Source organism: Pseudomonas sp. 10B238, assembly GCF_000970615.1.
Lineage (GTDB): Bacteria > Pseudomonadota > Gammaproteobacteria > Pseudomonadales > Pseudomonadaceae > Stutzerimonas.
In genome coordinates, this window is record NZ_KQ033931.1 from 169,774 (window position 1) to 226,978 (window position 57,205).

General features: G+C 61.2%; 52 protein-coding genes and 1 pseudogene (2 of these 53 running past the window's edge). 34 read left to right on the forward strand and 19 right to left on the reverse strand.

Annotated features, from left to right (window positions below):
- Positions 1-2,917: the 5' portion of a DEAD/DEAH box helicase gene (locus RT21_RS09300; protein ID WP_046162652.1), read on the reverse strand. The gene continues 1,493 nt to the left of window position 1, outside the view; only the first 2,917 of its 4,410 coding nucleotides appear in the window; its start codon is at positions 2,915-2,917; the stop codon falls past the left edge of the window.
- A gap of 122 nt (positions 2,918-3,039) precedes the next feature.
- Between RT21_RS09300 and RT21_RS09305 the strand changes: the two genes are divergently transcribed.
- From RT21_RS09305 to RT21_RS09330, 6 genes are all read left to right on the forward strand, one after another.
- Positions 3,040-3,351 carry a hypothetical protein gene (locus tag RT21_RS09305; RefSeq protein WP_045425111.1) on the forward strand — a complete coding sequence of 104 codons (312 nt, stop codon included), beginning with the start codon at positions 3,040-3,042 and terminating at the stop codon, positions 3,349-3,351.
- A 27-nt stretch (positions 3,352-3,378) separates the two neighbouring features.
- A complete protein-coding gene (locus RT21_RS09310) occupies positions 3,379-4,074 on the forward strand; it encodes an SDR family oxidoreductase (protein ID WP_046162520.1) in 696 nt (231 codons plus the stop codon).
- Positions 4,075-4,293: 219 nt separating this feature from the next.
- Positions 4,294-5,589, forward strand: coding sequence for an ergothioneine biosynthesis protein EgtB (gene egtB / locus RT21_RS09315; RefSeq protein ID WP_046162653.1), 1,296 nt, complete (start codon positions 4,294-4,296; stop codon positions 5,587-5,589).
- Between the two features lie 3 nt (positions 5,590-5,592).
- Entirely contained in the window at positions 5,593-6,558 is a 966-nt protein-coding gene (gene egtD / locus RT21_RS09320) for an L-histidine N(alpha)-methyltransferase (protein ID WP_046162521.1), read from the forward strand.
- Positions 6,555-8,306 carry a S8/S53 family peptidase gene (locus tag RT21_RS09325; RefSeq protein WP_046162522.1) on the forward strand — a complete coding sequence of 584 codons (1,752 nt, stop codon included), beginning with the start codon at positions 6,555-6,557 and terminating at the stop codon, positions 8,304-8,306. Before egtD ends, RT21_RS09325 begins: the two co-directional genes overlap by 4 nt.
- A gap of 504 nt (positions 8,307-8,810) precedes the next feature.
- The gene (locus RT21_RS09330; protein WP_046162523.1) at positions 8,811-10,922 is read left to right on the forward strand and encodes a glycoside hydrolase family 5 protein; all 2,112 of its coding nucleotides are present in this window, start codon (positions 8,811-8,813) and stop codon (positions 10,920-10,922) included.
- Positions 10,923-10,969: 47 nt separating this feature from the next.
- On the opposite strand, the gene RT21_RS09335 is transcribed toward RT21_RS09330, so the two are convergent.
- Positions 10,970-11,350: a hypothetical protein gene (locus tag RT21_RS09335; RefSeq protein WP_046162524.1), complete on the reverse strand. Its 381-nt coding sequence runs from the start codon at positions 11,348-11,350 to the stop codon at positions 10,970-10,972.
- Positions 11,351-11,503: 153 nt separating this feature from the next.
- On the opposite strand from RT21_RS09335, the gene RT21_RS09340 reads away from it, so the two are divergent.
- A complete protein-coding gene (locus tag RT21_RS09340) occupies positions 11,504-11,800 on the forward strand; it encodes a hypothetical protein (protein ID WP_046162525.1) in 297 nt (98 codons plus the stop codon).
- A gap of 46 nt (positions 11,801-11,846) precedes the next feature.
- Here RT21_RS09340 and RT21_RS09345 read toward each other — a convergent pair whose 3' ends face one another.
- Complete coding sequence (locus tag RT21_RS09345; RefSeq protein WP_046162526.1) at positions 11,847-13,193, reverse strand: DEAD/DEAH box helicase; 1,347 nt, start codon at positions 13,191-13,193, stop codon at positions 11,847-11,849.
- Between the two features lie 182 nt (positions 13,194-13,375).
- A complete protein-coding gene (locus RT21_RS09350) occupies positions 13,376-13,696 on the reverse strand; it encodes a hypothetical protein (RefSeq protein WP_045425097.1) in 321 nt (106 codons plus the stop codon).
- A 68-nt stretch (positions 13,697-13,764) separates the two neighbouring features.
- Here RT21_RS09350 and RT21_RS09355 point away from each other — a divergent pair, with 68 nt between their 5' ends.
- The 3 genes from RT21_RS09355 to RT21_RS09365 all read left to right on the forward strand — a co-directional run bounded on the left by RT21_RS09355 (position 13,765) and on the right by RT21_RS09365 (position 15,795).
- Positions 13,765-14,697 carry a LysR family transcriptional regulator gene (locus RT21_RS09355; RefSeq protein ID WP_046162527.1) on the forward strand — a complete coding sequence of 311 codons (933 nt, stop codon included), beginning with the start codon at positions 13,765-13,767 and terminating at the stop codon, positions 14,695-14,697.
- A 64-nt stretch (positions 14,698-14,761) separates the two neighbouring features.
- The gene (locus tag RT21_RS09360) at positions 14,762-15,313 is read left to right on the forward strand and encodes a peptidylprolyl isomerase (protein WP_045425088.1); all 552 of its coding nucleotides are present in this window, start codon (positions 14,762-14,764) and stop codon (positions 15,311-15,313) included.
- A gap of 68 nt (positions 15,314-15,381) precedes the next feature.
- On the forward strand, positions 15,382-15,795 hold the full coding sequence (locus RT21_RS09365; protein WP_046162528.1) for a DUF6306 domain-containing protein: 414 nt from the start codon (positions 15,382-15,384) through the stop codon (positions 15,793-15,795).
- Between the two features lie 34 nt (positions 15,796-15,829).
- On the opposite strand, the gene RT21_RS09370 is transcribed toward RT21_RS09365, so the two are convergent.
- From RT21_RS09370 to RT21_RS09415, 10 genes are all read right to left on the reverse strand, one after another.
- Entirely contained in the window at positions 15,830-16,726 is an 897-nt protein-coding gene (locus RT21_RS09370) for a CHAD domain-containing protein (RefSeq protein ID WP_046162529.1), read from the reverse strand.
- Between the two features lie 55 nt (positions 16,727-16,781).
- Positions 16,782-18,047: an Hsp70 family protein gene (locus RT21_RS09375; protein ID WP_046162530.1), complete on the reverse strand. Its 1,266-nt coding sequence runs from the start codon at positions 18,045-18,047 to the stop codon at positions 16,782-16,784.
- Between the two features lie 129 nt (positions 18,048-18,176).
- Positions 18,177-19,529, reverse strand: coding sequence for a spinster family MFS transporter (locus RT21_RS09380; RefSeq protein WP_046162531.1), 1,353 nt, complete (start codon positions 19,527-19,529; stop codon positions 18,177-18,179).
- A 126-nt stretch (positions 19,530-19,655) separates the two neighbouring features.
- Entirely contained in the window at positions 19,656-20,438 is a 783-nt protein-coding gene (locus tag RT21_RS09385) for a hydroxypyruvate isomerase family protein (RefSeq protein ID WP_046162532.1), read from the reverse strand.
- Positions 20,435-21,322, reverse strand: a complete 888-nt coding sequence (locus RT21_RS09390; protein WP_045425075.1) for an NAD(P)-dependent oxidoreductase — start codon at positions 21,320-21,322, stop codon at positions 20,435-20,437. Before RT21_RS09390 ends, RT21_RS09385 begins: the two co-directional genes overlap by 4 nt.
- A gap of 68 nt (positions 21,323-21,390) precedes the next feature.
- Complete coding sequence (locus tag RT21_RS09395; RefSeq protein WP_046162533.1) at positions 21,391-21,714, reverse strand: protealysin inhibitor emfourin; 324 nt, start codon at positions 21,712-21,714, stop codon at positions 21,391-21,393.
- A 23-nt stretch (positions 21,715-21,737) separates the two neighbouring features.
- Positions 21,738-22,796 (reverse strand): M4 family metallopeptidase, encoded by a 1,059-nt coding sequence (locus RT21_RS09400; RefSeq protein WP_046162534.1) that lies wholly within the window; start codon positions 22,794-22,796, stop codon positions 21,738-21,740.
- Between the two features lie 173 nt (positions 22,797-22,969).
- Positions 22,970-23,302, reverse strand: a complete 333-nt coding sequence (locus tag RT21_RS09405; protein ID WP_046162535.1) for a hypothetical protein — start codon at positions 23,300-23,302, stop codon at positions 22,970-22,972.
- A 136-nt stretch (positions 23,303-23,438) separates the two neighbouring features.
- On the reverse strand, positions 23,439-23,774 hold the full coding sequence (locus tag RT21_RS09410) for a hypothetical protein (protein ID WP_052724738.1): 336 nt from the start codon (positions 23,772-23,774) through the stop codon (positions 23,439-23,441).
- 43 nt (positions 23,775-23,817) lie between these two features.
- Positions 23,818-24,144 (reverse strand): hypothetical protein, encoded by a 327-nt coding sequence (locus tag RT21_RS09415; protein ID WP_046162536.1) that lies wholly within the window; start codon positions 24,142-24,144, stop codon positions 23,818-23,820.
- A gap of 323 nt (positions 24,145-24,467) precedes the next feature.
- Between RT21_RS09415 and RT21_RS09420 the strand changes: the two genes are divergently transcribed.
- The 4 genes from RT21_RS09420 to phnE all read left to right on the forward strand — a co-directional run bounded on the left by RT21_RS09420 (position 24,468) and on the right by phnE (position 27,836).
- On the forward strand, positions 24,468-25,319 hold the full coding sequence (locus tag RT21_RS09420; RefSeq protein ID WP_046162537.1) for a putative selenate ABC transporter substrate-binding protein: 852 nt from the start codon (positions 24,468-24,470) through the stop codon (positions 25,317-25,319).
- Between the two features lie 77 nt (positions 25,320-25,396).
- Positions 25,397-26,245, forward strand: coding sequence for a phosphonate ABC transporter ATP-binding protein (locus tag RT21_RS09425; RefSeq protein ID WP_046162538.1), 849 nt, complete (start codon positions 25,397-25,399; stop codon positions 26,243-26,245).
- Positions 26,239-27,072, forward strand: a complete 834-nt coding sequence (locus RT21_RS09430; RefSeq protein WP_046162539.1) for a PhnE/PtxC family ABC transporter permease — start codon at positions 26,239-26,241, stop codon at positions 27,070-27,072. The genes RT21_RS09425 and RT21_RS09430 overlap by 7 nt, the downstream gene beginning before the upstream one ends.
- Positions 27,069-27,836 (forward strand): phosphonate ABC transporter, permease protein PhnE, encoded by a 768-nt coding sequence (gene phnE, locus RT21_RS09435; RefSeq protein ID WP_046162540.1) that lies wholly within the window; start codon positions 27,069-27,071, stop codon positions 27,834-27,836. The genes RT21_RS09430 and phnE overlap by 4 nt, the downstream gene beginning before the upstream one ends.
- A gap of 13 nt (positions 27,837-27,849) precedes the next feature.
- Here phnE and RT21_RS09440 read toward each other — a convergent pair whose 3' ends face one another.
- Positions 27,850-28,167: a DUF2288 domain-containing protein gene (locus RT21_RS09440; RefSeq protein WP_046162541.1), complete on the reverse strand. Its 318-nt coding sequence runs from the start codon at positions 28,165-28,167 to the stop codon at positions 27,850-27,852.
- Positions 28,168-28,366: 199 nt separating this feature from the next.
- On the opposite strand from RT21_RS09440, the gene RT21_RS09445 reads away from it, so the two are divergent.
- The 6 genes from RT21_RS09445 (at position 28,367) to RT21_RS09470 (ending at position 34,949) form a co-directional block, all read left to right on the forward strand.
- The gene (locus RT21_RS09445) at positions 28,367-29,485 is read left to right on the forward strand and encodes a branched-chain amino acid ABC transporter substrate-binding protein (protein WP_046162542.1); all 1,119 of its coding nucleotides are present in this window, start codon (positions 28,367-28,369) and stop codon (positions 29,483-29,485) included.
- Between the two features lie 261 nt (positions 29,486-29,746).
- Positions 29,747-30,670, forward strand: coding sequence for a high-affinity branched-chain amino acid ABC transporter permease LivH (gene livH / locus RT21_RS09450; RefSeq protein WP_045425061.1), 924 nt, complete (start codon positions 29,747-29,749; stop codon positions 30,668-30,670).
- The gene (locus RT21_RS09455) at positions 30,667-31,923 is read left to right on the forward strand and encodes a high-affinity branched-chain amino acid ABC transporter permease LivM (RefSeq protein ID WP_046162543.1); all 1,257 of its coding nucleotides are present in this window, start codon (positions 30,667-30,669) and stop codon (positions 31,921-31,923) included. The genes livH and RT21_RS09455 overlap by 4 nt, the downstream gene beginning before the upstream one ends.
- Positions 31,920-32,687 (forward strand): high-affinity branched-chain amino acid ABC transporter ATP-binding protein LivG, encoded by a 768-nt coding sequence (gene livG / locus RT21_RS09460; RefSeq protein WP_045425059.1) that lies wholly within the window; start codon positions 31,920-31,922, stop codon positions 32,685-32,687. Before RT21_RS09455 ends, livG begins: the two co-directional genes overlap by 4 nt.
- A gap of 2 nt (positions 32,688-32,689) precedes the next feature.
- Complete coding sequence (locus tag RT21_RS09465) at positions 32,690-33,391, forward strand: ABC transporter ATP-binding protein (protein WP_046162544.1); 702 nt, start codon at positions 32,690-32,692, stop codon at positions 33,389-33,391.
- A gap of 202 nt (positions 33,392-33,593) precedes the next feature.
- Positions 33,594-34,949: an 8-oxoguanine deaminase gene (locus RT21_RS09470; RefSeq protein ID WP_046162545.1), complete on the forward strand. Its 1,356-nt coding sequence runs from the start codon at positions 33,594-33,596 to the stop codon at positions 34,947-34,949.
- 182 nt (positions 34,950-35,131) lie between these two features.
- Here RT21_RS09470 and RT21_RS09475 read toward each other — a convergent pair whose 3' ends face one another.
- Positions 35,132-35,656 carry a nucleoside 2-deoxyribosyltransferase gene (locus RT21_RS09475; protein ID WP_046162546.1) on the reverse strand — a complete coding sequence of 175 codons (525 nt, stop codon included), beginning with the start codon at positions 35,654-35,656 and terminating at the stop codon, positions 35,132-35,134.
- A gap of 850 nt (positions 35,657-36,506) precedes the next feature.
- On the opposite strand from RT21_RS09475, the gene xdhA reads away from it, so the two are divergent.
- The 4 genes from xdhA to guaD all read left to right on the forward strand — a co-directional run bounded on the left by xdhA (position 36,507) and on the right by guaD (position 42,793).
- Positions 36,507-37,946 (forward strand): xanthine dehydrogenase small subunit, encoded by a 1,440-nt coding sequence (xdhA, locus tag RT21_RS09480; RefSeq protein ID WP_046162547.1) that lies wholly within the window; start codon positions 36,507-36,509, stop codon positions 37,944-37,946.
- Positions 37,939-40,329: a xanthine dehydrogenase molybdopterin binding subunit gene (gene xdhB, locus RT21_RS09485; RefSeq protein ID WP_046162548.1), complete on the forward strand. Its 2,391-nt coding sequence runs from the start codon at positions 37,939-37,941 to the stop codon at positions 40,327-40,329. The genes xdhA and xdhB overlap by 8 nt, the downstream gene beginning before the upstream one ends.
- Before the next feature lie 145 nt (positions 40,330-40,474).
- Complete coding sequence (xdhC, locus tag RT21_RS09490; RefSeq protein WP_046162549.1) at positions 40,475-41,323, forward strand: xanthine dehydrogenase accessory protein XdhC; 849 nt, start codon at positions 40,475-40,477, stop codon at positions 41,321-41,323.
- A 165-nt stretch (positions 41,324-41,488) separates the two neighbouring features.
- On the forward strand, positions 41,489-42,793 hold the full coding sequence (gene guaD, locus RT21_RS09495) for a guanine deaminase (protein WP_046162550.1): 1,305 nt from the start codon (positions 41,489-41,491) through the stop codon (positions 42,791-42,793).
- A gap of 453 nt (positions 42,794-43,246) precedes the next feature.
- Here guaD and RT21_RS23230 read toward each other — a convergent pair.
- Both RT21_RS23230 and RT21_RS09505 read right to left on the reverse strand, forming a co-directional pair.
- A pseudogene (locus RT21_RS23230) lies at positions 43,247-43,575 on the reverse strand (metal ABC transporter solute-binding protein, Zn/Mn family); the annotation flags it as partial.
- A 55-nt stretch (positions 43,576-43,630) separates the two neighbouring features.
- Positions 43,631-44,386 (reverse strand): GntR family transcriptional regulator, encoded by a 756-nt coding sequence (locus RT21_RS09505; RefSeq protein WP_046162552.1) that lies wholly within the window; start codon positions 44,384-44,386, stop codon positions 43,631-43,633.
- Between the two features lie 368 nt (positions 44,387-44,754).
- On the opposite strand from RT21_RS09505, the gene RT21_RS09510 reads away from it, so the two are divergent.
- Positions 44,755-46,101 (forward strand): NCS2 family permease, encoded by a 1,347-nt coding sequence (locus tag RT21_RS09510; protein WP_046162553.1) that lies wholly within the window; start codon positions 44,755-44,757, stop codon positions 46,099-46,101.
- A 161-nt stretch (positions 46,102-46,262) separates the two neighbouring features.
- Positions 46,263-46,889 carry a LysE family translocator gene (locus RT21_RS09515; protein WP_046162554.1) on the forward strand — a complete coding sequence of 209 codons (627 nt, stop codon included), beginning with the start codon at positions 46,263-46,265 and terminating at the stop codon, positions 46,887-46,889.
- A gap of 326 nt (positions 46,890-47,215) precedes the next feature.
- Here the strand turns inward: RT21_RS09515 and uraH are convergent, their stop codons facing one another.
- Positions 47,216-47,569: a hydroxyisourate hydrolase gene (gene uraH / locus RT21_RS09520; RefSeq protein ID WP_046162555.1), complete on the reverse strand. Its 354-nt coding sequence runs from the start codon at positions 47,567-47,569 to the stop codon at positions 47,216-47,218.
- A gap of 357 nt (positions 47,570-47,926) precedes the next feature.
- Here uraH and puuE point away from each other — a divergent pair, with 357 nt between their 5' ends.
- From puuE to RT21_RS09560, 8 genes are all read left to right on the forward strand, one after another.
- The gene (gene puuE / locus RT21_RS09525) at positions 47,927-48,856 is read left to right on the forward strand and encodes an allantoinase PuuE (protein ID WP_046162556.1); all 930 of its coding nucleotides are present in this window, start codon (positions 47,927-47,929) and stop codon (positions 48,854-48,856) included.
- Positions 48,856-49,371, forward strand: coding sequence for a 2-oxo-4-hydroxy-4-carboxy-5-ureidoimidazoline decarboxylase (gene uraD / locus RT21_RS09530; protein WP_046162557.1), 516 nt, complete (start codon positions 48,856-48,858; stop codon positions 49,369-49,371). The genes puuE and uraD overlap by 1 nt, the downstream gene beginning before the upstream one ends.
- A 38-nt stretch (positions 49,372-49,409) precedes the next feature.
- Complete coding sequence (gene alc / locus RT21_RS09535; RefSeq protein ID WP_046162558.1) at positions 49,410-50,405, forward strand: allantoicase; 996 nt, start codon at positions 49,410-49,412, stop codon at positions 50,403-50,405.
- Positions 50,406-50,615: 210 nt separating this feature from the next.
- The gene (locus tag RT21_RS09540; protein ID WP_046162559.1) at positions 50,616-51,140 is read left to right on the forward strand and encodes an ureidoglycolate lyase; all 525 of its coding nucleotides are present in this window, start codon (positions 50,616-50,618) and stop codon (positions 51,138-51,140) included.
- 140 nt (positions 51,141-51,280) lie between these two features.
- Positions 51,281-52,534 carry a urate hydroxylase PuuD gene (locus RT21_RS09545; protein ID WP_046162560.1) on the forward strand — a complete coding sequence of 418 codons (1,254 nt, stop codon included), beginning with the start codon at positions 51,281-51,283 and terminating at the stop codon, positions 52,532-52,534.
- A gap of 205 nt (positions 52,535-52,739) precedes the next feature.
- The gene (locus RT21_RS09550; RefSeq protein ID WP_046162561.1) at positions 52,740-54,086 is read left to right on the forward strand and encodes a nucleobase:cation symporter-2 family protein; all 1,347 of its coding nucleotides are present in this window, start codon (positions 52,740-52,742) and stop codon (positions 54,084-54,086) included.
- Between the two features lie 158 nt (positions 54,087-54,244).
- Positions 54,245-55,795, forward strand: a complete 1,551-nt coding sequence (locus RT21_RS09555; RefSeq protein ID WP_046162562.1) for a cation:proton antiporter family protein — start codon at positions 54,245-54,247, stop codon at positions 55,793-55,795.
- Between the two features lie 214 nt (positions 55,796-56,009).
- Positions 56,010-57,205, forward strand: partial view of a nucleobase:cation symporter-2 family protein gene (locus RT21_RS09560; protein WP_045425030.1) — the 5' portion only. It continues 304 nt past the right edge of the window; the window shows 1,196 of its 1,500 coding nt (coding positions 1-1,196); the start codon lies at positions 56,010-56,012; its stop codon lies off the right edge, out of view.

Sequence of the window (57,205 nt, forward strand, 5' to 3'; positions counted from 1 at the left end):
CCTGCGCGACCTGCATCCGCGTTGCGCGCCCGCCACGAGCCAGTTCGCTCAGCCAGGCCAGCCACTGGGGATCGGCCTGCACTTCCACTTCAGCGATGCAGCCGAGCCCCGTCAGCGCTTCGTGCAACTCGTCCGGATTGCGTGCCTGGGGCCAGGCTTCCTCGCCCACCGCCTCGATCGCCGCAGCGTCCAGCGCACCGAGGTCGTCGGAAGATTCAGGGTCGGTCCAGCGGCGATTGAGCACGGCCTGGGTTCGGCGCTCTTCCAGTGGTGCATCGTCGAGAAAGGCGTACGGCCGCGCGCCCAGCACTTCCATGGCCAGCGGCGACGGTGTCGGCAGGTCGCGCGCCAGCAGCTCGATTTGGCCCGCCTCGATGCGCCGCAACAGCGCCAGCCAGCCTTCGCTGTCCATGGCCTCGTGCAGGCAGTCATTGAGCGTCTGTGCAACCAGCGGATGATCCGGCACCTCCCGCTCGCCGACGATGTTCTCCAGGCAGGCGACCTGGTCCGGGAACACGGTGGCAAGCAGATCTTCACTCTTCATTCGCTGCAGTTGCGGGGCCACCTTGCGCCCGCCGGCCATCCGCGGCAGCGCCAGAGCGGTAGTCGCGTTCCAACGCCAGCGCACCCCGAACAACGGCGCATCGAGCAGTGCCTGGATCAGCACCGCCTCGGCGCTGTTAGGGTGTAGGTAGCGCCACACCTCATCGAGCGGGAAGCTGTGACTGGTGGACAGCGAGAAGATGATCGCATCCTCGGTCGCCGCGGCCTGGAGCTCGAAGTTGAAGGTGCGGCAGAAGCGCTTGCGCAGCGCCAGGCCCCAGGCACGGTTGATCCGGCTGCCGAACGGCGAGTGAATAACCAGCTGGGTGCCGCCGGACTCGTCGAAGAAGCGCTCCATGATCAACCGCTGCTGCGTCGGCAGCGCGCCCAGCGCGGAACGGGCGCGCGCCAGGTACTCGACGATCTGGCGCGCCGCGGCGTCTGGCAGGCCAAGGGTGTCGGTGAGCCAGTCGATGGCAAGCTGCAGCTTTGATGTGGCCTCGGTAGTTTCCGGCGTTGTAGGAGCCAGCTCGCTGGCGATCCCAGGCCGCGTAAAAGCATCGCCAGCAAGCTGGCTCCTACGAGACTCAGCTTTCGCCAGACGCTCATCAACCTCCCCTCGCAGTCGCGCCACCGCTGCGGATAACTCGTCGCTACGCCCGGGCGCCTCGCCTATCCAGAACGGGATATTCGGCGGCTGGCCTTGCGCGTCTTCTACCCGCACCCGCCCAGATTCAACCTTGATGATGCGGTAGGAGGTATTGCCCAGCTGGAAGACGTCACCGGCAAGACTCTCAACGGCAAAATCCTCGTTGACCGTGCCGATATTGAAGCCCTGGGGTTCGAGCAGGACCGAATAGTCGGCATTGTCAGCGATGGTGCCGCCGGAGGTTAGCGCGGTCAGACGGCCGCCGCGTCGCCCGCGAAGGCTGCGGCTGACCAAGTCACGGTGCAGATATGCGCCGCGCGCACCGTGACGGGTGGTGTAGCCCTCGGCGAGCATTGCCAGCAGCGCCTGATAGTCCGTCTCGCTCAATTGTGCGTAAGGCATGGCCCGGCGAATCAGCGTCAACAGCGCCGCCTCCTGCCACTCCTGGCACGACACCTCGGCCACGATCTGCTGCGCCAGCACGTCCAGTGGCGCTTTGGGAATCACCAGCGTATCCAGCTCACCGCGACGCACGCTGTCGAGCAAGGCGGCGCATTCGATCAAATCGTCGGGTGAGCTGGGAAACAGACGCCCCTTGGACACGCCACCGACCTGATGCCCGGCGCGCCCGACGCGTTGCAGGAAGGCGGAAATCGAGCGCGGCGAGCCCAGCTGGCAGACCAGTTCTACATTACCGATATCGATGCCCAACTCCAGCGAAGCAGTAGCCACCAACACCCGAAGCTCGCCGCGCTTGAGGCGCTGCTCGGCATCCAGCCGTTGCTCGCGCGCCAGGCTGCCGTGATGGGCGGCGACCACTGCGTTGCCGAGACGCTCACTGAGATGCCGCGCGGCCCGTTCGGCCATGCGCCGGGTGTTGACGAAAACCAGAGTGGTCCGATGTTCAGCCGCCAATGCGGCAAGCCGGTCGTACACCAGCTCCCAGACATCGTTGCTCATTACCGCTTCCAGCGGGACCGGTGGCACCTCCAGCGCCAGGTCACGCGCTCGGCCGTGGCCCACATCGACGATTTCGCAGCGGCGCCCCGCACCGACCAGAAAATCAGCAACTGCCTCGATGGGTTTCTGCGTTGCCGACAGGCCGACCCGCACCAGCGGACGTGCGCACAACGCCTCCAGCCGTTCCAGCGACAGCGCCAGATGGCTGCCACGCTTGTTACCGGCGATGGCATGAATCTCATCGACGATCACGCTGCGTACACCGGCCAGCATTTGCCGACCGGACTCGGAACCGAGCAGCACATAAAGCGATTCCGGCGTGGTCACCAGAATATGCGGCACCCGTTTGCGCATCGCCGCGCGCTCGGCCTGCGGCGTGTCGCCGGTGCGCACAGCGGTGCGAATTTCCAGCGGTGGCAGACCGAGCGCTTGCAGCTGCGCGGAGATACCCGCCAGCGGCTGTTCCAGATTCACGTGGATATCGTTGGACAACGCCTTGAGCGGCGAGACGTAGAGTACCGAGGTCTGGTCCGGGAGACCGCCTTCGGCAATGCCCTGCTGCACCAACTGGTCAATGGCGGCGAGAAAGGCCGTGAGCGTCTTGCCCGAGCCAGTCGGCGCTGCTACCAGCGTCGACTGACCCGCGCGTATCAGAGGCCAGGCGCGGGCCTGAGCGGGAGTCGGCGCCGGAAAGCTGCAACCGAACCAGCCGGCCACGGCAGGGTGGAACGCAGCCAGCGCTGCATGGACGAGAGAGTCTGTCATCTCCTGAATATGCTGCCGCAGCGGCTCATCCACAAGGCCGACTCAGCACATCCCGTCGCGTCAAAGGAAACGGCAGCGCCGCTTGGCGGTCCACTTCATACAGCCCGAAGACGGAGAAACCCATGAGCAACCAAGCCTTGAACCTGGACGAAGCGATGCAGCTCGTTTCAGAAGCCTTTCTACCTTGCGGTTGCGTGACCAGCGCCAACCCTGACGACGACAGCTTCGGCTTTACCGTGATGTCGGGCAGCGGTACCGAAGTGCTACGCGTTGCCAACGTGTCACGCGAGGAATACACCAGCCCACAGCGCCTCGGCAGCGTTATCGAGCAAGCCAGGCTGGATGTCGAAGACAAGGATCAGCGCCTCGAGCCCTGGACCATGCCAGCCCTCGATGACGACACCGGCATCCCGGAAACCCCGCCGAACTATTGAGGCTTCTGCCAGTTGACGAGGACGACCATGAGCGACCCGGTACTTCTGATCACCGGCGCCTCCTCCGGGATAGGCGCTGCCACTGCCCGCCTCGCGGCCGAGGCCGGGTACCGCGTTGCCCTCGCCTCGCGCTCCGAGGACAAATTGACGCGACTGGTGAACGAGCTTGGCGGACGCGAGCGTGCGCTGGCGATCCGCTGTGACGTGAAGGAATACGCCGAGCAACAGGCCATGGTGGAGCAGGTACTGGCTCATTTCGGCCAGCTCGATGCGGTCTATGCCAATGCCGGCATGCCGGGCAGCGAAGGCGGCTTCAGCGGCGCCGATCCCGAAATCTGGCGCGAGATGCTGCTCACCAACGTCTACGGCGTCGGCCTGACGCTGCGCTGCAGCCTCGAAGCGCTCAAGGCCAGCCGTGGCCATTTGCTGCTGACCGGCTCAGCCGCGGGCCGCTTCGTGATCCCCGGCTCCATGTACAGCGCCAGCAAATGGGCGGTGACCGGCATGGGCCTGAGCGTGCGCGAAGAGCTGCGCGGCACCGGCGTGCGCGTCACGCTGATCGAACCGGGCATGGTCGATACACCGCTGTTCGATCAGCCGCCCCCCTATGCGCTACAGCCCGACGACATTGCTCGCGCGGTGGTCTACGCGCTGTCGCAACCAGGCCATGTCGACGTCAATGAGATTCTGATCCGGCCAGTCCCGCCGGTGGAGACCGATTAGCCGGTCGGTTTCTTTTCAGGCTGGACCGGCCAAGCTGTGGAACAGCAGATGATGGAGGCGGATGAGCGTTGAGCGGCCTGGCGATTCATCGCTGGGCTGCTTTCATGAATATCTTCAAAGAGGCGACCAGCCGCACGCCGCAGAAACTTTTGCGCCTCGCTTCGGGTCGCTTATAGAGGCGGTTTTTGGCCGCTCCATGCATCGATCAGGGGGATGTCCATGGGTAACCTGGCACAACAGCCGAAACAGCAACCGGTCCTGGCCGATATGGATCACCTGCTGCAGCGTTTCCAGCAGATTCGCGCCACCAGTGAAGCAATTTGTGCACCGCTGCAGATCGAAGACTACGTCATCCAGAGCATGCCCGACGTCAGCCCGCCGAAATGGCACCTGGCGCATATCAGCTGGTTTTTCGAGGCATTTCTGCTCAAGCCTTATCTGCCAGGCTACAAGCCACTGAATGCGGCTTACGACCACCTGTTCAATTCCTACTACGAAACCCACAGCACGCCGTTCCCACGGGTTCAGCGCGGGCTGATCTCGCGCCCTGGCGTAGAGGACGTCTACCGGTTCCGCCAGCATGTCGACCGGGCAATGGGCGAGCTGCTGACCCATCCGCCACAACAGCACGCCGCCGAAATCATGCACCGGGTCGAGCTGGGCTTGCAGCACGAGCAACAGCATCAGGAATTGCTGTTGATGGACATCAAGCACATCCTTGCGCAGAACCCGCTGCACCCTGTCTATCGCAGCGACTTAAAACCTGCACCCGCACGGCATAACGACCGTGTTCGCTGGCACAGCTATGCCGGTGGCGTGCGTCATATCGGCCATGCTGGTAGTGGCTTCGCCTTTGATTGCGAGACGCCGCGGCACCGCCAATTCGTCGAAGATTTTCAGTTGGCCGACCGCTTGGTCAGCAACCGCGAGTACCTGTCGTTCATCGCAGACGGCGGCTACGCGCGAAGCGAACTCTGGCTATCCGATGGCTGGGCGCATATCCGCCAGCACGGCTGGAACGCCCCGCTGTATTGGCATCGTGAGGACGGCGGCTGGTGCGAAATGACACTTGCCGGATTACAGCCACTGGACCTGGAAGCGCCCGTCTGCCACATCAGCTTCTATGAAGCGGACGCTTATGCACGCTGGGCCGACGCCAGGCTGCCCACGGAAGCCGAATGGGAGGTCGCCGCCACCGACCAGCCACGGCGCGGTAACTTTCTGGAAAGCGACCATCTGCAACCTGTTTGTGCCAGCGTGCCGCATGAGGGGCCGGCACAGTTGTTCGGTGATGTCTGGGAATGGACCGCCAGTGCCTATCGGCCCTACCCCGGCTTCCATCCGCTGGAAGGCAGCCTGGGCGAATACAACGGCAAGTTCATGTCCGGTCAGATGGTCTTGCGCGGCGGTTGTTGCGCCACTCCTGAGTCGCACATCCGCGCCACCTACCGCAACTTTTTTCAGCCGGCGATGCGCTGGCAATTCGCCGGGCTGCGCCTGGCCAGGGAGCTATGAAACATGGCACTAGCCGTACACTTTCATGACCAGACGCAGCCGACCCACGACAGCTCCCTGCGCGACGAGGCACTGGAAGGTTTCGCTGCATCGCCGAAACACATCTCGCCGAAGTTTTTCTACGACCGACGCGGCTCGGAACTGTTCGAGCAGATCTGTCTGCAGCCCGAGTACTACGTGACCCGCACCGAGGAAAAGATCCTCGCCAAGGCGGCAAACGAGATACTGGAAATCGCCGGCCCACAGACCGATCTGATCGAGCTGGGCAGCGGTGCCAGCCGCAAGGTACGCCTGCTGCTCGAGGGGCTGCGGCCGGTCAGTTACCTTGGCATCGATATTTCTGAAGACTTCCTGCTCACGAGTACCCAGCGCCTCGCCGCAGACTATCCCTGGCTCGAAGTGCACGCAGCCTGCGCAGATTTCTCAGACGAGCTGAAGCTGCCGGACGATTTCACCTTGCATCATCCGCTGGTGTTTTTCCCGGGCTCGAGCATCGGCAATTTCACCCCGCTGGAAGCTCGCAAACTGCTCGGGCATCTGCATGCAATCCTGCCACCGGGCGGTGGCCTGTTGATTGGCGTCGATCTGGTCAAGGACCGCAGCGTCCTGGAGGCGGCTTATAACGATCGCGCCCACGTCACGGCCGCGTTCAACCTCAACCTGTTGCAGCGCATCCGCCAGGAGCTCGATAGTGATATCGACCCGTCGCGTTTTACCCACCGGGCGTTCTTCAACGAGCAGGACTCGCGGATAGAGATGCACTTGGTCAGTCGTGAGGCGCAGGATGTGATGATCGAGGGCCAGCGGTTCCATTTCGATGCGGGTGAAAGCCTGCATACCGAGAACTCCTACAAGTACACCTTGCAGTCGTTTGCCGACCTGGCCAATAGCGCCGGCTTCGACTGCAGCGGCCAATGGACCGATGCTCAGGATTTGTTCAGCGTGCACTACCTGCAACGTCGTCCATGAGGCTCATCACCCAATACGTATCCGCCCTCACCCTCGCGCTTGGCCTAGGCAGCGCTGCTGCTGAGGAACCACCGTTGCGACTCAAGGACCTTCAGCGCTGCGGCGACCTGTTTTCCACCGAGCAGCTAACGTTCTGCCTGCGCAGCGAAGGCGTGACCAAGGCGGATCTGCAAGTGATGCTAGGCGGCAAACCCGTCGAAACCGCTCAGCAACAGAATGGGCGACTCCGCCTGACACTGAACCGAAAGGATCACCAGAGCGGTCCGCTCTGGCTGGAGCAAGGCGATCGCCACAGCAATCCGGTCTGGCTCACCCTCAACGGTAGCCACGTCGTGCCGGCGAGCCCGGACGAAGTAGCCAAGAACATGGATGGCCTGACCACCTACGTGGACCTGGTCAGCCTGATCATCGAAGAGGATCACGACGGACTGGAGGAATCGCGACGCCTGGCGAAGAAGTATGGCGCCGAAGTGGTTGGCGCCATTGCCCCACTCAATACCTATCAGCTGCGGTTGCCGGCCAAGAACCTGACCGAGCGCGACGCGCTGGTGCTGCGCCTGGGTAGCGAAACAAGCGTGGATGCGGTGGTTATCGAGGAATCCGGTGCCGAGGAGCCGCTGGAAGAAGACACGCAAACCAAGCCTCGCAACAGTGAATGGGTGGCCAACCGCTTTCTCGATGCCGTGGATTTCTATTTGCACCGGCTGCCCGGCCAGAAACCCTCCATCAAGACCCATCCGGTACGGATTGGCATCATCGAGCGCGACGTCGACTTCGATTCGCCCGAATTCGCGGCCTACCTGGGCAGCTGCGACCCAGCCAAGCCACGCACCTGCGTCTACGCGCGTGATGCCGAGTCTCCAGCGGACCACGGCACCAGTGTCACCGGCATCCTCGCGGCACGCAGCGTCGACCCAGGCGACAACGGCTTCCTCAGCGCCCTGGAACCGACCAGCTCCGGCTTCGAGGTGATCGTCGGGCGCAACTCGGATGCAGGCATCACCGCCAACGTCGCGGCCTCGGTCAATCTGGTCGAGGACGGCGTGCGCGTGCTGAACTGGAGTTGGGGTATTCACCGCGTCGGCACGCTCGACGTGGACGGCGAGAAGATCGATTCACTGGTGCGCTCCGGCGTGGCGATGAGCGGCTATGAAGAACTGCTTGAGGAATTCTTCCTCTGGTTGCGCCGCGAGCATCCGGACGTGCTGGTGGTGAACTCCGCCGGTAACGGATCGGCGCACTCCGGCCAGGACGATTATCGGCTGCCCTCCTCCTTCATCACTGACCAACTGCTGGTGGTGGGCGCGCATCAGCGCGACTTCAGCAAGAACGTACCGGTAGACCACCCGGACTACGTGACCAAGCGCCCATCGTCCAATATCGACATGCGAGTCGATATCACCGCTTCGGCATGCACCCGAGCGGCAACGCTGGAACTCGGCAAGCGCGGTGAGGTGCATTGCGGCACCTCGTATGCCACGCCAATGGTGACGGGGGTCGTCGGTGCGATGCTGTCGATCAACCCGGCCCTCGAGCCGGCACAGCTGCGTGAACTGCTGCGTCGAAGCGCGCTCACCATCGGCCGCAACAGCGACTTCGAAGCAGTAGAAGCCGATGACCTGACCGCGCCGATCCTGCCATCTGAGCGCAGCTACCAGCTCGACAATCAGGACATTGGCCGTTCCGCTCGCCTGGACATGCGCAAAGCATTGGAACTGACTGTCGACAGCCTGCAACAGGTGCGTTGATCAACGGGCCGGCCACGGCCCGTCAACCACGTTATTTCCTTACGGTTGCAAGCTGCAGTCGCTTAGAACAATGCGGCTTCGCTCTGAAACACTCTGCAATAAAACCAGGCGCATGACCATTCAAAGTCAAACCGCTCAAGCAAAGCGGTGACGCTCGGCCAATTTAGCCGTCAAGTTTCGTAGTCCCGCATTCAAACTCAGTTAAATCAGGAACTTGCTTGATAATGTCATTTCAATACTTATAAGCCACTATGTAGTGGCGATATAGCAATCAGCCATTAAATATTTTTAGTTATGTGATTTTTTGGCGCCAATATAAGTTCAAAATTTAATAATCAATCTATATAAAGCCTATGCACGCAGCGACCGGGAACTTCCTGAGGCGCTAAAGCGTTGCCTGGTGGCGTCAACGGTCGGTGCTTCGTTCGATGCATGGGTCTTTGGATGCCTTCGCACTTTTTAAAGGGCTTCGGCCCTTTGTCGTATTAAGTTTCGGAGATATCAATGCTCGTCAAAGCGACGGTTAGCACACGTAACGTGCTGCTCGGTGCTGCGTTATTCGCAGCCACTCTAGGCATGATCAGCCCAATCCAGACGGCCCACGCCGCTGCAGCCTCGACGGCTTCCGCTCTGCAGACAGTCGCCACTGCCAAGGTCAATGACTTCACCGGTCCGCAATGGCTCAAAGGTAGCTGGCGCCAGTCGGCCGGTCTTTCGATCCCAGCCACAGCAGCCAATAAAGCAGCGTTCAAGAAAGGCGCCCAGGTCCGGACGGCAGACGGGCAGGTCCGCACCGTCAAAGTGGTTTACTTTTCAGGCGCCCACATGAGCGTGATGCTCTCGGGGGCGACGCTGAATGCATCCAACAATGGCCATCCGAAAAGTGTCTCGGCCCTTGGCGCAAGTGCCGCTGCAGGTAGTGCCGTAACTGCGCCCAGCAACAACGTCGCAGCTGATACTTCATCTCACAGCAGCGCAATCAACAACTACACGAATAACGACTGGTTGAATGGTGTATGGCGCAGGTCGGCAGGTTTTTCGATTCCCGCCAGCAGCGCGAACCGCTCTGCCTTCAAGGTCGGCTCCTCGGTGAAGTTGGCTGACGGCCAGGTGCGCAAGATCAACGCCGTGTATGTGTCCGGCAAGAACATGAGCCTAATGCTTTCCGGGGCGACCCTAAGCGGCAAACTTGGCTACCCGAACAAGCTGTTCTCGGCCACCAGCAGCACTGCTCCGGCTTCGCCAATTGCTCCAAGCAAGCCCGCTGCGCCGGCGCCAGAGCCGGTCGTTAGCCAACCTGCGACCGGCTCCTCCATGACGACTGCACTCAACGCATTTAACGGCGGCGATTTCGTCAACGGCGTGTACAACACCAGCAAATTCGTCGGCATTTCGGTCAAGGCGACGGCGGAGAACAAGGCGGCATTCCACAAGGGCGCGAAAATCCGTTTCTTCGGCGGCCAGGTGCGCACCATCAAGCTGATCTACCATTCCGGCGGCAACATGACCGTCATGGTCGATGGCGGCCCTATCGACGGCAAGGCTGTAGGTTATCCCCGCACCATCTCGGTTAGCAGCACCGGCTTCAGCAATACGAGCCCAAGCGCTGGCAGCACAGCACCCGCTGCCGACGGAGTGGCGCCGGCGAATCCGATCAATCTGGTCGGCATCAACCTGGCCGGCGCGGAGTTCGGTGCAGATGTCGCACTGCCCGGTGTGTATCTGAAGCAGTACATCTATCCAGGAGAGGCTCACTTCAAGCGTTACGCTGAGCGCAATCTGAAGCTGGTGCGCCTGCCGTTTCGCTGGGAACGGATTCAGCCGCGACTCAACGGCGAGCTGAACAGCGTTGAGCTTGGCCGCATGCTGGCAACGCTCGACCATGCAAAGAAATACAACATGCAGGTCATCCTCGACATGCATAACTACTACCGCTACCACGGCAAGATGATCGGATCCAACGAGGTGCCCGTGAGCGCGTTTGCCGATGCCTGGCGGCGTATTGCGCAAAAGGTCGCCAACCACCCGGCAGTCTATGGCTACGGCTTGATGAACGAGCCCCACACCACTAACGGAAAGTGGCCCGCCGCCGCACTGGCTGCTGCAAAAAGTATCCGCACCCTGGACGCCGACAACTGGGTCGTCATCGCGGGCGATCGCTGGTCAAGCGCCTTCCACTGGCCGTCCTACAACACTCAGCTGGTGAAGGACTCATGGATGCGCGACCCAAACAACAACCTGATGTTCGAGGCCCATCTGTATTTCGATAAGGATTACTCGGGCTATTACACCAACCGCTACGAGAAATACGACCCGATGATTGGCGTGGTTCGCGCAAAACCCTTCGTCGAGTGGCTGACCCGATATCGTCTGCGGGGCTTCATCGGTGAGCACGGGGCGCCGGACTTCTCACCATCGGCCGTGGTTGCCATGGACAACCTGCTCCAGTACCTGGGCCAGCACTGCATTCCCAGTACGTACTGGGCAGCCGGGCCTTGGTGGGGCGACTATGCGTTGTCGCTGGACGTGAAAAGCGGCAAACCTCGCCCTCAGTTGCCGATATTACAGAAGCACGCCGCTAACAAATCTTGCGGGGCCGTTGGTCCGCTGCGGTAAAGACCCAACCGGCGCCCCGCATCGGCGGGGCGTCTTCCTACCGGCAGTTAGCCTGCTGCCGCTACGCTGTCGAATACTTCCGGGGTCAAAGCCGCCTCACCTTTTTCGTCCAGACGGCGACGGTTCTCGGTTCGACCTGCCCCACCCTCAAGCATCTCCATCAGGCGCACGCCTCGGTCAGTCAGCACGAAATTCTCGCCATTGCCGCCTTGCTCCTCCGGACGCGTCACCATGAAACCACCTTCGAACAGCAGGCTCTCGTAGTTTTGCGCCTCAGCCTTCAAGGAATCCATGTTGGGCATTGGCTGGCCGGCCTCTTCCGCCGCCAAGGCATGCTCGTCAGCGTACTGACGTGGCGCGAAGCTCTCGTTTCCAGATTTCTGCGCTTCGCGCAGCAGGCGTAGCATCAAGTCCCAGTCGTAGGTCATGTCCGTTCTCCTGTTGCGCCGCTTCGGGAGGCGGCCATTGTTATTCGGACCCCATCCGCCGCGGCATGGTTCGATCCAGCGCAACCGCAAAAGGCTGAACTAAAGCGCGCCACTGGCGATCCACCAGATAGGTCGTTAATAAAGGAGCGCGCCATGAAACGCCTGATCATCCCTTTTACCCTTGCCCTGCTGGCCAGCCAGCCAGTGCTCGCCGACCAATGCACTACCGACGAGATCAATGCCAAGGCCAAGCAGCTCGCTGATCGAGTCAATGCCCTTACGGAGAGCAATCCGAAGCGAGCCGCGGAGATCAATGAAGAGTTGCGCGATATGGAGGTCAAGCAGACTGCCGAGCAGTTGGGCAGCGAATGCGAAGCCTACGAGAAGCGCATCATGCATGTGGAGCAGGCGGAGAAGCAGGCCGATATCGCACCGGCCGAAAAGCGCTAAGCATGGAAACGAGCCAGGGCAGCGATGCCGCCCCGGCTATTGCAGATCATTCTGCTGCGGGCTTTTTCCGCCGTAGAGGCGCGAGACCGTCCTGACTGACGAGCGGTGACGCCGGCGCTTCGCGTTTGGCGTTCTTCGGTCGCTTGGCTACTGGCTTGGCTGCGGCCTTGCCCTTCTTGTCCGCGGTTTTTTTCTTGTCGTCCTTTTTCTTCTTGGTGCCGGCGGCCTTGCCCGAGGCCTTCAGATTCTTCGGCCCCATGTAGCTGCCTTTCAGGCCCTTGATGACGCGGTGTTCGAAGCGCTGCTTGAGGTAGCGCTCGATGCTCGACATCAGATTCCAGTCGTTGTGGCAGATTAGCGAGATGGCCAAGCCTTCAGCCCCAGCGCGGCCGGTGCGGCCGATCCGGTGTACATATTCATCGCCCGAACGCGGCATGTCGAAGTTGATCACCAGATCCAGACCTTCGATATCCAGCCCACGCGCGGCCACATCGGTGGCCACCAGCACCTTGACCCCGCCTTCCTTGACCCGGTCGATGGCCAGCTTTCGGTCTTTTTGATCTTTGTCGCCATGTAGAACGAAGGCCTTCACGCCTTCCGCGACCAGACGGCCATAGAGACGGTCTGCCTGTACGCGGGTGTTGGTGAAAATCACGGCTTTCTTGTAGGTCTCGTTGGCCAGCAGCCAATGCACCAGCTTTTCTTTGTGCTCGGTGTTTTCGGCCGTGATGATCTGCTGGCGCGTACCTTCGTTGAGCTCGCTAACGCGGTTGAGCTGCAGGTGCAACGGATCACGCAACACGGCGGCGCTCATTTCGCGCAGCGCGGCGCCCCCGCTGGTAGCCGAGAACAACAGGGTCTGCTGACGCTTGGCACATTCTCCCACCAGGCGCTGCACGTCTTCGGCGAAGCCCATGTCGAGCATACGGTCGGCTTCGTCAAGGATCAGCAACTCGACATCCTTGAGGATCAGGGTACCGGCGTTGAGATGTTCGATCATGCGACCTGGTGTGCCGACGAGGATGTCCGGCACCTTGCGCAGGATCGCCGCCTGGACCTTGAAGTCCTCGCCGCCGGTGATCATCGCCGACTTGATAAAGGTGAACTGCGAGAAGCGTTCGACTTCCTTGAGCGTCTGTTGGGCCAGCTCACGGGTCGGAAGCAGGATCACCGCACGCACATCGGTACGCACCACGGCATCGCCGATCAGCCGATTGAGCATTGGCAGCACGAAGGCGGCGGTCTTGCCACTGCCGGTCTGGGCCGTCACCCGCAGATCACGCCCTTCCAGCGCGGGGGGGATAGCCGCTACCTGCACCGGGGTCGGCTCGACGAATTTGAGTTCGGCGACCGCCTTAAGCAGGCGTTCGTGGAGGGCGAATTGGTCAAACAAGGGTGACACCTCAAGCAAGTCGAAAAAAACGTGGCATAGAGTAACCCGTCCGACGCGCGCAGAGTCGTCTTTGTACTGCGCGACGACAGGCTGACCGACAGCTAGAACCGGACGTTCAGCTCGTGAAAAACGGCATTGGCTTCGCTCGCCGCCTCGTTGATAGCGCGAGAGTCAGGGCAATGTCACTGAGGCTCGCAGGTCAGCTTGATGCGCAGGCGGATCACATCGCGCTTGAACTTGGCGGTCATGGGCTTGCTTTCCCCTGACTCGAGCGTGACCCGTCGGGTGCGCGGCATTTCCGGCCCGTTGCGAAACGAGGCGGTACACTCGACCGGGCGGTCCCCAAGGTTCTGCAGTACCAGGCCAGCCATATCGCGGTCGATGGTCTCGGTGCTCGCCAGCACCTCGGCGCCGTTGAGCTCCTGCTCGAGGTCCACGGGGTAGCTGACGGCAAGCGCACTCAGTGGGAAGATGACGAGCGCAGCGAAGCAAAGTCTTTTCATTTTTTATGTGGGCTCCTCGATTAGGCGACCGCCAGCGTACCAGACCGACGCAACAGGAAAACAATGGAATGAAAGTGCCCCGTGTGACCCTTGATCAATGGCGAACCCTGCAGGCGGTGATCGACCACGGCGGCTTCGCCCAGGCCGCTGAAATGCTGCATCGTTCGCAATCCTCGGTGAGCTATACGGTGGCGCGCATGCAAGAGCAATTAGGCGTCCCCCTGTTACGTATCGATGGCCGCAAGGCGGTACTGACCGATGCCGGTGAAGTGCTTTTGCGCCGCTCCCGGCAGCTGGTCAACCAGGCCGGGCAGCTGGAAGAGCTGGCGCACCACATGGAGCAAGGCTGGGAAGCTGAAGTGCGGCTAGTGGTCGATGCCGCCTACCCCAACGCCAAGCTGATCCGTGCGCTGACCGCGTTCATGCCGCAAAGCCGAGGTTGCCGGGTGCGGCTGCGTGAAGAAGTGCTGTCCGGTGTTGAAGAGGTCCTGAAGGACGGCACAGCGGATCTGGCGATCAGCGGTCTGGATATCACCGGCTACCTTGGCCAGGAACTGGGCACTGTCGAATTCATCGCTGTCGCGCACCCCAACCACTCGCTGCATCAGCTGCAACGCAAGCTCAGCGTCCAGGATCTACAAAGTCAGATGCAGGTGGTGGTGCGCGACTCCGGCCAGCGCCAGCCGCGCGACAGCGGCTGGCTGGGGGCCGAACAACGCTGGACGGTCGGCAGCCTGGCCACTTCGGTCGGCTTCGTCAGCAGCGGCCTGGGCTTTGCCTGGCTACCTCGGCACATGATTCATCGCGAACTGGCCGAAGGAGCCCTCAAGCCGCTGCCTCTGGTTCAGGGCAGCGTTCGCCGGCCACTTTTCTACCTCTACACGAACCCCGACAAACCGCTCGGTCCGGCCACACAGATTCTCATCGACCTGATCAGGACGTACGATGCACAAGCGCAATCGCCTGTTCAGCCGGTGAGCAACACCAAGCACGACGGCTGAAGCACCTGTGCAACCGGCCTGCATGAACGGGCTGACCCAGGCTTACCCATACCAGGAATAGACCATGAAACGACTCGCACTCGCCGCCTGCTCACTGCTGCTCGCCGGCAACCTGTTCGCCGCTGAGAATCCTCACGTACTGCTGAACACCAGCATGGGCGAAATCGAAATCGAGCTGGAGGCCGAAAAGGCCCCGGTCAGCGTGAAGAACTTTCTCGAATATGTCGAAAGCGGCTTCTACGACGGCACCGTCTTCCACCGCGTGATCCCTGGTTTCATGATCCAGGGCGGCGGCTTCAACGAGGGCCTGAGCCAGAAGAAGACCCGTGAGCCGATCAAGAACGAGGCCGACAACGGTCTGCACAACGTACGCGGCACCCTCGCCATGGCGCGCACACAGAACGTCGACTCGGCGACCAGTCAGTTCTTCATCAACCACCGTGACAATGACTTCCTTGACCATGGCAGCCGCGACTTCGGCTATGCGGTATTCGCCAAGGTGGTGCGCGGCATGGACGTGGTTGACCAGATCGCCCAGGTGCCGACTGGCAACCGCAGCATGATGCAGAACGTACCGCTGACGCCGGTAAAGATTGTCTCAGCGAAGAAACTCTGACCTTTCCACGTCAGTCGACAGTGTGCACGGCACCCGCCGTGCACCGGCTGCTGAACAGGAGACCTGACATGAGTGAACAGAACATGCTGAACACCGCCGAAGGGGAAGCACAACTGCTTCAAGACCTGCTGAGCGCGGAGCGCGCCGGAGCCAAGGTCGCCGGTGAAAGCCTGCAGCAGTGTAACGATCCAACCCAGCAGAAGTTGCTCGAGCAGATCCGCCAGGGCGAGGTCGACAGCTGCCGGCTGGTCCTGAACTGCATGAATCATCTGAACATCGAGCCCAACCGCGAAACCGGCGCGTTTTACGGTAAGGCCATGGCCATCGAGTCGCTGGAAGAGCGCCTGACCTTCGTTGATCGAGGCCAGCAGTGGGTGATCCGCAAGCTGCGTGAGTACCTGCCCGGCTGCGACGATGATTTCATCCGCACGGAGCTGGAAAAAATGCTGAAGATTCACGAGATCAACAGCCAGGCCGCCTGATACCTGGCTCATCGTGCAGCGCAGCTGAGTTTGGTCAGTCGGCGGCGACGTCCCAATAGCGCTGCCAGCGTGCCACCAGCTCCTTAGGCGCCTCCGAATAGATCTTCTCCCCCAGCTTGAGCGCGGCGCTCTGCAACTCGCTCCGACGTTCTGCTATGGCAGTGTTGAGTCGCTCGCGCAGGGTGTCGTCGCCGAACAATGCCGGCTGAGCCTGCGTCAGCTCCGTCAGCACCGCCAGGTCATGATCATCGCCCAGCTGATCCGCCAGATCCTTGAGCGAGTCGCTGCGCAGCTGCATCAGCTTCGGCCAACTCGGCGTCAGTAGCCTGGTCTGGTACCAGTGATCCTTGACCCGCTTGCGCCATTGGTGGAGCTGTTCGTCGCTGAGATCGAGCTTGGTTTTGGCCAGCTCAGCGCAACCGTCTGCGTAGGTGCGTTCGACACCGCCAGACAGCAAGTCGAAGCCCTTGGCTTGAAGTGACCAGGTGTCGATGCAGCTTCGCGCATCCTTCAGCTCATCGATTACTTTGCCGATGCGCGAATCGAGGTCGGTAGTGCCACTTTCGGCCTGCTTCGCCCGAGCCTGCAGGCGACGCCGGGTCAGCTTGAAATCCGCCTCGGCGAACAGGTCCGGGAAACGCTTTGCCAGCGCATCCCAACTTTCCAGCATGGCAGTAGCGTCGCGCGACTCGGCCAAGGCGCGCCCCAGATCCCGCAAACGGTGATTTTCTCGCTGAAACTCGTTTCCCAGCGGCTTGCGCACCAGGCGCAGAAGCGCCCGCAACTCTTTGAACCGTTTGCGCGCCTGATGCACGCCCTCGGCGCGGTCTTCGGGTGCAACGCTCAGCGCCTCGATGGCTTTGTCGATGCCCTGCCGGGCGACTTTTCGCACCTCGGCGGCAGGGTCTTGCGGACGCAGCTTGTAGCCCATGACAACTCCCGTTCAGGCCCGCTGCCACACTCGCACAGCAGGCATGACGGGCGATTCAACCGTAGCGCTTGCGCGCCTCGATGGCCAGGCCGCTACCGATACTGCCGAAGCGATTGCCTTCAACGTGGCGTGCCCGTGGCAGCAAGGCGGCGACGCTATTGCGCAGCGCCGGGATCGCACTGGAGCCGCCCGTGAAGAAGACCGTGTCGATGTCCTCGTGCTTGAGCCCGGCGCTCTTGAGCAATTGACTGACATTGGTGCGGATTCGTTCGAGCAGAGGGTTGATCGCCGTTTCGAATACAGGACGCGTGAGTGTGGCTTCGAGGCCGGATTCGATTCGCGCGAAGTCGATCAGGAAGCGTTCATGCTCGGTCAGTTCGATCTTGCCCTGCTCGACCTGCATCGCCAGCCAATGCCCGGCGCGTTGCTCTATCAGGCTGAACAACCGGTCGATTCCGGTGGGGTCGACAATGTCGTAGCGCATGCTCTGCAATGCGCGCAGCGAAGCTGGAGCGTAGACCGCGTTGATCGTGTGCCAGGTGGCCAGATTGAGATGAGTGCTGGTGGGCATGGGTGCATCGCTTTTCATCCGGCTGCCGTAGCCGAACAGGGGCATTACCCCCTGCAAGCTGAGCTGCTTGTCGAAATCGGTACCGCCGATGTGCACGCCCGAGGTGGCAAGGATGTCGTCCTGACGGTCATCGATCTGCCGCCGCTCCGGTGCCAGCCGCACCAGTGAAAAGTCCGAGGTACCGCCGCCGATGTCGACGATCAGCACGCGCTCTTCCCGCTCGATGCGCGACTCGTAGTCGAACGCTGCAGCGATGGGTTCGTACTGGAAGGAGACGTCCTTGAAACCGATCTTGTTGGCCGCAGCGGCGAGTGTATTCGCCGCTTCCCTATCTGCATCCGGGTCGTCGTCTACGAAAAACACCGGGCGTCCCAGCACCACCTCATCGAACGAGCGCCCGGCCTGCTCTTCAGCGCGTTGTTTGAGGGTCCCGAGAAACAGCCCGAGAATGTCCTTGAACGGCATGGCGCCGCCGAGCACGGTCGTCTCACTCTTGAGCAGCTTGGACCCGAGCAGGCTTTTCAGCGAGCGCATCAAACGCCCTTCGTAGCCTTCCAGGTATTCGGCCAGGGCCAGACGGCCATAGACCGGACGACACTCTTCGGTGTTAAAGAACACCACCGAGGGCAAGGTTTGCTGATCGCCTTCCAGCACCAACAGCGGCTCGGCGTCAGGACGCCACCAACCGACGGTGGAATTGGAGGTACCGAAGTCAATGCCGCAGGCGCGGGCGGGGGACGGGTTATGCATGTGCGGGCCGGACTTCTAAAAACGGCCGCGCAGTTTATGCGAGCCTGCCAGCAAATGCAGGCCAATCGTCGGGCGGGCTCAACCAGGCAAACCACTGCGGCAGTCGAGCGCCGCCGCAGTGGAGCGCCGTTAGGCGAGTGACGGCTCGGCAGCGGCTGCGGCCGCGGAGTCGGTCATGCCATCCGTCATGCGCTTGGCGTCATGGCAGAAAGTGCGGGAGGCCTGGAACAGGAACACCATGGTAAGCAGCAGCGAGCCGGGGATCAGATACATCGCACCGTGTAGACCTTCGGCGCGGAAGACTTCGCTCATCTCGCTGGCACCTGCGGCAAGCATTGCCGACTCGGCAAAGTGGTCCGACAGCAGCCCCACCACCACCGTGCCCATGCCACCACCAAGCAGGTACAGACCGGCGAAGAACAGGGCCATAGCTGTGGCCCGCAGACGTGGTTCGACGACGTCCTGAATGGCTGTGTAGACGCAGGTGTAAAAGTTGTAGGAGAACAGCCAGCCGATACTGAAGACCGCGACGAACATGCCTACTTCAATCCGCCCGGCAAGCAACGCATAACCGGTCAGAACGGTGGCGATGAGCATGCTCACCGCGGCGAAGATCAGGCGGCCGCGGGCAAAGCGTTGATGGATCTTGTCTGCTACCCAACCGCCAAGGGTTAAACCGACCAGCCCCGTCAAGCCGACGATCACCCCGGTGGCGATCGACGCTTCCACCAGCGGCACCGCGTGATAGCGCATCAGCAACGGCACCATAAAGGCGTTGCAGGCGTAGGTGGCGAAGTTGAACGCCAGCCCCGCCAGCACCAGCCACCAGAATGTGCGGATCGCGAACACCTTACGAATAGGCTGCTCCACACGCGCCTGCGACACTTTCACCGTTTCCGCCGCGCCACGCTGGGGTTCCTTGACGAAAAAGATGAACAGCGCCAGCACCAGACCAGGCACTGCCGCAATGAAGAACGGTGCGCGCCAGCTACCGAAATATTCCACCATCGAGCCAATGGTGAAGAAGGCCAGCAGCAGCCCAAGCGGCAGCCCCAGCATGAAGATACCCATGGCCCGAGCGCGTTTGTGCGCCGGAAACAGATCGCCAATCAGCGAATTGGCCGCGGGCGCATAGCTGGCCTCACCGATGCCGATGCCCATGCGCACCAGCAGAAAGGTCCAGAAATTCCAGGCCAGACCGTTTACAGCGGTCAGCCCGCTCCAGACGGTCAACCCCCAGCCCATGATCTTGCGCCGTGAGCCGATGTCGGCCATGCGGCCCAGTGGCACGCCGGCGATCGCGTAGATGATGGTGAAAGCGGTGCCGATCAAGCCCAGCTGGAAATCGTTGAGATCCCACTCCAGGCGGATAGGCTCGGCAATGATTGCCGGGATGGTGCGATCGAAAAAATTGAACAGGTTGGCCAGAAACAGCAGAAACAGGACGCGCCAGGCGTTCGCGGCTTGGGTGGATGGCTGCATGACGTCGCTCTCGATTTATTGTTATGCGTCGGTCGTGTGCCGACCGATTCTCGGAACTGACTCTAGGGTTCTAATGTGCGTCTGTCTGTCACCATCACTTTCGCTGATGCCGGCCGATGCGACGCGTCAGCTCTGCCGCCAAGCCTCTAGCCAACCAAGGCTGGTTGAGGTGCCGGCGCTATCGGGGCGGTATTCGGCCGCCAACCAGCCGGAATAGCCCACTGCTTGCAACGCTTCGAGCAGCGGTTCGAACGCTATCGAACCCGTGCCGGGCGCACCACGGCCGGGACAGTCGGCGAACTGAACATGACCTATCCGCGATCCCAGAAGCCGGATACCCGCGGCGACGTCCAGCCCTTGACGGGCCATGTGATACAGGTCCAGCTGAGCCTGGCAATTGGGATGGTCGACGCGCTCCAGCAGCGTTTGCAGATGCGCGGGTGTATTGATCAGATAGCCGGGCATGTCGAGTGGATTGATCGCCTCGCACACCACTCGAACTCCAAGCAATGCGAACGCCTCGGCGCTTTTGCCCAGGTTGGCTGCCAGGGTTTCCGAGGCTTGCTCACGCGTGACACCTTCGGCCAGCCGGCCCGGCAAGACATTGACGCACAGTGGGCGCGTCATGGCCGCATAGGTCAGGCCTTCCTGAAGCGCCGCATCGAACTCAGCCTGCCGTGACGGCACTGCCGCCAGCCCCGCACCGCCCTGCATGAAATCGCCTGCCGGCAGGTTAATCAGCACCAGCGGCAGACCCGCACGCTCCAGCAACTCCTTTAGCTGCAGGGCCGGGAGCTCGTAGGGGAACTGGATTTCTACACCATCGAACCCGGCAATCCGAGCGGCCATGATGCGCTCGGCCAACGGCAGTTCGGTGAACAACATGGACAGGTTGGCTGCAATCTTCATTGATCTTGCTCCCGGAACATCCTGACCAGCGTGGACGGGTCATTTTCCAGCTCGCCCTGACTACCGTGCAGGCGCATCAGCTGTGCGGCGAGGCCGGTCATGGGCGTGGCTCCGCCTGCTTCACGAGAAAGCTGCACGGCCGTATCGAGGTCCTTGAGCAGGGTGCGAACGCGCCACTTCACCGGCTCGAACTCGCTGTGGGCCATTTGCGGGGCGAGGATCTGCAGCGGTTTGGAATCGGCGAAACCGCCAGCCAGTGCCGACGCGATGAGAGTGGCGTCGACCCCGGCGCGTTCGGCCAAAGCCACCACTTCGGCGATGACCAATGCATTACAGGCGACGATCATCTGGTTACAGGCTTTGGTCACCTGGCCGGCGCCGACATCGCCCATGTGGGTCAACCGCTGGCCGAGGTGTGCCAACACGGGTCGAACCCGTTCGACATCCTCGCCGCGTCCGCCTGCCATGATTGCCAGGCTGCCCGTCTCGGCACCCGCCGTACCACCGGACACCGGTGCATCGACCCAGCGCATGCCGCTGCGGGATTCGAGTTCGGCGGCCATGGCGCGTGTGGCCGTTGGCTCCAGACTGGAATGATCGACCAGCAATTGGCCCGCTTTTGCTCCCTCGACGATACCACCCGAGCCAAACACCACCTCACGTACCACCGCGGTGTCTGCCAGACAAAGCAGCACCATGTCTGCGTCACTGCACAGGTCGGCGGGGTTGCTGGCCTGTCGCGCGCCAGCCTCTATCAGAGGGGCACATTTTTCGGGGGAACGGTTCCAGACCGTCAATCGATAACCGGCAGCGAGCAGCCGGCGGCACATTGGCAGGCCCATCAGGCCGATGCCGGCAAAAGCGATCGTTGGCAAATCAGACATGCGGGTGGTTCCTGTAAAACCGGACCCGGGATTCTAGCGCCGCTCAAGCTCCGATGGCCAAGCCGGCCTCAAAGCAGCTCCCCTTTATCCCACAAGCGCACCAGCTCCCCAGGCGCCTGCTCTTCGGGGACTTGCAGCAGCATTTCTCCGTCATGCTCGTTTTCGCGGTAATGAAGCTCGATCTGGTAGTAACGACGATCGCCCTGCCCGGCGTCGGCACTCGCCAACGGAAGGCAGCCTTCCAGCACGGAGCAAATCTGGCCGCGTTGGCGTTCGTCACAGCTGGCGAAATCGATCTCACGCGGCCGAGAGAGAGCCTGCATCGCGGCGAACCCGCCCTGCCGCGAGAGGCGAACGGTTGCTTCTTTGCCCAGCGGTGGTAGCTGTTTCATGACGTCTCCTCGTTGGGGCCTGTTTACGGCACAAGGACACCGACATCTGTCCATGCCTGCCTTACCGCCTGAACCTCGCTACTGCCGGCACCGAAGCGGATCACCGCGTTATCGAGCGTCAAACCAGCGAACGCGACGAAATCCGCATCCTTGGCCAAACGCTGATCACAGAGGGTGTCATACCAGATGCGCCCAGCCTTCTCCCAGGCATAACCGCCGAGCGCCCGAGCGGCGAGATAGAACGCGCGATTGGGAATGCCGGAGTTCAAATGCACACCACCATTGTCGTCACGGGTGTCGATAAAGTCGCGCATATGCGCTGGCTGCGGGTCCTTGCCCAGCAGCGGATCGTCATAGGCGCTGCCGGGGTTGGCCATCGAGCGCAGTGCCGAGCCGCTCACCTTGTCGTTCAGCAACTCGGCGCCGATCAACCAATCGGCCTGGTCCGCTGTCTGCTTGAGGCTGAACTGTTTCACCAACACGCCGAACACGTCGGATAGCGATTCATTCAGGGCACCGGACTGATCGGAGTACAGCAGCCCGGCCTCGCTTTCGATGACGCCATGGGTCAGCTCGTGCGCCACGACATCCAGAGATCGCGTGAAGCGATTGAAAATCTCGCCGTCACCATCGCCGAAGACCATCTGTGCGCCGTTCCAAAAGGCATTCTCGTAGCCGACCCCGTAGTGCACCGTGCCGATCAGCGGGAAACCATGATTGTCGATCGAGTCGCGCCCGAACACCTGCCAGAAGCATTCGTGGGCCTTGCCGAGTGCATCGTAGGCCTCGTCGACCGCCGCATCGCCGACCGGCGGCTGTCCCTCGATTCTTGCCAGCATCCCAGGCAGCAACATCTGCTGCCCTGCATCGTGAATGCTGCGTCGCGGTTCGCCGGGCAGGTCTCGTTCAGGCAACACGCTGACGATTGGCTGACGGTTGGGTGGCCCGGGGTTGGGTAGCAGAGCGCGCACCTGCACCAGCGTTTCCAGCGCCCGCTCGCGCTGCCACTCCGAGCCGTGCAAGATGATCCGGTCGAGTATGTAAGGCGGAATGAAGCCGTGGCGCATGGTTGAGTTATGCATGGGTTCCCCTTCAGCCAGCTCGCTTGCAAGGCATCCACGCACGTTGATCCGATTAAGGCGCAGCGTTGTCGTGCCGGCTGTTTTCGATGTCTGCTTTCAGCAGGCTAGAGCAAAAGCCCAAGTCGGCAAGCCGCAAATGGGGGTGCTTTGATTTGGGGAGCGCGGTGGAGGATTCAGCCAGTGATCGAGCTGGCGTTGGCGGCAACATGCACCTCAGCGATCACGCTGCTGCGGTTGAGCGCTTCGATAGCCTGGTCGAGCTGCTTGACGCAGAGGTCTACCGCCATTTGGCGCAAAGACTCTGGCCACTCATGGTCGGTAACCGGTTCGATCATGTCCAGGATGTCGGTATAGCCGACGAGCATCCCATGCTTCACCTTTAGGGTTTCGCCAGCTGAAAGAACTGTGAGCGGGTCTCGCGAGGTGATTACCGCCCCCGCGTCGAGCAGTCCGTCGATGTGTTTACGCAGGGCATGGAGTGCGCGCTTGTCCCGGGTCGAATCCATATCAAAAAGCCATCATCCATAAAGGCGGCGGATTCTACTAAATGTGACAAGCATCACAAATGTAATTTCGAATCTGCCGCACCGACCCCGCGTTATGGACTCGCCCAGAGTCAATCTGTGGGCGCAGCGTTACGCGTTAGCGCTTCGAAATGCTATGCATCATGGGGCTTCTCTTCGGTTCGCCAGAGGTACCGAAGTCATCCTGACGAGTATCAACAAGCTGACCCAGGCAAATCTCGACAGCGACGTGTCGTGATTCTGGGCACGGCCAAACATGCCTGGCGATGACGGTAACCAAGCTCCGAATGCCGGTCTCATTGAAGAGCCGCCCATTACGTACCGTGAGTGTGCACTCGTGAAAATCGATGGTGATCGGACTGCGCCCGGTCAGGCCCGCCCCGGCGCTGAGCAAATAATCGATGTGCCGGCGCAATGTATGGTTTTCACGACGTTCGGAGCGCATGACGGTCATCTGCCGGTCCGACCCCGCATCACAGCTAGCTGATCGTTCTGCATTAGCACGCTTGGCCTTGCTTGACCGAAGCGCCATTCTCCGGATTGTTTTCAAGCTCGTTGTCAATGGCCTCGTCGAGCTGACGGCAGCAAAGGTCAGCAGCCATCTCGCGCAACGACTCCGGCCATTCACCGTCCGTGGTCGGCTCGATCAGTGCGAGCGATTTGTAGTAGCTGATGAGCATGCCGTGCTCGACCCGCAGGGCCTGACTGCCATCGAGCAGGATTAACGGATCCCGCTGGGCAATAACGGCCCCGCTCGCCAGGAGCGCATCGATGTGTTTTCGCAGCGCATGAAGCTTCCGCTTTTCTTCTCTGAAATCACTCATACCGCAACCCTCGTCCTTGAAGGCACGAGATTCTAGTCAAACCTTGATGGCGCTTAAATATCTAAATGCCACTACACCCATCATTCGCCGCTCTAAGCTGAGCATCATTTGATCCATGTCATTCCCACCTGCGCCTACGCAGGGGGCTGGCACAGTACATGTGGGTTCCCGGCCGGATAGACAGCGCACCAAACTTGCCACACCACGCCGTTTACCTCCGTTTCGCCAAGCGGCAGCGCCATCTCGGCCAGACGCTTGCGTTGGCGCAGCCTTCTACCTCTATAATCCGCGCGCTTTTTCCGCTATTGAACCGGAGAACCACAATGCTGAAGCGCACCCTGGCAGCCGTCACCGGCCTTGCCCTCTCGTTGTCTATTGCCACCACCCATGCCGCCGACGTTCTTCGCGTATCGGCCATCCCCGACGAAGCCCCGACTGAGCTGATTCGCAAGTTCGAACCGCTGGGCCAATACCTCGAAAAAGAACTGGGCATGCCGGTGAAGTTCACTCCGGTCTCCGATTACGCTGCAGTTGTCGAAGCACTTGCTTCCGACCGCCTCGACCTGGCCTGGCTCGGCGGTTTCACCTTCGTCCAGACTCGCCTGAAAACGGGCGATGCGATCCCGCTCGTACAGCGTGAGCAGGACGAGAAATTCACCAGCAAATTCATCACTGCCGATCCCGAGGTCAAAACGCTGCAGGACCTCAAGGGCAAGACCTTTGCGTTTGGCTCCGTGTCCTCGACCTCCGGCAGCCTGATGCCGCGCTATTTCATGATCAAGGACGGCATCGACCCCGAGCAGTTCTTCAAGCGCATCGCCTATTCCGGCGCCCACGACGCCACGGCCGCCTGGGTTCAGGCTGGCAAGGCCGACGGTGGCGTACTCAATGCCTCGGTTTGGGACAAGCTGGTCGCGGCTGGCAAGGTCGACACTGACAAGGTGCGGGTGATCTCAACCACGCCGCCCTATTACGACTACAACTGGACCGTACGCGGCAACCTGGAGCCAGCGCTGGCAGAGAAGATCAAACACGCGTTTCTCAAACTCGACCCGAAGAACCCGGAACACAAGAAGATTCTTGATCTTCAGGCCGCAACGCGCTTCATCGAAACGCGTCCGGAAAACTACGAAGGCATCGAGGAAGCCGCGCGCGCCGCTGGCCTGTTGAAGTGAGTTCCGCCAGTCGGTCCGCGGCAACTCTGCGGACCGCTCGGGCAGTACCAGGCGAGCACGCTTGAATGAGCGTGTCGATGCTGTCTTCGAGCCCGCGCACTTCGCTAACAAACCAGTCCGAACCGGCCCTGAGCCTGTCCGGCGTAAGCTACTGCCATGCCAACGGTCACGTCGCACTGCGCGACGTTGACCTGCAGATCGCGAAAGGCGAGCGCGTTGCGCTTATCGGTCCCTCTGGCGCAGGCAAGACCACCTTGTTGCGCTTGCTTGCCACGCACGTGCAGCCGAGCAAGGGTGAGTTCGAACTGCTCGGCTGCCAGCCCTGGACGTTATCAGTTGGTGCCCGGCAGAAACTGCGTGGTCGCATCGGTCTGATTCATCAGGCACCACCGCTGCCACCTCGCCAACGCGTGATTACCTCAGTGCTGGCCGGGCGGCTGGGGCAATGGTCGCTCGGCCGCAGCCTGCTCAGTCTGGTCTACCCGCTGGACAAGAACGGCGCAGCCGAAGTACTGGGTAAGCTGGATCTGGCAGACAAGCTCTATGAGCGCTGCGATCAGCTGTCCGGTGGTCAATTGCAGCGCGTCGGCATCGCCCGTGCGCTGTACCAGAGCCCGAGGCTCATGCTGGCAGACGAGCCGGTATCCGCGATGGACCCGGTGCTAGCGGCTTATTCGTTGAACGTACTAAACCGCGAAGCGACGCGTTGCCAGGCCACACTCATAGCCAGCCTGCACGCGGTCGAGCTGGCGCTGGAGCACTTCCCTCGGGTGATCGCGGTTCGTGACGGGCGAATCCTGTTCGATAAAGCATCCAACACCGTGACGGCGGACGAGCTCGATGCGCTCTATGCCAACGACCAGCTAGAAGGCTTCGCACGTGTTGAGCCGACGCCGGGCCAGAGCCTGCATATTCCTCGATGCTGAACCCCGCCCTCACCCAGCGCGACCCTGCCGCTCGCTCACGCCTGTTGCTGACATTGGTAGCGCTGGCTCTGCTTTGGCCTGGACTGTCACTAAGCGAGCTGGATCTCAGCGTGCTCGTCGATGGCAGCAACGCCGACACCATGGGCGCCTTTTTGTCCGGTTTCTGGCCTCCGGCACATGACACGGAATTTCTACTTCTGCTGGGGCGTGCAACGCTGGAAACGCTCGCCATCGCCACGGCGGGTATGGCGCTGGCACTGGCTGTTGCCATTCCCTGCGCGCTTCTGGCAACACGCGCGCTGTCGATTTCGGCCCTAAGTCGCGGCGGCCGTCCGCCCTGGTGGGCGCAGGCCGTTCGCTGGCCCGTTCGAGGGCTGCTGATCCTGCTACGCAGCGTGCCGGAAATCGTCTGGGCGCTGCTCTTCGTGCGGGCCGTCGGCCTTGGTCCGACCGCTGGCGTACTGGCCATCGCCATCACCTACGCCGGCATGCTCGGCAAGGTCTACGCAGAAATCTTCGAGTCGGTCGATCCGCTGCCGACGCGCGCATTGATCGGCGCGGGCGGTTCACGGTTGCAGGCCTTTGCCTACGGCGTGCTGCCACAGGCAACGGGCGAGATGCTGTCCTATACCGTCTATCGTTGGGAGTGCGCCATCCGTGCGTCGGTCGTCATGGGCTTTGTCGGTGCGGGCGGCTTGGGTCAGCAGATGGATCTGTCGATGCGCATGTTCGCCGGCGGCGAAGTGGCGAGCATGCTGCTGACCTTCCTCCTCCTAGTGCTGCTGGCGGATCTGTTCAGCCAGCTGCTGCGCAGGAGGTTCGTATGAAGCCGCTTGCGCGCTATGCGCTACCACTATTGCTAATCATGGCGGTGGTCGCTTCGTTCGCCTACTTGCAGCTCGACACCAGCGCACTGATGAGCCGTGATGGCGCAGTGCAAATGGGCGAATACGCTGCTGCTTTCTTCAGCCCCGATCTGTCGGCACCGCACCTACGCGCAATCGCTTACGGCACACTGGAAACGCTGGCGATGTCGGCCATCGGCACGCTTCTCGCGGCTGTGCTCGGTTTAATACTGGCGCTGCCAGCCGCCGGACGCTTCGGATTGGTCACCCAGGGCGCTTCACGGCTGCTGCTCAATGCGCTTCGTGCGATACCCGAACTCGTCTGGGCGGCGCTGATGGTGCTGGCGGCGGGCCTGGGACCGAATGCTGGCACCCTGGCCCTGGCGCTGCACACAGCCGGTGTGCTGGGTCGCCTGTTCGCCGAAGCGCTGGAAAACACACCGAACGCGCCAAGCGAGGCGTTGCGGCTGGCCGGCAGTGGGCGGATCGGTGCGTTCTGCTACGGCACCCTTCCGACGCTATGGCCGCAGATCATGGCTTATACGCTGTATCGCTGGGAGAACAACATACGCATGGCCAGCGTGCTCGGCTTTGTCGGCGCCGGCGGCCTCGGACAGATGCTTTACATGAGCCTCAGCCTGTTCCAAGAGGCCCAGGCCTCGACTGTCATTCTGGCCATGCTACTGATGGTACTGGCAGTCGATGCGTTGAGTGGCTGGGCGCGCCAGCGCTGGGTGCGCAGCTAGCGACTGACTTGAATCAGTGCAGGCTGGGCTTCGCTGCCCTTTCCTGCACCAGCACCCAGGGTGCAACGACAACGGCCCAGAGTGACGGATCGCGTTCAAGCCAGTCTTGGGCCTGCTCTGCCTCAAGCTTGCCGAGATGGCCTTCTGCTAGCCATGCGGTCACTTTTTCCCGATCATCCTCAGCGACCGCCTGTGCCGCCGCGATCAGATCAAAGTCACTGGCCACCCGCAGCAGCGCACCACGAGCAAAGAACGGTTGCAGCTCCTGCCAGGTAATCGAGGCTGTTTCACCCAGCAGCTTGGCATAGAGAGTGCTTGAATCTTCGCTCATGAGGTCCACCCGGTCTAAAAGGGCGCAATGATAGCGCTCGGGTAAATCTCATCAAGCGGATGGAATTCCTGACTGTGCAAACAGGTGCTGACGCTTCTACACTGTGCCGGTACAGTTGCCGTACCGTTTGGGGACGTTGAGCCCTTAACGACACTGCAGCCCGCAGGATCCAAACAATAATGATGCAAGTGGAGCGCATATGAAGACCAAGCAGCGTCTTTCGAAACTATTCATGGCTATCGCTTTGACGGGTGCAGCGAGCTACACGCTGGCCGCCGACAACATCAAGATCGGCTTGGCCGGTCCGGTTACCGGGGCTGTCGCGCAGTACGGGGACATGCAGTTCATCGGTGCCCAGATGGCCATCGAACAAATCAACAAGGAAGGTGGCGTCAACGGTCAGCAGCTTGAAGGTATCGTTTATGACGACGCCTGCGACCCCAAGCAGGCCGTGGCGGTTGCCAACAAGATCGTTAACGACGAGGTCAGCTTCGTTGTAGGTCACCTCTGCTCCAGCTCCACCCAGCCGGCGTCCGATATCTATGAAGACGAAGGCATTCTGATGATTACCGCAGCGTCGACCAGCCCGGACATCACCTCTCGTGGCTACGAGTTGGTCTTCCGCACCATCGGTCTGGACAGCCTGCAGGGCCCGACCGCCGGTAACTTCATCGCCGATACCATCAAGCCGAAAAATGTTGCCGTCATCCACGACAAGCAGCAGTACGGCGAAGGGATCGCGACCGCGGTCAAGGAAACCCTGGAGAAGAAAGGCGTCAAGGTTGGCCTGTTCGAGGGCATCAACGCTGGCGACAAGGACTTCTCCTCGATGATCTCCAAGCTCAAGCAGGAGAATGTCGACTTCGTCTACTACGGCGGCTATCACCCAGAGCTGGGCCTGCTGCTGCGTCAAGCCAAGGAGAAGGGCCTGAATGTCCGTTTCATGGGCCCAGAAGGTGTAGGCAACAAGGAAATCTCCGCCATTGCCGGCCCGGCTTCCGAAGGCCTGCTGGTCACGCTCCCGCAATCTTTCGATCAGGATCCGCGCAACCAGAAGCTGGTCGACGCATTCAAGGCGAAGAAGCAGGACCCGAGCGGCCCGTTCGTGTTCCCGGCCTACGCCGCTGTTCAAGTCATTGCCGAGGGTATCGAGAAAGCCGGCAGCACCGACACCGCCAAGGTGGCCGAAGCGCTGCGCAGCAACACCTTCGAAACGCCGACCGGCAACCTCTCGTTCGACGAGAAGGGTGACCTGAAAGACTTCAACTTCGTGGTTTACGAATGGCACCAGGACGGCACCAAGACCGAAGCCAAGTAAACCTATAACCACAACCGATCCGAAGCCCACGGCATCCGCTGTGGGCTTTGTTTTAGCTGATCGGGGCCAACCCGGCCACAAGCACGGGACGCCCCAGCAACACCTTCAACCAAGCGAGTGGCCTGCACAGCTGGCCCGCCTCGAACCTGGCCCGTGCGTGATCCGCATATAGCCCTTGGCGCCGCATTCTCCGTGCAGCGTGTTCGAAGCAGGTCCGCCTTGGCGGTCGAGCACGGGCTGCTGGGTGTTCAGGAGAATGTAATGCCTGAGCTTTACCACTACTTCCAACAGCTGATCAACGGCCTGACCGTTGGCAGCACTTATGCCTTGATAGCCATCGGTTACACGATGGTCTACGGCATCATCGGCATGATCAACTTCGCCCACGGCGAGGTGTACATGATCGGCTCGTATGTCACCTTTATCGCCATCGTCGGGCTGACCATGATGGGGCTCGATTCGCTGCCCATCCTCATGATCGGCGCATTCGCAGCAGCCATGATCGTCACCAGCGCCTATGGCTACAGCATCGAGCGGGTCGCCTATCGACCGCTACGCGGAAGCAACCGGCTGATCCCACTGATCTCCGCGATCGGCATGTCGATCTTCCTGCAGAACGTCGTCCTGCTCTCCCAGGACTCCAAAGACAAGGCGATTCCCAACCTGATGCCCGGCAACTTCATCTTTGGTGAAAGCGCCATGAACGGGGTGGTGATTTCCTACATGCAGGTGCTGATCTTCGTCGTCACCATCATCGCCATGATGGGCCTGACCCTGTTCATTTCCCGCTCTCGCCTGGGCCGCGCCTGCCGCGCCTGCGCCGAAGACTTGAAGATGGCCAACCTGCTCGGCATCAACACCAACAGCATCATCGCCCTGACCTTCGTCATCGGCGCTGCGCTGGCAGCCGTCGCAGCCGTTCTGATCAGCATGCAATATGGTGTGATCAACCCGCACATCGGCTTCCTGGCCGGAATCAAGGCGTTTACCGCTGCGGTACTTGGCGGTATCGGCAGCATTCCAGGTGCCATGCTCGGTGGTCTGGTACTGGGTGTAGCTGAAGCCTTCGGCGCTGACATCTTCGGTGACCAATACAAGGACGTGGTTGCGTTCAGCCTGCTGGTGCTGGTGTTGCTGTTCCGTCCGACTGGCATTCTCGGCCGTCCGGAGGTTGAAAAGGTATGACTCGCAATCTGCGCACCGCATTTTTCAGCGCACTGCTGGTATTTGCCGTAGCGGTACCGGTTTTCGGCCTGAAACTCACCACTGTCGGCATCCGACTCGAAGTTCATGGCAGCGACGCTCAGACCTTCTGGATCATCGCAGCCTGTGCGGTTGCGATGTTCTTCTGGCAGCTGTTCCGTCACCACGCGGCGGCCGGCTGGGCGGCGTCGCCTAACCTGCCGAGCATACCGGCCGGAGCGGGCAGCTTCCTGACCCTGCCGTCGACCCAGCGTTACATCATCATCGGCCTGATTCTGCTCGCACTGGTGTGGCCATTCTTCGGCTCACGCGGCGCGGTGGATATCGCCACGCTGATTCTGATCTACGTGATGCTCGGCCTCGGCCTGAACATCGTGGTCGGCCTGGCAGGCTTGCTGGATCTCGGTTACGTCGGTTTCTATGCCGTTGGCGCTTATACCTATGCCCTGCTCTCGCACTACTACGGGATCGGGTTCTGGGTGGCGTTGCCGATTGCTGGGGCCATGGCCGCGCTGTTCGGCTTCCTGCTGGGCTTCCCGGTGCTGCGTCTGCGCGGGGATTATCTGGCCATCGTGACCCTGGGCTTTGGTGAGATCATCCGTCTGTTGCTGCGTAACATGACCGATCTCACCGGCGGCCCGAACGGCATCAGCGGTATCGACAAGCCGACGCTGTTCGGCCTCTCGTTCGACCGCCGCGCCGCCGAAGGCATGCAGACCTTCCACGAGTTTTTCGGTTTGGAATATCAATCCATCAACAAGGTGATCTTCCTCTACTTGATCGCCGTGCTGCTGGTATTGCTGACCCTGTTCGTGATCAACCGCCTGCTGCGCATGCCCATCGGCCGCGCCTGGGAAGCCTTGCGTGAAGACGAGATCGCCTGCCGCGCGCTGGGCATGAACCCCACCGTAATCAAGCTTTCCGCCTTCACCTTGGGTGCGACCTTTGCCGGTTTCGCCGGCAGCTTTTTTGCGGCGCGCCAGGGCTTGGTATCCCCGGAGTCGTTCACTTTCATCGAATCGGCCATCATCCTCGCCATCGTGGTATTGGGCGGCATGGGCTCGCAGTTGGGGGTGATTCTCGCCGCCATCGTGATGATCCTGCTGCCTGAACTGATGCGTGAGTTCAGCGAGTACCGCATGCTGATGTTCGGCGCCTTGATGGTGCTGATGATGATCTGGCGTCCGCAGGGGCTGCTGCCCATGCAACGCCCCCACATGGAGCTGAAGCGATGAGCCGCCCGATTCTCGAAGTAAGCGGCCTGACCATGCGCTTCGGCGGCCTTTTGGCTGTCAACGGGGTTGGCCTGACCGTACACGACAAACAAGTGGTTTCGATGATCGGTCCCAACGGGGCCGGCAAGACCACGGTGTTCAACTGCCTGACCGGCTTTTACCAGCCCACCGACGGCAAGATCCTGCTCGACGGCGAAGCGATCCAGGGCCTGCCCGGCCATAAGATCGCCCGCAAGGGCGTGGTGCGGACGTTCCAGAACGTTCGCCTGTTCAAGGACATGACTGCCATCGAGAACTTGTTGGTCGCCCAACACCGGCACCTGAACACCGGCTTTCTGTCCGGCCTGTTGAAGACCAAGGCGTTTCGCAAGAGCGAGCGCCAGGCGATGGATTTCGCCGCGCATTGGCTCGATCAGGTCAACCTGACCGATATCGCCAACCGCCCGGCCGGCACCCTTGCCTACGGCCAGCAGCGGCGGCTGGAAATCGCGCGCTGCATGATGACGCGCCCGCGCATCCTCATGCTCGACGAGCCGGCAGCGGGGCTGAACCCAAAGGAAACCGAAGACCTGAAGGCGCTGATCGGCATGCTGCGCGACACCCATGGCGTCACGGTGCTGCTCATCGAGCACGACATGAAACTGGTCATGAGCATTTCCGACCACATCGTCGTGATCAATCAGGGTTGTCCGCTGGCTGACGGCACGCCGGAGCAGATCCGCGACAATCCGGACGTGATCAAAGCCTATCTGGGAGAGGCGTAACCATGCTGTATTTCGAAAACGTCTCGACCTTTTACGGCAAGATCCAGGCGCTCCATAACGTCAACGTCGAAGTCCGCAAGGGCGAGATCGTCACCCTGATCGGTGCCAACGGCGCCGGTAAATCGACCCTTCTGATGACGCTCTGCGGTACGCCCATGGCGTCTGAAGGCAGCATCCGCTTCGAGGGCGAGGAGCTGGTCGGCAAGCAGACCTGCGACATCATGCGCAAGGACATTGCCGTGGTGCCTGAAGGGCGGCGCATCTTTGCCCGCCTGACGGTCGAGGAAAATCTGGCCATGGGCGGGTTCTTCACCAACAAGGCCGATTTCCAGGAGCAGCTGGACAAGGTGTTATTGCTGTTTCCACGACTGAAGGAGCGCTTCCAACAGCGTGGCGGCACCATGTCCGGCGGTGAGCAGCAGATGCTCGCCATTGCTCGCGCGCTGATGAGCAAGCCCAAGCTGCTGCTGCTCGACGAACCGTCGCTGGGGCTGGCGCCGATCATCATTCAGCAGATCTTCGACATCATCGAGCAGCTGCGTGAAGACGGCGTGACCATCTTCCTGGTCGAGCAGAACGCCAACCAGGCGCTCAAGCTGGCCGACCGCGCCTACGTGCTGGAGAACGGTCATATCGTCATGCAGGGCAGCGGCGAAGAGCTGCTGGTCAACCCCAAGGTACGCGACGCCTACCTGGGCGGCTGATTCTGGGATGGGGAAAAAGCCGGGCACTTGCCCGGCTTTTTCATGTTCGCACGCAGGGGATGACAAGCGCGGACGGAGCCTTTATCGTGCTCCGCGTCACGTCATTCCCGACGCCCAACTGGGTGTCCGACGAGACCCCTGGATCAGCAGACAGGGCATAACTGAGCTGGCAATTCTGAACTCAACTCAGGAGAAGCCGGCCATGACTGCCAGCCGTATCTGGATCAAGAACCCCCTCGCCCTCTACACCGCCAACGATCACAAAGCCCCAGGCGGGCTGGTGATCGACCAAGGCGTCATTGTCGAAATGCTCGGCGCCGGGCAATCGCCATCGTTCGCCGTCGACAGCACTTTCGACGCCCGAGAGCACGTCGTGCTGCCGGGGCTGATCAACACGCACCACCACTTCTATCAAACCCTCACACGCGCCTGGGGCCCCGTGGTCAACCAGCCGCTCTTTCCGTGGCTGAAGACCCTGTATCCGGTCTGGGCCCGCCTGACACCGGATCGCCTGGCGCTCGCCAGTAAGGTGGCTCTGGCCGAGCTGCTGCTGTCCGGCTGCACCACCGCGGCGGATCACCACTACCTGTTTCCGGATGGCCTCGAAAACGCTATCGACATACAGATCGACGTTGTCCGCGAGCTGGGCATGCGCGCCATGCTCACCCGGGGTTCCATGAGCCTGGGCGAAGCGGATGGCGGTCTGCCGCCGCAACATACCGTGCAGACAGCCGAAGCGATTCTTGAGGACAGCGAGCGGCTGATCGGCCTCTATCACGAACGAGGCGCCGGTGCGCAGATACAGATCGGCCTCGCGCCCTGCTCACCATTTTCGGTTACCCCGGAAATCATGCGCGCCAGCGCCGCGCTGGCCGAGCACCACGACGTGCGTCTGCACACGCACCTGGCTGAAACCCTGGACGAAGAAGAGTTCTGCCTGCAGCGCTTCGGCCTGCGCACCGTGGACTACCTGGACAGCGTTGGCTGGTTATCGGAGCGGACGTGGCTGGCGCACGGCATTCATTTCAACGACGAGGAAATCGCCCGCCTCGGCGCGGCCGGCACCGGCATTTGTCATTGCCCGTGCTCGAACATGCGACTGGCCTCAGGCATCTGCCCAACCGTGGCGCTTGAAGCGGCGGGAGCGCCTATTGGCCTCGGCGTGGATGGTTCGGCCTCCAACGATGCCTCGAACATGATTCTTGAAGCCAGGCAGGCGCTATACATCCAGCGGCTGCGCTATGGTGCAGAAGCGATCACGCCTGAGCGGGCGCTGGGCTGGGCGACCCGCGGCTCGGCACGGTTACTGGGACGCGATGATGTGGGCGAGCTGGCTGTCGGCAAGCAAGCCGATCTGGCCCTGTTCAAGCTCGACGAACTGCGCTTCTCCGGCAGTCATGATCCGATAGCGGCTCTACTGCTGTGTGGTGCAGACCGGGCTGACCAGGTGATGGTCGGCGGGAAGTGGCGCGTGATCGATGGACAGATCGAAGGCCTGGACGTGGCCGGGCTGATCGCCAACCACAGCCAGGCCGCACGCGAACTGATCGCGGGCTAGCCCCGAGGCAGAAGTTTCGCTCAAGGGCTGGCGAGTCCTATGACCGGCGAGCCACGACGCTCGCCGGCGTCAGGACTGAGCAGCCAGCTTCTCAGTTCTTCGATAAGCCAATCTTGAGCGAAACACGCGGGTCAAAAGCAAACTGCCGGGCCAGGTCGGACGGCCAGTTTGCTCAGGCGCGTCTATGCATGCGGCGTTGGGCGCAGCGCCTTGGCCATACACTGCAGAGCCTCACGCGGCCCACCGCAGATCAGCGTAGCGGGCACAGCCAGCATGAGATTCAGGGGCAGGTCGAACGCTTCCAGTTGCAACCCATCGCAGTCGAGGCCGGGCACGCCGCAGAGCTGCGGATGCTGACGTTGCAAGCGTTCGGCATAACTGCCCTCCCCCTCCAGATAGCCATAGATCGACTTGCCCTGTGCCGCGGCATAACCGACTTCGAAACTGGTGCCGCTGTCCGGCTCACCACCGCGAAAGAAGTTCAGATCGGCAAGCACCGCATCGGCTTGATTGAGCAAGTCCAGGTTAGCCCGGTAGATCCACGCCGCCTGCTCACGCGGTGCCTCGATCCCGTTCGGTACCTGCTTATCCAGCGGATACAAACCGATGAAGCCAAACTCGCTACACAGCGCTTTGAGCCGCTCACCATGTTCAAGCGCGTCCGACCGGAACACACCGGGGCCGGCGAGGTAAATACGCAACGTCATTGAGGTTCCGTCCGACTGAGCAGGTCATAGCCCGATCAGCGCAAGCACAATGAAGGAGGCGAACAGCACGAAGAGGGTCGTCCCTCGATCGCGTAAGTTTCACCTTCGTTTAAATTGATAACGGCAACAGTGATGGTGATCAGAACGACGGTTAGCTGCGCCGGCGTCATCATTTGAAAACGGCTGGCTACTATAACAGCGCCAACGCTTCGATGATCGGCTGCCCGAATCGCCGTAGACAGCGAGGCACCAAGCGCAATGTTAACCGTTTACTGCTTGCGGCTGGCCAGGCGTCGCGCAAGGTGGTCAGAACTTCCTGTGCAGCCGCAATGCGCCTACGACAAGACGGCAAAATGGACGCTGCTCAGGGTTTGGCCGGGCTCACCGTAGTTTCCTAGACGCTTGATGGTCCGACGCACTTAGCCGTAGCAAACGCCGCTTCGCATGCACCGTTCCGGATCGGCGGAGCCAAGCGCAGCGTTAGAACGTGGCCAGGCCGCTGAACCGCCTCCGTAACTGTCCAGCTGGTCAGCTTTTTGCATCTGATGCGGTAATCCTTGAGACCGACAGACTAAGCGGCATAAGCGTAGGGGCGGACTCATCCAACCCGCCCCCAACAAAGCCATTTCTCGCTTCGCCGAATCCACGCCTGTCGCCCCAGGCAGCAAGAACTGTCTGCCCGAGCCACACTCAAGGCATATTCAAACCCGCCATTTGGCGTGAATGTGGTCATCCAAGGTCTGCCCATCGGACACATTGACTTTTGAGTCAGTATTTTCTCGACCGAAAAGTCAGATAACGATAATTTCCACCGCCAGAGCCCAGAACAAAAACGCCCCGGAGGCCCGCCTTGATCCAGTTTCTTCTCAATCGAGAACTGCGCCGTGAGCAGACACTCGATCCGAATACCACCGTGCTGGAATACCTGCGTGAACACCGCGGCAAGCCCGGCACCAAAGAAGGTTGCGCATCCGGCGATTGCGGTGCCTGTACCGTCGTAGTCGGAGAGCTGGACGGAGAAAAGCTGCGCTACCGCACGCTCAATTCCTGCCTGACCTTCGTCTCCGCGCTGCACGGCAAGCAACTCATCACCGTGGAAGACCTCAAGCATCAAGGCCAACTACACAGCGTTCAGCAGGCGATGGTCGATTGCCACGGCTCGCAGTGCGGTTTCTGCACGCCCGGATTTGTCATGAGCCTGTTCGCCCTGCAGAAGTCGGCGGACGGTTACGACAAGGCGGACACCCATGAAGCGTTAGCCGGCAACCTCTGCCGTTGCACCGGCTACCGTCCGATTCTCGAAGCTGCCGAGCAGGCGTGCTGCAGCAAGCAGCCGGACCAGTTCGATGCGCGCGAAGCCGAGACAATCGCTCAGCTGAAAACCATCGAGCCGCGTGAAACCGCCGAGCTTAACAGCGGCGACAAGCGCTGCCTGTCGCCACTGACTGTGGCTGATCTGGCTGATATCTATGGCGCCAACCCCCACGCGCGCCTACTGGCCGGCGGTACCGATCTAGCGCTGGAAGTCACCCAGTTTCACCGCGAACTGCCGGCGATGATCTACGTCGGGCATATCGCCGAGATGAAAAAGGTGGAGATCACCGATACCAGCATCGAAATCGGCGCGGCCACTCCGTTGACCGATTGCTACGAAGCGCTGGCGAATGAGTACGCAGACTTCGGCGAACTGCTGCACCGCTTCGCCTCTCTACAGATCCGCAACCAGGGCACCCTGGGCGGCAACATCGGCAACGCCTCACCCATCGGCGACTCGCCACCGCTACTGATCGCGCTGGGTGCGCAGGTCGTGCTGCGCAAGGGTGGCAACAGCCGCACTCTGCTGCTGCAGGACTACTTCATCGACTACAAGGTCACCGCCCGCGAGCAGGGCGAATTCATCGAGAAGATCATCGTGCCGCGCGCCCAGCCAAACCGGGTGTTCCGTGCCTATAAGGTCTCCAAGCGCCTGGACGACGATATCTCCGCCGTCTGCGCAGCTTTTGATCTGAAACTCGAAGGCGGCCTAATCGATGACGCCCGCATTGCGTTCGGCGGCATGGCCGCCATCCCCAAGCGCGCCGTTGCTTGTGAACGCGCCCTGATTGGCGCGCCGTTCAATGCAGACACCATCGAACGGGCCTGCGAAGCCTTGAGCCAGGATTTCACACCGCTGACCGATTTCCGCGCCAGCCGTGAGTACCGCCTGCTGGTCGCGCAGAACCTGCTGCGCAAATGCTTCCACGAACAACAAGCGCCGGCGTACGAGACGAGGGTCACTTCCTATGCATAAGCCAACCAAAACTCAGGAAGAAATCGCAGCCCTGTTCACACAGGACCTGGTCACCGGCGTTGGCCGCAGCGTCAAGCATGACAGCGCGCCCAAGCACGTCACCGGCGAAGCCGTCTACGTCGACGACCGGCTGGAGTTTCCCAACCAACTGCATGTGTACGCCCGCATGAGTGACCGTGCCCATGCCCGTATCATCAGCATCGATACCAGCCCTTGCTATAGCGTGCCGGGCGTCGCAATCGCGATCACCGCCAAGGATGTGCCTGGCCAACTGGACATCGGCGCCGTCCTGCCCGGTGATCCGCTACTCGCTGACGACAAGGTCGAATACGTTGGCCAGCCGGTCATCGCCGTTGCCGCTGACAGCCTGGAAACCGCACGCAAGGCCGCCATGGCTGCGATCATCGAATACCAAGACCTGGAGCCGGTGATCGATGTGATCGATGCGCTGCGCAAGAAGCACTTCGTGCTCGACAGCCACACCCACAAGCGTGGCGATTCGGCTGGCGCGCTGGCCACCGCGCCGCGTCGCATGCAGGGCAGCTTGCATATCGGCGGCCAGGAACATTTCTATCTGGAAACCCAGGTGTCCTCGGTGATGCCCACCGAAGACGGCGGCATGATCGTCTACACCTCCACACAGAACCCCACCGAGGTGCAGAAGCTCGTCGCTGAAGTGCTCGGCGTCTCGATGAACAAGATCGTCATCGACATGCGTCGCATGGGCGGCGGTTTCGGCGGCAAGGAAACCCAGGCTGCAGGACCGGCATGCATGTGTGCGGTAATCGCGCACCTCACCGGCCGCCCGACCAAGATGCGTCTGCCGCGCATGGAAGACATGACCATGACCGGCAAGCGCCACCCCTTTTACGTCGAGTACGACGTCGGCTTCGATGACGATGGCCTGCTGCACGGCATTGAGATCGACCTGGCTGGCAACTGTGGCTATTCGCCGGATCTCTCTGGCTCCATCGTCGACCGCGCCATGTTCCACTCCGACAACGCCTACTACCTGGGCGATGCCACCATCAATGGCCATCGCTGCAAGACCAACCTGGCGTCGAACACCGCCTACCGCGGCTTCGGCGGCCCGCAAGGCATGGTCGCCATCGAGGAGATCATGGACGCGGTGGCCCGCGTGCTCGGCAAGGACCCGCTCGACGTGCGCAAGCGCAACTACTACGGCAAGACCGAGCGCAACGTCACGCCCTACTACCAGACCGTCGAGCACAACATGCTCGAAGAGATGACCGCCGAACTCGAAGCCAGCAGTGAATATGCACGCCGCCGCGAGGAAATCCGCGCGTTCAACGCCAAGAGCCCGATCCTGAAGAAAGGTCTGGCTCTGACCCCGGTGAAATTCGGCATCAGCTTCACTGCCAGCTTCCTCAACCAGGGTGGCGCGCTGGTCCACGTCTACACCGATGGCAGCATCCATCTGAACCACGGCGGCACCGAGATGGGCCAGGGCCTGAACACCAAGGTGGCCCAGGTGGTGGCTGAGGTGTTCCAGGTCGACATCGACCGCATCCAGATCACCGCCACCAATACCGACAAGGTTCCGAACACGTCACCGACCGCCGCTTCCAGTGGCACCGACCTTAACGGCAAGGCGGCACAGAACGCGGCGCAGACCATCAAGCAGCGCCTGATCGAGTTTGCCGCACGGCACTTCAAGGTCACTGAAGAAGATGTGGAGTTCAAGAACGGTCAGGTGCGCATCCGTGACCAGTACGTCTCCTTCGACGAGCTGATCCAGCAGGCCTATTTCGGCCAAGTCTCGCTGTCGTCCACCGGTTTCTACCGCACACCGAAGATCTACTACGACCGTAGCCAGGCACGCGGCCGGCCGTTCTACTACTTCGCCTACGGCGCGGCGTGCTCCGAGGTGATCGTCGACACCCTGACCGGCGAATACAAGATGCTTCGCAGCGACATCCTGCATGACGTTGGCGCCTCGCTGAACCCGGCCATCGACATCGGCCAGGTGGAAGGCGGCTTCGTCCAGGGCATGGGCTGGCTGACCATGGAAGAATTGGTCTGGAACGACAAAGGCAAGCTGATGACCAGCGGCCCGGCCAGCTACAAGGTGCCGGCCGTCGCCGACATGCCGCTGGATCTGCGCGTCAAACTGGTGGAAAACCGCAAGAACCCCGAGGACACGGTGTTCCACTCCAAGGCAGTCGGCGAGCCGCCGTTCATGCTCGGCATTTCGGTCTGGTGTGCGATCAAGGATGCCGTCGCCAGCCTGGCCGACTACAAGGCCCAACCGAAGATCGACGCACCAGCGACGCCCGAGCGGGTGCTCTGGGGCGTGGAGCAGATGCGCACGTTGAAGCGGACCGCTGCGGCCATTCCGGCAACCGAAACCACGCCAGCCTGAAACTCAATGGTGGGCTGAAGCCCACCCTACGAGCTACACCGGCCTGACGTAGGGTGGACAACGCTTTGCTTGTCCACCATCGACACAACTTGATCGTTTTGGTGGAAGACATTTCGCGGTCTTCCGCCCTACGAGGGACATAAACATGAGCAACACGGCCTGGATCGACGCGCTCGCCGACCTGCAACACCAAGGCGAACCCTGCGTGCTGGTGACCATCATCGAAGAGCGCGGCTCGACGCCGCGCAATGCCGGCTCGAAGATGGTCGTCAGCCGCGAGCGGCTGTACGACACCATCGGCGGCGGCCATCTGGAATACAAGGCGCAGCAGATTGCCCGTGAGATGCTGGAGAACCGCAGCCGCAACACCCGTCTCGAACGCTTCTCCCTCGGTGCTAGCCTGGGCCAATGCTGCGGCGGCGCCACGGTACTGCTGTTCGAGCCCATGGGTCAGCCGCAGGCGCATATCGCTGTCTTTGGTGCCGGCCATGTCGGTCGTGCCCTTGTGCCATTGCTCGCCAGCCTGCCGTGCAAGGTGCGTTGGATCGATTCGCGTGAGAGCGAATTTCCGGCCCAGATTCCTGCTGGGGTGGAAAAGGTCGTCAATGACGACGTGGTCGACGAGGTGGAAAGCATGCCCGCCGGCAGTTACTTCATTGTCATGACCCACAACCATCAGCTAGACCTGGAATTGACCGCGGCCATCCTCGAACGCAACGATTTCACCTACTACGGGCTGATTGGCTCGAAGAGCAAGCGCGCCAAGTTCGAGCACCGCCTGCGCGACCGCGGCTTTCAGCCGGAAAGGGTGCAGCGCATGCGCTGCCCGATGGGTATTGCCGAAGTGAAGGGCAAGCTGCCGGTGGAGATCGCCGTGTCCATTGCTGGTGAGGTGATCGCCATCTACAACGCCAACTTCGGTGAAAAAACCGCGGATGGCGAAAAACCGGTGCCCATGCTGGTTCCGGCCTCGCGGCGTTCGCAAGTGGGTTGATGCCCAAGGCATCACAGCTCGTAGCGTAAGAGCGCAATTGCTCACGAATGAACTCAACGCGACAGGATCGCCAGCAAGCTGGCTCCTACGATTAGAACCCAAGCCTCTGGAATTACCCGTTGATTCCGGGCCGGAACACATACACCACGATTTTTGAGAACCACCATGTCCCAAGCCAAAGCCTACCGTGCCGCCCTGCTCCACTGTCTCGCCGATCCGCGCGAGGTGGGCATCGAGCAGTCCCATGAGTATTTTGAAGACGGCTTGCTGGTCGTCGAGGACGGTAAGATCGTCAAAATGGGTGATGCGGCCGAATTGCTGCCGACTCTGTCCGCCGGCACTGAGGTCGTCGAGTACCTCGACGCGCTGATCACTCCAGGCTTCATCGATACCCATATTCACTACCCACAAGTCGGCGTCATCGGCTCTTATGGCGCACAACTGCTGGATTGGCTGGAAACTTATACCTTTCCGAACGAAGGGCGCTTCAGCGACATGGCCCACGCACGCGAGCAAGCCGATCTGTTCCTCGGCGAGCTGCTGCGCAACGGCACCACCACGGCGCTGGTGTTCGGCACGGCGCATAAGCAATCGGTGGATGCCTTCTTCGAAGCGGCGGAAAAGCTCAACCTGCGGATGATCGCCGGCAAGGTGCTGATGGACCGCAACGCGCCGGACTTCCTCACCGACACGGCCGAGTCCGGCTACGCCGACAGCAAGGCACTGATTGAGCGCTGGCACGGCAAAGGCCGTTTGCACTACGCCGTCACCCCGCGCTTCGCACCGACCAGCACACCCGAGCAACTGACCCTGGCCGGCAAGCTGTTCGCCGAATTCCCCGACCTCTACATGCACACTCATATCTCCGAGAACAAGCAGGAGGTCGAATGGGTCAAGGAGCTGTTCCCCGAGCGCAAGGGTTATCTGGACGTCTACGACCACCACGGCCTGATCGGCGCGCGCTCAGTATTCGCCCACGGCATCCACCTGTGCGATGACGAATGCAAGCGCCTCGGCGAGACCGGTTCGGCAGTCGCCTTTTGTCCCACCTCCAACCTTTTCCTCGGCAGCGGTTTGTTCGATCTGGCAAAGGTCGAAGGCTACGGCGTGCGGGTGGGCCTGGGTACGGATGTCGGCGGCGGCACTAGCTTCTCGCAGCTGCAAAGCCTCAATGAGGCCTACAAGGTGCTGCAGCTGCAGGGTCAGAAGCTGGATGCATTCAAGGCGCTGTACCTCGCGACCCTCGGCGGCGCGCGGGCGCTTTATCTGGACGACAAGATCGGCAACCTGCAACCGGGCAAGGATGCCGACTTCGTCGTGCTCGATTACAAGGCGACGCCGTTGATCAGCTACCGCCTGAGCCAGGCCACGACGCTGCAGGAAAAGCTCTTTGCGCTGATGATTCTGGGCGACGACCGCGCCGTGAAGGAAACCTATGCGGCAGGGGTTTCGGTGCACCGGAAAGCGTAAGCCGAATACCGCTGTGCAAATGGGTTTCGATGCCGCAAGTATTGAGACACGCGAAACAGGTTGGCTAAAGCGGAGCGCCGCCCGGCCCACCTTACGCAGCCCCACAAGTGAGACCGCGTACCGCACCGCGGGCTTCGTCCACTGTAGGGTGGGCTTCAGCCCACCGCGACGGGGCCGCAAACGATTGGTGGGCTAAAGCCCACCCTACTTCATGGCAACGAGCGCCGCCGGTCCACCCTATGCCTGTACTGGCACGCAGCTCGTAGGGTGGATGTCGCCTTTTACATCCACCGCCAGATTGCACCAAGTTAATGAACGCATGGATCGGTGAAGCGCGATCCACCCTACGGCTCGGAGCCACAGCCGCCGTTCGTAGGGGATGTCGTTTTTTAGATCCACCAAATGATCGCTCGATACTCCATGAGCGCATGGAGCAATGTTTCACAGCCCGCCCTACGGCTTTAGCGCCCCTGTCAGTATTTTCTAGGTTGTGCTCGAACATCCCCAGATAGGTACTAGCCGGCCCCTCACTGGCCAGTGCATCCGAATACAGCGTGCCGCCGACCGTGGCGTCGGCCTCATGGCTATCTGCGGATCAGTCGCGGGTCCCGGATGTTCTCGACAAACACGGCCCGCACGCCTTCGCTGCGAATCTGCCGAATCAAGGCCGCCACTTCAGCTGCAGAAGGCTCGTCATGGTAGACAACCCCCTGCGGTGCGATGAATTCCAGCTGCGATGCCTGCCCCAGATAGCCGAAAGCATCATGACTGGTGAGCACTTTGCCGCTGCGGCGTCAGAGACGCACCGAGCAGCACCGCTTGAAGCTGGACGGAAAATTAGCGAGCGGTACGTGGCTTCTTTTTCGCCAAAGCCAGGTGCGAAAACACCGCATGGAGATCATCCGACGCGCTGTCTTCATCGAGGTTGAGTTTGCTGTCGATATGATCCATGTGATGCATCATCAGGCGCACCGCCTTTTCGCTGTCGCGCGCGGCGATGGCGTCGATCAATTCATTGTGCTCGTCAAACGAGCAATGCGAGCGATTGCCGCTTTCGTACTGCGCGATGATCAGCGAGGTTTGCGATACCAAGCTGCGCTGGAAGCTCACCAGCGGCGCGTTCTTGGCGGCCTCGGCCAGCTTCAGGTGAAACTCGCCGGACAGACGAATCCCCGCGCCGCGATCACCGCGTGCAAAGCAATCCTGCTCATCGGTCACCATCTGCCGCAGTTCGCTCAGCTGGTCGGCGCTGGCGTGCTGCACAGCCAGTTCGGTAATGGCGCGCTCGACCATGCGCCGGGCAAAGAAGATCTGCCGCGCTTCCTCAACACTCGGGCTGGCCACTACCGCGCCGCGATTCGGCCGCAGCAGCACTACACCTTCATGGGCGAGCCGTGACAGGGCACGGCGAATGATGGTGCGGCTTACACCGAAGATCTCGCCCAACGCCTCTTCGCTGAGCTTGGTGCCCGGCGCCAGTCGCTGTTCAAGGATTGCATCAAAGATATGAGCGTAAACGATGTCGTCCTGGGTCCCGGTACGGGCCTTGCCGCTTCGTGTCGGCTTTTTCAAAGGCTGCAACTGTTCGTTCATGGTGACTCGCGTCGGAGGGGTCGGCAGGTTCGAACTTTACTGCCTTTCGTAACGCAGCTGGGAGACGCCAATACGAAAACAAGCAAATAAAGCGCATTTTATTGTGCACAATCAGCGCACCAAGAATATTTCTATAACTCAATCAGCCGCGCTAATACGCACGCTTTCGCCTGCCACATCGCAAGCTGAATCAGGGAATACGCGGCAGCTAGGGAATTGCCTGTTGCATTTCTTGTATACAAAAGCATAATCGCGCCAAGCCTTTCTGACCTTTCGGTCAACAAAACCGAATGAAAGCGCCCCACCATCACCTGCCCTCGAGAGCGCTGCTCTGGGTGATAGACAACAAGAACGATGAGGAACACCTTGTGGAAACCACCAAGCAGGAACAGCCGGCCCTCGGCCTGCAGCCAGAAAACCCCGGCTTGCTCGACCGATTTTTCAAACTCAGCGCTCACCGAACCACTATCAAGACAGAGATGCTCGCCGGCCTGACGACCTTCGTCACCATGGCCTACATCATCTTCGTCAATCCCAACATCATGGCCGACGCAGGTATCGACCACGGTGCAGCCTTTGTCGCGACCTGTATCGGTGCAGCGCTCGGCTGCCTGTTAATGGGACTGTATGCCAACTGGCCGGTGGGCCTGGCGCCCGGCATGGGCCTCAACGCGTTTTTCACTTATACCGTGGTGGGCGAGATGGGCTACAGCTGGGAGATCGCCCTCGGGGCGGTATTCCTTTCCGGCATCCTGTTCATGATCATGAGCCTGTCCCGTCTGCGCGAGTGGTTGCTCAACAGCATTCCGATGAGCCTGCGCTTCGCCATGGGTGCCGGGGTCGGGTTGTTTCTCGGGCTGATCGGCCTCAAGACCGCCGGCATCGTTGTCGACAGCCCCGCTACCCTGCTGACCATGGGTTCGTTCGGCGAGCCCACCGCCCTGCTCGCCGCGGTGTGCTTCCTGATGATCGCTGTGCTCAGTCATCGCAACGTGTTCGGCGCGATCCTGCTGAGCATGCTGGCGGTCACCGGTATCGGCTGGGCGATGGGGCTGGTCGAGTACAACGGGCTGGTCTCGATGCCACCCAGCCTGGCGCCGACCTGGCTGGCGATGGATATCGCCGGTGCGCTGAACGTGACCATGGTCAGCGTGATCCTGGCGTTCCTCTTCGTGAACATGTTCGATACTGCCGGCACCCTGATGGGCGTTGCGCACCGTGCGCATCTGGTGGACGAGGATGGCAAGATCCAGAACCTCTCGCGCGCACTGAAAGCCGACAGCACCTCCAGCGTCGTGGGCGCCTTCGTTGGTTGTCCACCAGTGACCAGCTACGTGGAAAGCGCTTCGGGCGTTGCCGCGGGTGGACGCACTGGCCTTACGGCTGTCACCGTCGGCGCGCTGTTTCTGATTGCGATGTTCTTCGCACCGCTGGCCGGCATGATCCCTGCGTACGCAACGGCTGGCGCGCTGATCTATGTGGCGATGCTGATGATGAGCGGCATGGCGCACATCGACTGGAAGGACCATACCGATACCATCCCGGCCATCGTCACCGTGGTGATGATGCCGCTGACCTTCTCCATCGCCAACGGCATCGCGCTGGGCTTTCTGACCTATGCGACGCTCAAGCTGCTGACCGGCCAGCGCGACAAGGTCTCAATCAGCCTGTATGTGTTGTGTGTAATCTTCGTCGCCAAGTTCGCCTTCCTGTAAGTCAGGCGAGCTCAGAGCCCCATCGCTTCGGCGGTGGGGCTTTTGCACGTTCTGTCCTGAGACAAACCTGCTGAGCGACGTTGTCGCCAGCCCCATGACCAGCGCGCCGCGGCCGTCTGCCGGCACGCAAGATCTGCCATGCGCTATAGAGGAGCACAGAGATGAGTCTGGAAACCTGGTTGTTGTTTGCGAGTGCGGCGTTGGTGGTCATCCTGATCCCTGGCCCGTTATCGCTGCTGATGATCAGCAACAGCCTCAACTACGGACTGCGACGTTCCTGGCCGGCGTTTGTCGGCGGGGTCAGTGCATCGATCTGCCTGCTCAGCGCTTCGGCCCTGGGGCTAGGCGCACTGCTGCTGGCATCGGAACAAGTGTTCAGCGCTCTGAAAATCATCGGCGCATTTTATCTCTTCTATCTGGCGTGGCAGAGCTGGCAGGAATCACGCCGCCCCGCCAGCGGGCCCAGCATGACAACCAGCGAAGTGAGCCCGCGCTTTCGCCAGTTGTTCTGGCGCGCCTTCGGGCTAGGCGCCAGCAACCCCAAGGACATCCTCTTCTTCGCCGCCTTCCTGCCGCAGTTTCTCAGTGCAGATCGGCCCTTCATGCCGCAGTTGCTGGTGATGATCCTGACCTGGGCGGTTCTGGATCTCTGTTGCAAGCTGGCCTACGGGTTGGGCGCGCATGGGGCGGCGCGTTACCTGCGCACGGGCAAGGGGCAAGTTTGGTTCAACAGAACCAGCGCTGCGCTGTTTGGGGGCGCGGGGGCGGCTTCGTTGGTGAGTCGGTGAGGACGCTGAGTCCATTACACGCGAGCACCTGCGCCATGAATCGGTGCCGACAAGCACTGTCGCGCTGGCTGAAGTTCAGCGCCGCCCACACCGCGGCCAGGCGCCCTACGAGAAAACAGTAGGGTGGGCTTCAGCCCACCGGCGTTGACGCACCGGATTCGGTGGGCTGAAGCCCACCCTACCTGTCTGATCGACAGCGACCAGACACCACCGAACGCCCATTTCAAAAAAAACCCGCCATCGCTGGCGGGTCGGGGACTCAGGGGAGTCAAGGTTTCACGCATGGGAGAAGTACCGCCGCGTCGCTGCAAACGCGGCATGTGCCATTAGCTACCTCGATAGGTCGAGTAGCTATACGGCGAAATCAGCAGCGGCACGTGGTAGTGATCCTGCTCGGCGCTGATGCCGAAGCGCAGCACCACTACATCCAGAAAGGCCGGTTCGGGAAGCGCAACGCCGCGCCCGCGGTAGTAGTCGCCGGCTGCGAACTGCAATTGGTACACGCCAGAACGATAGTCGTCACCTTCCAGCAGAGGCGAGTCGCAACGGCCATCGCTATTGGTCTGACTCGTCGTAACCAGCTCGAGGCGTTCGCCTTCGACACGATAGAGTTCGATGCGGATGTCGCTGCCTGGGCAACCGTGGGCTGCATCCAGTACATGAGTAGTCAAACGTCCCATAGATTCCAGCACCAGCGATCAATCGCCAATGCCCGCCTCCTCTTAGTGGTGATTGGTGGAGATGGATCGAGCATAGCATCCCGCCGAAAAAAACAAAGACAGTTTTAAAGAAAATTGTACACAGTTTATAAATCACCAGTTTGGCCCGCTTCCTGCTGGTTAGTATTGGCTGGAAGCGGCTGGCTCGCAGGCCGGCGAGACAAACCATAAGAGAAGAGGCGCCGCTCGCAGATCATGACGAATAGATTTTCAGGTTTTTTGATTTACAAACCGCAAAACGTTTTGTATACAATTGAGCCATGATGGTCGTCGGTACTTCACAGCGGCGACCCGCGGATCAGACAAGGAATAACAACAGTGAGCGCAGACTACCCTCGCGATCTCATCGGCTATGCCGAGAACCCACCCCATCCGCAATGGCCAGGCAAGGCCCGTATCGCCCTGTCCTTCGTACTCAACTACGAGGAAGGCGGAGAGCGTTGCGTACTGCATGGCGACACCGAATCCGAAGCCTTCCTGTCCGAAATGGTGTCAGCCCAGCCATTGCAGGGCGCGCGCAACATGAGCATGGAATCCCTCTACGAATACGGTAGCCGTGCCGGCGTGTGGCGGCTGCTGAAGCTGTTCCGCAAATTCGATATTCCGTTGACGATCTTCGCGGTGGCGATGGCTGCGCAGCGTCACCCCGACGTGATCAAAGCCATGGTTGCCGACGGCCACGAGATCTGCAGCCATGGCTATCGCTGGATCGACTATCAGTACATGGACGAGGCGCAAGAGCGCGAGCACATGCTCGAGGCCATCCGCATCCTCACCGACATCACCGGTGAGCGTCCGCTGGGTTGGTACACCGGCCGCACCGGGCCGAACACCCGCCGTCTGGTACGCGAGGAAGGCGGCTTCCTTTATGACTCCGACACCTACGACGACGACCTGCCCTACTGGGACCCTGAATCGACGCCAGACAAACCGCATCTGGTGATCCCCTACACGTTGGACACCAACGACATGCGCTTCACCCAGGCGCAGGGTTTCAACAAGGGTGATGACTTCTTCGAATACCTGAAGGACGCCTTCGACGTGCTCTACGCCGAAGGATGTGAGGGCGCGCCGAAGATGCTGTCCATTGGGATGCATTGCCGCCTGCTGGGCCGGCCTGCCCGCATGGCCGCGCTGCAGCGCTTCATCGAGTACGCCAAGGGTCACGAGCAGGTGTGGTTTGCCCGCCGTGTCGACATCGCCCGCCACTGGCACTCGACTCATCCGCTTACTCAGGAACGCAGCTAATGACCCCGTTCAAGACCATCAAGCCGTCCACACTCGACCGCGACACCTTTATCTCAACTTTCGCTGATGTCTACGAGCATTCGCCGTGGGTAGCCGACACTGTTTATCAGGCAGGCGTGGACGAGACGCTGGACAACATCGAAGTGATGCACGAGCGGATGTCCCAGGCCATGTTGTCGGCCCATCCCGACACCCAATTGGCGCTGATCAACGCTCACCCGGACCTTGCCGGCAAGGCTGCCGTTCGTGGCGAGCTGACCGCCTCAAGCACCGCAGAACAGGCCGGCGCCGGCATTCATGAATGCACCCCGGAAGAGTTCACCCGCTTTACCGAACTGAACGATGCCTATAAAGCCAAGTTCGGCTTCATCTTCATCATGGCCGTCAAAGGCAGTAACCGGCACCAGATCCTGGCCGCGTTCGAAGAGCGCATGCACAACTCGCAGGATCAGGAATTTGCCCGCGCCCTGGCTGAGATCAACAAAATCGCCCTGTTCCGTCTGCAGGCGATGTAAGCAAGCACCATCAGACGACACGAAGAGAAGAACAACGTATGAAGAGCTACGCCGTACCTTTCGAAAAATACGTCAACCTGGCCGACGCCCGCCTGGGCACCAAGGCTATCTCCGTCACAGACGACTGGTTTGCCGACGTCAATCGGCTGTTCCAGCCGACGCCGGCCGTATGGAAGGAGGGCGTTTTCGATGACAACGGCAAGTGGATGGACGGCTGGGAGTCGCGCCGCAAGCGCTTCGAAGGCTACGACCAAGCGGTCATTCGCCTCGGCGTGCCCGGCTCGATCAAGGGCGTCGACATCGACACCAGCTTCTTCACTGGCAACTTCCCGCCCTCCGCTTCGCTGGAAGCCTGCTTCCTCGCCGAAGGCGATCCGGACGACAACACGGTATGGACTGAAATCCTTCCCGCGGTAGAGCTGCAGGGCAACAGCCATCACTACCACGAGATCGGGTTCGACAAGCCGGTCAGCCACCTGCGCTTCAACATCTACCCGGACGGCGGCGTCGCCCGTCTGCGTGTGCACGGCATTCCGTACCGCGACTGGAGCAGCGTTGGCGACAACGAGCAGCTCGACCTGGCCTCGGCGCTCAACGGCGGTCGCGCGCTGGCCTGCTCCGACGAGCATTTCGGTCGCATGAGCAACATCCTCAACCCGGGTCGTGGCATCAACATGGGTGACGGCTGGGAAACCGCACGTCGCCGCACGCCGGGCAACGACTGGGTCATCGTCGCGCTGGGCGCTCCCGGCGAAATCGAGCGCATCGTCGTCGACACCCTGCACTTCAAGGGTAACTACCCGGACAGCTGCAGCATTCAGGCGGCCTACGTTAAAGGCGGTACCGACAGCCAGATCGAAACCCAGAGCCTGTTCTGGCGTGAACTGCTGCCGAGCCAAAAGCTGGAAATGCACGCCGAACACGAGTTCAGCGAACAGATCGCCAAGCTTGGCCCGATCACCCACGTGCGCCTGAGCATCTTCCCGGACGGTGGCGTGAGTCGTCTGCGGTTATTTGGCAAGGCGGTGAAGTAAGCCGACAACGCCAATGGCGTAGCAATCGGCCATTGGCGGGCTGGACGGCGTTTCGCTCCAGCCCGTCTGGGACGAAGACCGGCCGCTACAGCGGTGGGCTGAAGCCCACCCTACGGCTGGATTCGTAGGTTCTGTAGGGTGGGCTTCAGCCCACCGAAACCTGCCCCCAAGACGGTGGCTTACAAATCAGCAAACATATACGGGCACAGCATGCGCACACTCAAGATCGAACCGTTGACCAAGGAAGCCTTCGCCCCGTTCGGTGATGTGATCGAAACCGAAGGCAGCGACTATTTCATGATCAACAACGGTTCCACTCGCCGCTATCACAAGCTGGCGACGGTCGAGACCGCGCAGCCGGACGATCAGGCCATCATCAGCATCTTCGCCGCCGACGCGCTGGACATGCCGCTGATCATTCGCATGCTCGAACGACATCCGCAGGGCAGCCAGGCTTTCATTCCGCTGCTCGGCAATCCCTTTCTGGTCGTGGTCGCGCCACTTGGCGATGCACCTGTACCGGGTAACGTCCGCGCCTTCCGCAGCAACGGCAGGCAGGGCGTCAATTACCACCGCGGCGTCTGGCACCACCCGGTGCTGACGATCGAAAAGCGGGATGAATTCCTGGTGGTCGATCGCAGCGGTTCTGGCAACAACTGCGACGAGCATTTTTTCACCGAGGAAGAGCAGCTTCTCCTCGACCCCCACCGGGACTCCGAGCAAGCGATCGATTGATTACCGAAGGGCCATTACCGGAACGGCTGGCAAACACAACCGATACCGGCATGCGTGCTTCGGAACAAGCGGGACACTTGCGACGAGTCGAATAAGAAGAAACATCGGTTGGCGTGCCAGCCGTGCAAGAGGTAATTATCGTGGAAGCACATCTGACCGAATGGCTGAACCTTACTGTTCGCTGGATTCACATGATCGTCGGCATCGCCTGGATCGGTGCATCGTTCTACTTCGTCTGGTTGGAAAACAACCTTAACCGCGCCAACCCCCGCGATGGCCTGTCCGGCGATCTCTGGGCGATTCACGGCGGCGGTATCTACCACCTGGAAAAATACAAGCTGGCTCCGCCACAAATGCCGGAGAACCTGCACTGGTTCAAGTGGGAGGCCTACACCACCTGGCTGTCGGGCGTGACCCTGCTGATGGTGGTCTACTACCTCAACCCTTCGCTCTACCTGATCGCACCTGGCAGTGATCTGGCGCCAGCGATGGCCATTGCCATCGGCTTCGGTTCGTTGATCGTCGGCTGGTTTGTCTATGACCTGCTCTGCGACTCGCCGCTAGGCAAGAAGCCCGCACTGCTCGGCCTGATCCTGTTCGTCCTGGTGATCTTCGCCGCCTGGGCTTATTCGCAAGTATTCAGCGGTCGCGCGGCCTACATCCACACCGGCGCGCTGATCGGCACCATCATGGTAGGCAACGTGTTCCGCATCATCATGCCGGCACAACGTGCGCTGGTTGCGGCCATCGAACAGAACCGCACGCCGGATCCGTTGCTGCCAGCCAAGGGCCTGCTGCGTTCGCGCCACAACAACTATTTCACCCTGCCTGTGCTGTTCATCATGATCAGCAACCACTTCCCGAGCACCTATGGCAGCCAGTACAACTGGCTGATCCTCGCCGGGATTTCGGTACTCGCGGTACTGGTGCGCCACTACTTCAACACCCGTCATGACAGCAACCGCTTCGCCTGGACGCTGCCGGCTGCGGCAGTCGGCATGATCTGCCTGGCGTTCGTCACCGCGCCCAACCGTCAGGGTGGTGTTCCCAACGCCGTGCCGACCAGCCCGCGCGAGCAGAGCATTGAGGCGCAACAGGCCGCTGCAGCAGCGCCGGCCGAGCAAGCCGGCAACAGCGAGTTCGCCGAAGTCCATCGCATCATCAACGAGCGCTGCACGGTTTGCCACGCCGCTCAGCCGAGCAGCCCGCTGTTCAGCGCAGCGCCTGCAGGCGTGATGTTCGATACACCTGAGCAGATCCGCCAGCAGGCCGCGAAGATCCACGCCCAGGCCGTCGCGAGCCAGATCATGCCGCTGGGCAACATGACCAACATGACCCAGGAGGAGCGCGACCTGCTCGGCGCCTGGATCGACAAGGGCGCACCGATCGACTGATCAGCGCCCACCAGCCGCGCTCCCGGGCGCGGCTTTTTTTCACCTGTACGCTCAAGCCACGCAACACCAGGCGAGGCGTCAGCTCAACCCGAGATCATACCCAGCGGACGGCGACAGCCGAACCCTGAGCACCCTATACCCGGCCCCGCACGTTCAGCGGGGTCACCGCGACCATCCAATAACAAAAGCGTCCGAGGTGTATTGCATGAACGATGTGACCGAGCGGGAAACCGCCCCAGCGGAGAAGCGACTGCCCTTGCTGCAGATGCTGCTGGTGAGCTTTCAGCACGTGCTGCTGATGTACGGCGGAGCGGTGGCCGTCCCGCTGATCGTGGGTCAGGCCGCCGGACTGTCTCGTGAGGAGATCGCCTTCCTGATTAACGCCGACTTGCTGGTGGCGGGTATCGCCACGCTCGTACAGTCGATGGGCATCGGGCCGGTGGGCATCCGCATGCCGGTGATGATGGGCGCCAGCTTCGCCGCGGTCAGCAGCATGGTGGTGATGGCAGGCATGCCCGGCGTGGGCATGACCGGGATTTTCGGCGCGACCATCGCTGCCGGTTTCTTCGGCCTGTTGATTGCGCCTTTCGTGTGCAAGATTGTGCGGCTGTTTCCACCGCTGGTGACCGGCACCGTGATCACTGCGATCGGGCTTTCGCTGTTTCCAGTCGCGGTGAACTGGGCGGGCGGCGGCAGCGGTACCGGCCAGTTCGGCGCTCTGCCCTACCTTGGCGTGGCCGCAGCGGTACTGGCCGTGATCCTGCTGATCAACCAGTTCATGCGTGGCTTTTGGGTCAACGTGTCGGTGTTGGTTGGCATGGCGCTGGGCTATGTGCTGGCTGGCAGCCTGGGCATGGTGGACTTGTCCGGTATCAGTGCTGCGCCGGTCTTCCAGATCGTCACGCCAAACCACTTCGGGGCGCCGCAGTTCCTGCTCGCACCGATCCTGTCGATGTGCCTCGTGGTGGTGATCATCTTTGTCGAATCAGCCGGCATGTTTCTCGCGTTGGGCAAGATCACCGGGCAGGAGGTCGACCCGAAGCAACTGCGCCGCGGCCTGCTGTGTGACGCCGGCGCGACCTTTCTGGCCGGCTTCATGAACACCTTCACCCACTCTTCGTTCGCTCAAAACATCGGCCTGGTTCAGATGACCGGCGTGCGCAGCCGCTACGTCACTGCCGTTGCCGGCCTGTTTCTGCTCAGCCTGAGTTTGCTGCCCAAAGCTGCATTCATGGTCGCCTCGATTCCCGCCGCCGTGCTCGGCGGTGCAGGGATCGCCATGTTTGGCATGGTCGCGGCCACCGGCATCAAGATCTTGCAGGAAGCCGACATCGGTGACCGTCGCAACCAACTACTGGTCGCGGTGAGCATTGGCCTGGGCATGGTCCCGGTGGTGCGTCCGGAGTTCTTCGCGCACCTGCCGCACTGGATGGAGCCGATTACCCATAGCGGCATCGCCGTAGCCACCATAAGCGCGGTAACGCTCAACCTGCTGTTCAATGTGCTGGGGGGAGCCGAGCGCCAGGCACTGACCGGCGCCGCTCACCACTGACGGCAGCGCGCCAAGAAAGAAACAGAGCCCGCCATGTGCGGGCTTTGTTTTTTTCTGCCTTGTTTTTCTCACTCAACACCCGAGACTCGACAAGCGTTATACCCCCGTTAAAATGCCCCGCCGTCACCCCGCCCGCGCCAACCGAGAAGGACTGATCGATGATCGAAGCAACCTGGATCGCCTTCGCGTTCATCCTGGGCCTAGCGGCACGTTCGGTCGGGTTACCCCCATTGATCGGCTACCTGGGCGCGGGCTTTGCCCTGGCCGCGTTCGGCGGGCATTTCGGCGTCGGCCCGACCGACAGCGTGATTCTCGAACACCTGGCGCACCTGGGTGTGTTGCTGCTGCTGTTCACCGTCGGGCTCAAGCTCAAACTGAGCAATCTGGTACGGCGCGAGGTGATCGGCGGCAGCTTGCTGCATTTCGGCATTTCCAGCCTGGTGGTGTTACCAGCGATCCTGGTGTTTCTCGATACCAGCTGGCGCGAGAGTGTGCTGCTGGCGGTCGCATTGTCGTTTTCCAGTACCGTGCTGGCAGCCAAGGTACTGGAAGGCAAACGCGAGCTGCGCGCCTTTCACGGCCGAGTCGCCATTGGCGTACTGATCATTCAGGACCTGATCGCCCTGGTGGTGATGAGCATCGCCAGCGGCAAGGTTCCTTCGGCTTGGGCGCTGCTGGTGTTCGGCCTTCCGCTACTGCGCCCGTTGCTATTCCGCCTGCTCGATCACAGTGGCCACGAGGAGCTGATGGTGCTGCTGGGACTGATGCTGGCGCTGGTGGCGGGCGGTCTCGGTTTCGAATATGTGGGCCTCAGTTCGGAATTGGGCGCACTGGCCTTTGGCGCCATGCTGGCCAAGCACAAGCGCGCCACCGAGCTTTCCAATTCACTGTGGGCGATCAAGGAAGTCTTTCTAGTCGGCTTTTTCCTGCAGATTGGCATTGGTGGATTGCCGGGCATGGAGGCCATGCTCTTTGCCGGCGCGGCGGCGTTGCTACTGCCGTTGAAAGGCGCACTGTTCTTCTTCCTGTTCCTGCTGTTCCGCCTGCGCGCGCGCAGTGCCTTTCTCAGCGCCTCGAGCCTGACCAACTACAGCGAATTCGGTTTGATCGTTGCCAGTGTGGTACTCCCGCAATGGCTCACCCCGCTGGCCATCACCGTAGCCCTGTCGTTCGTCATTTCCGCTCAGCTCAACCGTATCTCCCACCCGCTCTACGACCGCTTTGCCAGACGCCTGATCCCCTTGGAGCGCAACACACGCCATCCCGATGAGCAGCCGGTGTCGCTGGGCGACGCGCAGATCCTGATCATGGGTATGGGCCGCACCGGACGTGCCGCCTACGATCACCTACAGAATCAGGGCTGGCGATTGATCAGCCTCGATTCGGACCCGGTAACCGTAGAAAAGAGCAGCGAGAAAGGCCGCCATGTACTGTTCGCTGACGCCGAAGACCAGATGTTCTGGGAGAGCCTGGAGATGAACAAGGTTGAGGCGGTGATCCTGGCGATGAACGATGCCGAAGCCAAGATCATCTCCACGCGCAAACTGCGCGGCAAAGGGTTCGAAGGGCTAATCGTCTCCCACGCGATGTACGAAGACATTGCCCAGCAGATTGAGGAGGCCGGCGCGGATCGCACCTACCTAACCATGAGCGAAGCCGGCGCCGGCCTGGCCGAGAACGTCTCCCGCGAATTGCAAGCCAACCGCTGACCGGTACCCACCGCAGCGCCATGCCTGGCGGGCTCCGAGGCTCTCCAGTCATAATTGTGCACAATTTTTAAATTTCTTGTTTCAACAGCTGTTCACAGGTTGTTATAGTCAAGTCCAACCTGACCGATCGAACAGCTTTTCGACGATCAGGTAGCGAGGTCCGTGCAGCCTCGAAAGCCCATGACCGAACAATAACGAATGGCAGGCTTGACTCATGACCGCAACCGAATCCAGGAGCGGTGACGCTCCCAACCAGGACCTGATCTATCAACTCGAAGATCGCCCGGGTCCGATCCCCGCTACATTCGCGGCGATACAGCACGTACTCGCCAGCTTCGTCGGGGTCATTACCCCCACTCTGATCATCGGCAGCGTGCTGGGCCTGGGCGATTATGTGCCCTACCTCGTCAGCATGGCGCTGTTCGTCTCCGGCATCGGCACCTTCATTCAGGCCAAGCGCATTGGCCCGATAGGCGCCGGCATGCTCTGCCTTCAGGGCACCAGCTTCGGCTTTCTCAGCGTGATTCTTGCGGCGGGCTTTATCGTCAAGAACCGCGGCGGAACGCCGGAAGACATCCTGGCCACGCTGTTTGGCGTGAGCTTCTGCGCGGCCTTCGTAGAAATCGCGGTCAGCCGCTATATCGACAAGCTGCGCCGAATCATCACGCCCGTGGTCACCGGCACCATCATCAGTCTGATGGGGCTGTCGCTGATCAAGGTCTCGATGACCGACATCGCTGGCGGCTACGGCGCTGAAAACCCGGGCGCCCTGCAGAATCTGGCATTGGCCGGACTGGTGCTGGGTACCATCATCGTGCTCAACCGCTTCGGTATTCCACTGCTGCGCTTGTCAGCCGTGATCGTCGCGCTGGTGGTCGGCTACGTGGCCGCTTGGATGATGGGCATGGTGGATTTTTCCAGCCTCGCCGCCTTGCCGGCCGTCAGCGTGCCGCAGCCATTCAAGTTCGGCTTCGCCTTCGACTGGATGGCCTTCATCCCCATCGCAGTGATCTTTCTGATCACACCGCTGGAAACCGCTGGCGACCTGACTGCCAATTCGATGATCTCGCGCCAGCCGGTCAAGGGCCCGCTGTACATGAAGCGGATCAAGGGCGGCATTCTTGGCGATGGCTGCAGCTCACTGCTGGCGGCCACCTTCAACAGCCTGCCCATGACCACCTTCAGCCAGAACAATGGCGTGATCCAGCTGACCGGCGTCGCCAGTCGCCACGTCGGGCTCTACATCGCTGGCATCCTGATCCTGCTGGCGCTGTTCCCGGTAGTCGGTGGCGTGTTGCAACTGATGCCCAAGCCGGTGCTCGGCGGCGCCACGCTGATCATGTTCGGCACCGTGGCCATCGCCGGGATCAAGATCCTCGCCGAAGCGGGCCTCAACCGTCGCAACATGCT

What these genes read in the sequence shown, in the direction of transcription:
- RT21_RS09465 (WP_046162544.1), top strand. Translation starts at nt 32,690, where the DNA reads ATGCTGTATTTCGAAAACGTCTCGACCTTTTACGGCAAGATCCAGGCG.
- RT21_RS09445 (WP_046162542.1), top strand. Translation starts at nt 28,367, where the DNA reads ATGAAGACCAAGCAGCGTCTTTCGAAACTATTCATGGCTATCGCTTTG.
- RT21_RS09515 (WP_046162554.1), top strand. Translation starts at nt 46,263, where the DNA reads ATGAGTCTGGAAACCTGGTTGTTGTTTGCGAGTGCGGCGTTGGTGGTC.
- uraD (WP_046162557.1), top strand. Translation starts at nt 48,856, where the DNA reads ATGACCCCGTTCAAGACCATCAAGCCGTCCACACTCGACCGCGACACC.
- RT21_RS09550 (WP_046162561.1), top strand. Translation starts at nt 52,740, where the DNA reads ATGAACGATGTGACCGAGCGGGAAACCGCCCCAGCGGAGAAGCGACTG.
- RT21_RS09410 (WP_052724738.1), bottom strand. Translation starts at nt 23,774, where the DNA reads ATGACCGTCATGCGCTCCGAACGTCGTGAAAACCATACATTGCGCCGG.
- RT21_RS09470 (WP_046162545.1), top strand. Translation starts at nt 33,594, where the DNA reads ATGACTGCCAGCCGTATCTGGATCAAGAACCCCCTCGCCCTCTACACC.
- RT21_RS09430 (WP_046162539.1), top strand. Translation starts at nt 26,239, where the DNA reads ATGCTGAACCCCGCCCTCACCCAGCGCGACCCTGCCGCTCGCTCACGC.
- RT21_RS09455 (WP_046162543.1), top strand. Translation starts at nt 30,667, where the DNA reads ATGACTCGCAATCTGCGCACCGCATTTTTCAGCGCACTGCTGGTATTT.
- RT21_RS09355 (WP_046162527.1), top strand. Translation starts at nt 13,765, where the DNA reads ATGAAAGTGCCCCGTGTGACCCTTGATCAATGGCGAACCCTGCAGGCG.
- RT21_RS09555 (WP_046162562.1), top strand. Translation starts at nt 54,245, where the DNA reads ATGATCGAAGCAACCTGGATCGCCTTCGCGTTCATCCTGGGCCTAGCG.
- RT21_RS09305 (WP_045425111.1), top strand. Translation starts at nt 3,040, where the DNA reads ATGAGCAACCAAGCCTTGAACCTGGACGAAGCGATGCAGCTCGTTTCA.
- xdhC (WP_046162549.1), top strand. Translation starts at nt 40,475, where the DNA reads ATGAGCAACACGGCCTGGATCGACGCGCTCGCCGACCTGCAACACCAA.
- RT21_RS09540 (WP_046162559.1), top strand. Translation starts at nt 50,616, where the DNA reads ATGCGCACACTCAAGATCGAACCGTTGACCAAGGAAGCCTTCGCCCCG.
- RT21_RS09340 (WP_046162525.1), top strand. Translation starts at nt 11,504, where the DNA reads ATGAAACGCCTGATCATCCCTTTTACCCTTGCCCTGCTGGCCAGCCAG.
- uraH (WP_046162555.1), bottom strand. Translation starts at nt 47,569, where the DNA reads ATGGGACGTTTGACTACTCATGTACTGGATGCAGCCCACGGTTGCCCA.
- RT21_RS09350 (WP_045425097.1), bottom strand. Translation starts at nt 13,696, where the DNA reads ATGAAAAGACTTTGCTTCGCTGCGCTCGTCATCTTCCCACTGAGTGCG.
- xdhB (WP_046162548.1), top strand. Translation starts at nt 37,939, where the DNA reads ATGCATAAGCCAACCAAAACTCAGGAAGAAATCGCAGCCCTGTTCACA.
- RT21_RS09380 (WP_046162531.1), bottom strand. Translation starts at nt 19,529, where the DNA reads ATGCAGCCATCCACCCAAGCCGCGAACGCCTGGCGCGTCCTGTTTCTG.
- RT21_RS09505 (WP_046162552.1), bottom strand. Translation starts at nt 44,386, where the DNA reads ATGAACGAACAGTTGCAGCCTTTGAAAAAGCCGACACGAAGCGGCAAG.
- RT21_RS09475 (WP_046162546.1), bottom strand. Translation starts at nt 35,656, where the DNA reads ATGACGTTGCGTATTTACCTCGCCGGCCCCGGTGTGTTCCGGTCGGAC.
- RT21_RS09425 (WP_046162538.1), top strand. Translation starts at nt 25,397, where the DNA reads ATGCTGTCTTCGAGCCCGCGCACTTCGCTAACAAACCAGTCCGAACCG.
- guaD (WP_046162550.1), top strand. Translation starts at nt 41,489, where the DNA reads ATGTCCCAAGCCAAAGCCTACCGTGCCGCCCTGCTCCACTGTCTCGCC.
- phnE (WP_046162540.1), top strand. Translation starts at nt 27,069, where the DNA reads ATGAAGCCGCTTGCGCGCTATGCGCTACCACTATTGCTAATCATGGCG.
- egtB (WP_046162653.1), top strand. Translation starts at nt 4,294, where the DNA reads ATGGGTAACCTGGCACAACAGCCGAAACAGCAACCGGTCCTGGCCGAT.
- alc (WP_046162558.1), top strand. Translation starts at nt 49,410, where the DNA reads ATGAAGAGCTACGCCGTACCTTTCGAAAAATACGTCAACCTGGCCGAC.
- RT21_RS09390 (WP_045425075.1), bottom strand. Translation starts at nt 21,322, where the DNA reads ATGTCTGATTTGCCAACGATCGCTTTTGCCGGCATCGGCCTGATGGGC.
- livG (WP_045425059.1), top strand. Translation starts at nt 31,920, where the DNA reads ATGAGCCGCCCGATTCTCGAAGTAAGCGGCCTGACCATGCGCTTCGGC.
- RT21_RS09365 (WP_046162528.1), top strand. Translation starts at nt 15,382, where the DNA reads ATGAGTGAACAGAACATGCTGAACACCGCCGAAGGGGAAGCACAACTG.
- RT21_RS09415 (WP_046162536.1), bottom strand. Translation starts at nt 24,144, where the DNA reads ATGAGTGATTTCAGAGAAGAAAAGCGGAAGCTTCATGCGCTGCGAAAA.
- RT21_RS09335 (WP_046162524.1), bottom strand. Translation starts at nt 11,350, where the DNA reads ATGACCTACGACTGGGACTTGATGCTACGCCTGCTGCGCGAAGCGCAG.
- RT21_RS09360 (WP_045425088.1), top strand. Translation starts at nt 14,762, where the DNA reads ATGAAACGACTCGCACTCGCCGCCTGCTCACTGCTGCTCGCCGGCAAC.
- RT21_RS09395 (WP_046162533.1), bottom strand. Translation starts at nt 21,714, where the DNA reads ATGAAACAGCTACCACCGCTGGGCAAAGAAGCAACCGTTCGCCTCTCG.
- RT21_RS09420 (WP_046162537.1), top strand. Translation starts at nt 24,468, where the DNA reads ATGCTGAAGCGCACCCTGGCAGCCGTCACCGGCCTTGCCCTCTCGTTG.
- RT21_RS09385 (WP_046162532.1), bottom strand. Translation starts at nt 20,438, where the DNA reads ATGAAGATTGCAGCCAACCTGTCCATGTTGTTCACCGAACTGCCGTTG.
- RT21_RS09310 (WP_046162520.1), top strand. Translation starts at nt 3,379, where the DNA reads ATGAGCGACCCGGTACTTCTGATCACCGGCGCCTCCTCCGGGATAGGC.
- livH (WP_045425061.1), top strand. Translation starts at nt 29,747, where the DNA reads ATGCCTGAGCTTTACCACTACTTCCAACAGCTGATCAACGGCCTGACC.
- RT21_RS09405 (WP_046162535.1), bottom strand. Translation starts at nt 23,302, where the DNA reads ATGGATTCGACCCGGGACAAGCGCGCACTCCATGCCCTGCGTAAACAC.
- RT21_RS09330 (WP_046162523.1), top strand. Translation starts at nt 8,811, where the DNA reads ATGCTCGTCAAAGCGACGGTTAGCACACGTAACGTGCTGCTCGGTGCT.
- RT21_RS09325 (WP_046162522.1), top strand. Translation starts at nt 6,555, where the DNA reads ATGAGGCTCATCACCCAATACGTATCCGCCCTCACCCTCGCGCTTGGC.
- RT21_RS09400 (WP_046162534.1), bottom strand. Translation starts at nt 22,796, where the DNA reads ATGCATAACTCAACCATGCGCCACGGCTTCATTCCGCCTTACATACTC.
- RT21_RS09370 (WP_046162529.1), bottom strand. Translation starts at nt 16,726, where the DNA reads ATGGGCTACAAGCTGCGTCCGCAAGACCCTGCCGCCGAGGTGCGAAAA.
- RT21_RS09440 (WP_046162541.1), bottom strand. Translation starts at nt 28,167, where the DNA reads ATGAGCGAAGATTCAAGCACTCTCTATGCCAAGCTGCTGGGTGAAACA.
- egtD (WP_046162521.1), top strand. Translation starts at nt 5,593, where the DNA reads ATGGCACTAGCCGTACACTTTCATGACCAGACGCAGCCGACCCACGAC.
- RT21_RS09375 (WP_046162530.1), bottom strand. Translation starts at nt 18,047, where the DNA reads ATGCATAACCCGTCCCCCGCCCGCGCCTGCGGCATTGACTTCGGTACC.